The sequence below is a fragment of the Colwellia asteriadis genome, from assembly GCF_039523295.1.
Classification (GTDB): domain Bacteria; phylum Pseudomonadota; class Gammaproteobacteria; order Enterobacterales; family Alteromonadaceae; genus Colwellia; species Colwellia asteriadis.
On the sequence record NZ_BAAAFA010000001.1, the window covers coordinates 121059 to 178729 of the forward strand.

The 57671-nt window shown below is 39.0% G+C and carries 42 protein-coding genes (1 of these 42 only partly in view); 9 read left to right on the forward strand and 33 right to left on the reverse strand.

The genetic code is table 11. From position 1 onward, the window contains the following. The 10 genes from ABD005_RS00525 to lptF form a co-directional block, all read right to left on the reverse strand. Positions 1-519: hypothetical protein (locus ABD005_RS00525; protein ID WP_343813651.1), on the reverse strand; the 519-nt coding region annotated here is incomplete at its 3' end. Between the two features lie 249 nt (positions 520-768). Continuing rightward, entirely contained in the window at positions 769-5484 is a 4716-nt protein-coding gene (locus ABD005_RS00530) for an OmpA family protein (protein ID WP_343813654.1), read from the reverse strand. A 2-nt stretch (positions 5485-5486) separates the two neighbouring features. Beyond that, positions 5487-6557, reverse strand: a complete 1071-nt coding sequence (locus ABD005_RS00535) for a TolB-like translocation protein (protein WP_343813657.1) — start codon at positions 6555-6557, stop codon at positions 5487-5489. 28 nt (positions 6558-6585) lie between these two features. Beyond that, the gene (locus ABD005_RS00540) at positions 6586-6945 is read right to left on the reverse strand and encodes a hypothetical protein (protein ID WP_343813660.1); all 360 of its coding nucleotides are present in this window, start codon (positions 6943-6945) and stop codon (positions 6586-6588) included. 2 nt (positions 6946-6947) lie between these two features. Then, the gene (locus tag ABD005_RS00545) at positions 6948-8021 is read right to left on the reverse strand and encodes a TolB-like translocation protein (protein ID WP_343813663.1); all 1074 of its coding nucleotides are present in this window, start codon (positions 8019-8021) and stop codon (positions 6948-6950) included. Positions 8022-8105: 84 nt separating this feature from the next. After that, positions 8106-8468 (reverse strand): hypothetical protein, encoded by a 363-nt coding sequence (locus ABD005_RS00550; RefSeq protein WP_343813666.1) that lies wholly within the window; start codon positions 8466-8468, stop codon positions 8106-8108. 1 nt (position 8469) lies between these two features. Continuing rightward, positions 8470-9126, reverse strand: coding sequence for a PGRP and LysM peptidoglycan-binding domain-containing protein (locus ABD005_RS00555; RefSeq protein ID WP_343813669.1), 657 nt, complete (start codon positions 9124-9126; stop codon positions 8470-8472). A 45-nt stretch (positions 9127-9171) separates the two neighbouring features. After that, complete coding sequence (locus ABD005_RS00560) at positions 9172-10350, reverse strand: hypothetical protein (RefSeq protein ID WP_343813672.1); 1179 nt, start codon at positions 10348-10350, stop codon at positions 9172-9174. A 224-nt stretch (positions 10351-10574) separates the two neighbouring features. Next, positions 10575-11642, reverse strand: coding sequence for an LPS export ABC transporter permease LptG (gene lptG / locus ABD005_RS00565; RefSeq protein ID WP_215980668.1), 1068 nt, complete (start codon positions 11640-11642; stop codon positions 10575-10577). Further along, entirely contained in the window at positions 11642-12808 is a 1167-nt protein-coding gene (gene lptF / locus ABD005_RS00570; RefSeq protein ID WP_215980669.1) for an LPS export ABC transporter permease LptF, read from the reverse strand. The genes lptG and lptF overlap by 1 nt, the downstream gene beginning before the upstream one ends. A 240-nt stretch (positions 12809-13048) precedes the next feature. Between lptF and pepA the strand changes: the two genes are divergently transcribed. The 4 genes from pepA (at position 13049) to ABD005_RS00590 (ending at position 19060) form a co-directional block, all read left to right on the forward strand. Then, positions 13049-14554: a leucyl aminopeptidase gene (gene pepA, locus ABD005_RS00575; RefSeq protein WP_215980670.1), complete on the forward strand. Its 1506-nt coding sequence runs from the start codon at positions 13049-13051 to the stop codon at positions 14552-14554. A 382-nt stretch (positions 14555-14936) separates the two neighbouring features. Next, complete coding sequence (locus tag ABD005_RS00580; RefSeq protein WP_215980671.1) at positions 14937-15422, forward strand: DNA polymerase III subunit chi; 486 nt, start codon at positions 14937-14939, stop codon at positions 15420-15422. Positions 15423-15525: 103 nt separating this feature from the next. Beyond that, positions 15526-18384 carry a valine--tRNA ligase gene (locus ABD005_RS00585; protein WP_343814837.1) on the forward strand — a complete coding sequence of 953 codons (2859 nt, stop codon included), beginning with the start codon at positions 15526-15528 and terminating at the stop codon, positions 18382-18384. 466 nt (positions 18385-18850) lie between these two features. Beyond that, entirely contained in the window at positions 18851-19060 is a 210-nt protein-coding gene (locus tag ABD005_RS00590) for a cold-shock protein (protein WP_215980672.1), read from the forward strand. 208 nt (positions 19061-19268) lie between these two features. Here ABD005_RS00590 and ABD005_RS00595 read toward each other — a convergent pair whose 3' ends face one another. The 11 genes from ABD005_RS00595 to ABD005_RS00645 form a co-directional block, all read right to left on the reverse strand. Further along, a complete protein-coding gene (locus ABD005_RS00595; RefSeq protein ID WP_343813685.1) occupies positions 19269-20471 on the reverse strand; it encodes a hypothetical protein in 1203 nt (400 codons plus the stop codon). A 181-nt stretch (positions 20472-20652) separates the two neighbouring features. Then, the gene (ribB, locus tag ABD005_RS00600; RefSeq protein ID WP_215980674.1) at positions 20653-21762 is read right to left on the reverse strand and encodes a 3,4-dihydroxy-2-butanone-4-phosphate synthase; all 1110 of its coding nucleotides are present in this window, start codon (positions 21760-21762) and stop codon (positions 20653-20655) included. Positions 21763-21816: 54 nt separating this feature from the next. After that, positions 21817-22485 (reverse strand): riboflavin synthase, encoded by a 669-nt coding sequence (locus ABD005_RS00605; protein WP_343813689.1) that lies wholly within the window; start codon positions 22483-22485, stop codon positions 21817-21819. Positions 22486-22521: 36 nt separating this feature from the next. After that, positions 22522-23745, reverse strand: a complete 1224-nt coding sequence (gene ribD / locus ABD005_RS00610) for a bifunctional diaminohydroxyphosphoribosylaminopyrimidine deaminase/5-amino-6-(5-phosphoribosylamino)uracil reductase RibD (protein ID WP_343813692.1) — start codon at positions 23743-23745, stop codon at positions 22522-22524. Between the two features lie 277 nt (positions 23746-24022). Continuing rightward, entirely contained in the window at positions 24023-24487 is a 465-nt protein-coding gene (gene nrdR, locus ABD005_RS00615; RefSeq protein WP_215980062.1) for a transcriptional regulator NrdR, read from the reverse strand. Positions 24488-24634: 147 nt separating this feature from the next. Then, the gene (gene glyA, locus ABD005_RS00620; protein WP_343813698.1) at positions 24635-25894 is read right to left on the reverse strand and encodes a serine hydroxymethyltransferase; all 1260 of its coding nucleotides are present in this window, start codon (positions 25892-25894) and stop codon (positions 24635-24637) included. Between the two features lie 746 nt (positions 25895-26640). Then, positions 26641-27285 carry a hypothetical protein gene (locus tag ABD005_RS00625; protein WP_343813701.1) on the reverse strand — a complete coding sequence of 215 codons (645 nt, stop codon included), beginning with the start codon at positions 27283-27285 and terminating at the stop codon, positions 26641-26643. After that, entirely contained in the window at positions 27285-27878 is a 594-nt protein-coding gene (locus tag ABD005_RS00630) for an RNA polymerase sigma factor (protein WP_215979966.1), read from the reverse strand. Before ABD005_RS00630 ends, ABD005_RS00625 begins: the two co-directional genes overlap by 1 nt. Positions 27879-27932: 54 nt before the next feature. Continuing rightward, positions 27933-29108 (reverse strand): ABC transporter permease, encoded by a 1176-nt coding sequence (locus ABD005_RS00635; protein ID WP_215979967.1) that lies wholly within the window; start codon positions 29106-29108, stop codon positions 27933-27935. Beyond that, positions 29108-29863 carry an ABC transporter ATP-binding protein gene (locus ABD005_RS00640; RefSeq protein ID WP_215979968.1) on the reverse strand — a complete coding sequence of 252 codons (756 nt, stop codon included), beginning with the start codon at positions 29861-29863 and terminating at the stop codon, positions 29108-29110. Before ABD005_RS00640 ends, ABD005_RS00635 begins: the two co-directional genes overlap by 1 nt. A gap of 39 nt (positions 29864-29902) precedes the next feature. Next, positions 29903-31375, reverse strand: a complete 1473-nt coding sequence (locus ABD005_RS00645) for an alpha/beta hydrolase (RefSeq protein WP_343813710.1) — start codon at positions 31373-31375, stop codon at positions 29903-29905. A gap of 271 nt (positions 31376-31646) precedes the next feature. On the opposite strand from ABD005_RS00645, the gene ABD005_RS00650 reads away from it, so the two are divergent. Then, positions 31647-31865 (forward strand): EF-hand domain-containing protein, encoded by a 219-nt coding sequence (locus ABD005_RS00650; protein ID WP_343813713.1) that lies wholly within the window; start codon positions 31647-31649, stop codon positions 31863-31865. A gap of 104 nt (positions 31866-31969) precedes the next feature. Here the strand turns inward: ABD005_RS00650 and ABD005_RS00655 are convergent, their stop codons facing one another. Together ABD005_RS00655 and ABD005_RS00660 are read right to left on the reverse strand one after the other, a co-directional pair. Further along, a complete protein-coding gene (locus tag ABD005_RS00655; protein ID WP_343813715.1) occupies positions 31970-33136 on the reverse strand; it encodes a metallophosphoesterase in 1167 nt (388 codons plus the stop codon). Positions 33137-33298: 162 nt separating this feature from the next. Then, a complete protein-coding gene (locus tag ABD005_RS00660) occupies positions 33299-36370 on the reverse strand; it encodes a TonB-dependent receptor domain-containing protein (RefSeq protein WP_343814840.1) in 3072 nt (1023 codons plus the stop codon). 581 nt (positions 36371-36951) lie between these two features. Here ABD005_RS00660 and ABD005_RS00665 point away from each other — a divergent pair. After that, positions 36952-39141 carry a winged helix-turn-helix domain-containing protein gene (locus ABD005_RS00665; RefSeq protein ID WP_343813718.1) on the forward strand — a complete coding sequence of 730 codons (2190 nt, stop codon included), beginning with the start codon at positions 36952-36954 and terminating at the stop codon, positions 39139-39141. Between the two features lie 92 nt (positions 39142-39233). On the opposite strand, the gene parC is transcribed toward ABD005_RS00665, so the two are convergent. The 8 genes from parC to ABD005_RS00705 all read right to left on the reverse strand — a co-directional run bounded on the left by parC (position 39234) and on the right by ABD005_RS00705 (position 49798). Further along, the gene (gene parC / locus ABD005_RS00670; protein WP_343813721.1) at positions 39234-41549 is read right to left on the reverse strand and encodes a DNA topoisomerase IV subunit A; all 2316 of its coding nucleotides are present in this window, start codon (positions 41547-41549) and stop codon (positions 39234-39236) included. 233 nt (positions 41550-41782) lie between these two features. Beyond that, positions 41783-43114: a GGDEF domain-containing protein gene (locus tag ABD005_RS00675; protein WP_343813724.1), complete on the reverse strand. Its 1332-nt coding sequence runs from the start codon at positions 43112-43114 to the stop codon at positions 41783-41785. Further along, positions 43111-45021, reverse strand: a complete 1911-nt coding sequence (locus ABD005_RS00680; protein WP_343813727.1) for a diguanylate cyclase — start codon at positions 45019-45021, stop codon at positions 43111-43113. Before ABD005_RS00680 ends, ABD005_RS00675 begins: the two co-directional genes overlap by 4 nt. Positions 45022-45125: 104 nt before the next feature. Beyond that, positions 45126-47012 carry a DNA topoisomerase IV subunit B gene (gene parE, locus ABD005_RS00685; RefSeq protein WP_215980005.1) on the reverse strand — a complete coding sequence of 629 codons (1887 nt, stop codon included), beginning with the start codon at positions 47010-47012 and terminating at the stop codon, positions 45126-45128. Positions 47013-47027: 15 nt separating this feature from the next. Continuing rightward, a complete protein-coding gene (locus ABD005_RS00690; RefSeq protein WP_343813732.1) occupies positions 47028-47678 on the reverse strand; it encodes a YqiA/YcfP family alpha/beta fold hydrolase in 651 nt (216 codons plus the stop codon). Between the two features lie 95 nt (positions 47679-47773). Beyond that, a complete protein-coding gene (locus tag ABD005_RS00695; protein ID WP_343813735.1) occupies positions 47774-48619 on the reverse strand; it encodes a metallophosphoesterase in 846 nt (281 codons plus the stop codon). Between the two features lie 40 nt (positions 48620-48659). Then, positions 48660-49145, reverse strand: a complete 486-nt coding sequence (locus ABD005_RS00700; protein ID WP_215980008.1) for a DUF1249 domain-containing protein — start codon at positions 49143-49145, stop codon at positions 48660-48662. Positions 49146-49162: 17 nt separating this feature from the next. Further along, entirely contained in the window at positions 49163-49798 is a 636-nt protein-coding gene (locus tag ABD005_RS00705; protein ID WP_343813740.1) for an NUDIX domain-containing protein, read from the reverse strand. A gap of 159 nt (positions 49799-49957) precedes the next feature. On the opposite strand from ABD005_RS00705, the gene tolC reads away from it, so the two are divergent. Beyond that, positions 49958-51301, forward strand: coding sequence for an outer membrane channel protein TolC (gene tolC / locus ABD005_RS00710; RefSeq protein WP_343813743.1), 1344 nt, complete (start codon positions 49958-49960; stop codon positions 51299-51301). Between the two features lie 356 nt (positions 51302-51657). On the opposite strand, the gene ABD005_RS00715 is transcribed toward tolC, so the two are convergent. After that, the gene (locus tag ABD005_RS00715; RefSeq protein WP_343814843.1) at positions 51658-52755 is read right to left on the reverse strand and encodes a glycosyltransferase family 4 protein; all 1098 of its coding nucleotides are present in this window, start codon (positions 52753-52755) and stop codon (positions 51658-51660) included. 186 nt (positions 52756-52941) lie between these two features. Here ABD005_RS00715 and lpxL point away from each other — a divergent pair, with 186 nt between their 5' ends. Both lpxL and ABD005_RS00725 read left to right on the forward strand, forming a co-directional pair. After that, positions 52942-53880 carry an LpxL/LpxP family Kdo(2)-lipid IV(A) lauroyl/palmitoleoyl acyltransferase gene (gene lpxL / locus ABD005_RS00720; RefSeq protein WP_343813746.1) on the forward strand — a complete coding sequence of 313 codons (939 nt, stop codon included), beginning with the start codon at positions 52942-52944 and terminating at the stop codon, positions 53878-53880. 114 nt (positions 53881-53994) lie between these two features. Continuing rightward, a complete protein-coding gene (locus ABD005_RS00725) occupies positions 53995-54684 on the forward strand; it encodes a TcpQ domain-containing protein (RefSeq protein ID WP_343813749.1) in 690 nt (229 codons plus the stop codon). Positions 54685-54916: 232 nt separating this feature from the next. Here the strand turns inward: ABD005_RS00725 and glnE are convergent, their stop codons facing one another. After that, positions 54917-57671, reverse strand: the 3' portion of a protein-coding gene (gene glnE, locus ABD005_RS00730; protein ID WP_343813751.1) for a bifunctional [glutamate--ammonia ligase]-adenylyl-L-tyrosine phosphorylase/[glutamate--ammonia-ligase] adenylyltransferase. 101 nt of this gene lie beyond the right edge of the window; 2755 of the gene's 2856 nt are visible here — the last part of the coding sequence; its start codon lies beyond the right edge, outside the window; it ends in the stop codon at positions 54917-54919.

Consider the following 57671-nt stretch of genomic DNA (forward strand, 5'->3'; position numbering starts at 1 on the left):
GTTGTTGTGTTTATCAAAACCACGTATCTGAATACGCATCATTTGAAAGTCTTCATAAACCCGTAAATCTTTAAAGTGCTGGGCGCGTACCTTGCCTTTGTACCAGAGGTAGACAATTTGTTTATCACGATCAAACACCATTGGCGCTTGTCGCTTAAAGCGAATAATAAAGAACAACAAAAGTGGAATGGTAATAACGTAAAAAACTAAAAATGAAATGTCTTTTTTAAGGCGATAAGTACCGCCAACTTTGGCAGTTGTATAATAGCGATGGTGCATATAATTACTTAATGATAGCTCTCCATTCTCATCTAACATATCGTAGGTTCGTTTATGAATAGGGTGAATGTTAGAAGATGAAAAATAATTCTCTCCATGCTCTTGTTTATAAAGTTTAACCCTACGCTGCGTCGTGTCTTCTCTTGCTTGCCATGAACCACATAGATCTTCAACATTTAAATATACAGTAAATAAAATCATTAATAATAGTGGGATCAGTCCCATATTACGGGCTTTCATAGAATTATTACTAAGCTTACAAAGGTGCTTATCTATATACACTATCGGTGCTGGCGGCGGCGCCTCTTTGGTGAGTTGAAAGCTAAGTAGCGCTTTCAACTTATTTACTAAAGGTATTGGGTAATGATGTTTAATCAAAGTCATAATGTACTGATATTTTAAAGGTGAAGTAAACTTAGAAAAAGGGCTGTTCACAAAGAGTATTTGCTACAGCCCTGTAACTACTACAACTAAGAATAATAAGTGCTTTTACTCTTTAAAAGCCCCTAACGGCCTTACTTTCTTCTTTGTCGCATCTTCAACAAACCACTGTTTCACTTCATCTTCAGTCAATCCTTCCTCTGACAAGCGCTTATACAGCTCTTTTTGTGATGGAGTTGAACGATCACCATTTAGCTCTACGGCTAGTTCTTTTAGTTCGGCCTCAGGTAGTACTTTACCCCAAGGTAAATCTTTACCTTTTGGGTTTGGCAGCGTTAACTTTAAGCACAAACCGCGATTGCCCTCGCTATCTGTATTGGAATCAATATCGCTAAGTTTAAAGCCCGAATTACCATCAGAGCTGAAATTAGCAACGCTTAACTCCATGTTGTACTCTCTATCTTCCTCGTCGGTATATATATCACTAAGTTGGTTTGTATATATCTCACCAAAAGGCCTTAAGCCATTAACGCTAACGCGCTTTGGTGATTCATATTTCAAACTAAAATTCGCTGCAAAAACAAAAGCCTGCTCTTCACCGGCAAATGCTTCAGCATTTTTATTATGCCAATTAAGCAACGCTCGAGCTTGTTTGCCTTTTTCGCTATAAGAACCTGCGTTATTAAACAATTCAACAAACTCTCCGTACTCTTTAAACTTTGCTCCTGATGTATCATCAAATTGATATTCATCGTCATGCCACTTATAACCGCCCCCACCTGGCTCCATTTTGAAGCCTTTATTTGCATTTCGTGTCGCTTTACCTAAGTAGTAAAGTTTTGACTTATAAGTGGGCCCTATATCGTTAATACCAATAGTTTGCTGCAGTGTTAAATCACATGGCACACTACGCCAATTTAAACCAATTAGCTCTTTGGTATAATTATCTGACTCCAGTTTTGTACAGGTGGCTATAACCATAATATCGACTTGGGTATTCCAATCAAAATCATCAATAATTATGTCATTACCATGTTGGCGCACCTTAAAGCCTAAATGTTGTGCTGCGGCAAATTCACTATTAAATAATCGAATTGACTGACCTTCTCTTTCTATTTTACTGGTTATTAAATAAGGCTTACCTTTACCGCCAAAGCGCACCAATATTCGAATACTTTTCTGGCCAGAAAAAAGTTCAGGGCGTACAAAGCTTGAACTGTTACTGGTTAAAAAGTCTTTTATTAACAAAGAGCTTTCATTACTGTCACGTTCTGTATCTAAATCAACATAATACTCATTTGCCACATATTTATTTTTTATGCCAAGTCCGTTAAGAACATTCATATACCCTGAGTCAATCATCATTTCGTCGTTATTACCTTGGCGTTCCCCCATTAACGGCAATACAACTTTGCGACTACTGCCCACTTGCGCACTAATGTAATAACGCATATCAGAGAAGTTGTCATCTTGATAATATTCAACTGCAGAGTCGTGCATGAATGGAGAAAAAGCCGCTTCATGAACCATGGGTTTAGTACCCAAGTAAGTTTTTGGCCCTAACTGAAAAAACGGCGTAAATACACAGCCAAACTTTCCAGCAAAGTGCTTTTCGCTCTCTAATAGCTCAGACTCGACAAGTGGCCTTACCAACTCTTTATAAGCAAGCTCGTTATTTTTCCCATCACAGCGCGTTACTTTAAACGTAATAGGGGCTATACCTGTTACCTTATCGTTAAACACAACAAGAACACGGATGGGGGTAAATGGCGTTAGCCGCTTTATTTTATTTGATACTATTGGCAGCCATTGTTTTGATATTCGATCTTGATAATATATCGCACTATGGTGATAACTGGCTTCACCATAGTCAGAAAATACTGGCTCAAAAGTGTTTGCAAAACTTTCGAGATATTTACTTCCCTCTTTTTCTTGGGTGCCAAAAGTATGAATAGGAAAGTAGTTTTGAAATTCAGCGGTAATATAGTTATGTTCACGCGCGAGTGTTGGCACCGTCATCATATAAAAGCCATATGGGTTAAACTGCGAGCGCAGATAAAGTGCATTTTGAGGACCTTCTACCACAGCTTTACGTGCGGCTTTAGTTAACAGGCTATAATTATCGCTAAAACCATAAAGCGCTTTATTATCAGTATCATTACTTTGTTGTGCGGTAATGCCATCAATTAAAAACACCCAAAAGGTATCCATACGAATTGATGCACTAGGTAAATTAGGGAGCGCCCAACTATCACCTAATAAAAAGTTTTCTATGTATTCTTTTACTTTATAACGTTCTAGGTTGCTATAGTACTCGCTTTTATCCCCTTCTTTTTGGGCTCTTAATAATAAGCCCATTAAGCCCGATATTGCTTCAGAACGTAGTCTAAACTGCGCAGCCCATTGCGTGCTTTGTGGGGTCTCTCCGTCTTTATTATATTCACTTAATAGCTCGTGCATCATGCCTTGATTAGCAGCACACTCTTGTCCCAGGCGTTTATCTCTTTGAATTTCTGCGTAATAATTTTTGCAGACATTGTCGAGTAGTGTTTCATCTAATAAATTGGCCGCTGATGTAGCCACGCTAGCACCGGCTTGTAACACCGCCACCGCTGCTGCAACAGGTGCAGTGGCAGGAATAAACGCCATCACCCCCAGCGCTAAGTTAACCATTTTCCATGCCATTTCATCGGTAGTTTCACCTACTTTTATGTCGTTGGCGACGGTTAAGTTACGAAAGCGCTCTAGGCTATCCATTCCTTCACGCGATGGGCAAACCGAGAGTTGACTAATTGCATAAGCGGCAATATGTACACGGCGATTTTGCTCACGATTATCCTTACCATTACTGTCGTTATTGTTTGGAAGTGGCTTACTGCTGCCAAACCCTTGCACTTCAATTCGGCTTTCAGCGACGCCCGCTTCAGTCATTAAAATTTGCTTAACCGCGTTTGCTCGGCGCTCTGATAACGCTAAGTTATAATCATTACCGCCTAAGTCACAGGTGTGGCCTGAAATGGATAGTTTTAGATCAGGGTTGAGCTCAAGAGCTTTGGTAATAGCTTCACTTTGCTGTAAAATAGTGTCACGGTAAGACGCTGAAACCGTATCATCGTCCAGCGCAAACTGCGCGTTAATCACCACTTCTTTTACTATTTCTTTTTCGCTTAAATGCTCAAAGTAATCTTGTGCAACGGTTTTATAATGTTGTTTAGATTGCACCAAATTAGGAATGTTCGTGCCTATTTGTTGTACTGTGCTTTGCGCTAGTGCTGCAATATTTGTCGCTAAGTCAGCTATGTTTAACGCATTTCCTGCTGCATCCATCGCAACTTTGGGAACACCAATACTTTTAGCTAAGCTATTATTATATTTTTCCAATGCTTCAGGTGTGTTAGCAGGTAAGCGCCAAAGATTTTTTGCAAGCGCGTCCTTCCAATTTCCCGTGGTCATAGCAGCGCGAGTTTCACGCAACTTTTGCCAAGCATCTTGCCCATCCAGCATGGCAAATACAGAATCTAGCGTAGCTTGGATGGTTGTATCTGCGGTTTTGTTCAAGTGAGTATGCAATGCTTTGGCAACTTTGCTACCTAACACAAATTTACCGTTAGTAGTAAAGTTACCGCCGCTAGCACTGGCGGTAATATCGGTGGTAATTAAACCCGAAGCCAATTGTGCTCGACCTTTTGCTACCGCCCAACCATGACAAAAACTTTCATAACCGCTAGCCATTTTAATTGGCTCATCACTGACTTTAGCACGGCCAATTTCATTGCCGCTTTCATCTTTTACGCTGATGTTTTTAGGGTCGTAGGTCGCGTGCTCGGTTTTTAAATCTTTGGCATAACTTATTAAGTGGCTATAAAAACGCGGGAACTGCTTTATTATTGCCTCTTCAACTGAAATAGGGTCGCAGTTAATAATATCAAACTCACCCGCTTCGTTTTTTATATCAAAACGCACCATTTCGGCGAGTTCGTAATAATAATAAGTCCCGTCAAATTGAATGGATTTAGTGCACCAACGTGATTGTTGAGCCTCCAGTGTTTCTGCTGATAACCTCAATTTAATACGATACAGCCCTTTGGCTAGTCTCTTATCAGTACCTGTTATCACCGCTAAGTTAGTTTCTTCATCGAAAGTAGCTGGTATATCCCTTCCCGCAGGTGTTGACAAAACAATGTTTTCATCCGGAGAAAGAAGCGGGATATTTGGATTAATACTTAATATTATCGCCCGTGTTTTTGCCATGATATAGGCATGAATTTCATCTACGTTTTTTGCGCTAATTTCTTTTTCATACCAATCATTATAATCTTGCTCTTGCTTGCTCAGTGCTGCGCCGCTTTCTGGAGAGGATACCGGCGCTTTTAAATTACTGATAGGTACTGTTTGCAACGATAAAATGGGTAATGGTGGCGGTGAAACCTTTGAAGCCTTATCAGCTTCTTGAGTATCCCCCGAGCTTTCAAGCTTGCGGTAATCGTTTAAATAACCTATGAAATTTTTTGCCCAGCCGGAGGGGTTGTTTAGTGCTAAAAAGCTCACCGCCTCTAAGGGAGGAATAATAATCGGTCGATTTTTATGTGCATGATAAGGTTGACGCGTCGCTAAACTTTCATTATCTAAGGTCGAAATAATACCTGCAGTATTGCTTTTTAATAGCACTGGTTTTTGTTCATTATAGGTCGCAGTTTCGGGATCTTCGGCCACCACCATACGGTTTATTAACGGCGTTAACTTACTTACCGGTAAGTCCCTCTCAAAGTACCCTGTGAGTAAGTACACCACAGGGCTGGCACTTCCTTTGCTCATGTTATGCATTATTATCGTCCTTGTGCTGCTAAGTTAGTAATGGCTATTGGACCTAATGTACCAAGACCCCAGATACCTTTTTCTTTTACTAGCGCCTCAGCTTGCTCACCGGTCACTATATTTTTTGTTCTTATGATACGCTTTGAAGGATAAAAACCATTTTTACCACGCTCTTTTGAAAATTTTGCTACAAACTCCAATTGGTAGTCCTCATCAGGAGAAAAAATAACGCCACCGCCTTCACCTTTTTCTGAATGCTCTATTTCAGGGTTGGCAATATTGACCCAGTGAAAATGGAAGTCTTTTCGGCCATGAGTCATAAACGCTAAATATTTGCCATCCGGTGAAATACGATGGTTTTTCATTTCCCACGCTCTTGGAAAACCAAAGTTCACTTTGCGCACTATCTCGCCATTAAATTTATGTATCCAAAATCCATCATACTTTATCGCTAAAAACTCTTTATCGCCGGGCAGTAAAAAAGCTGCGCCACTATGATGAATTTGCGGCCGAGGGGTGAGCTCGCCTGTTGGAACATGGTAATTAAAGTTTTTGCCATCTGAGTAAAAAATGACGTTTTCACTGTCTTCGGTCCAGTTAAACCAAGGGTAACCACCACCGCCTGACATGGTAATTAGCTTTTGCTCTTTGGTGTCGTATAGCTGGCGCGTCGCTCTGTTATTTAAATACCCTGAAATAGCGATATAGCGGTTATCTGGTGAGCGAGCAGGTGGATGCAATCCCGCAGGCTCCAGTTGGGTAAAAATTTTTTCAGGAATAATACGGCGTCTATCTGAGCCGTCTAAGCGCGATGACCAAAGTGTTCTTGTTTCGCTGTATTTGTATTTATTCCAAAACATTAATCGCGGGGTCGAAAAAGTATCTGCATCACCATACACTTCTTCACGAATTTCCATTGGCCATTCAGGGTGATTTTTATGCTCTTTAGCCCACGGGTATTTAGCGAGTTCAGCCTGAAGTTCGGCCTGAGTTTGCGATGATGATGGCTCAGAGCAAGCATTTAGCAATACCACCATCACAGAGAGCAATATGAATGCTACGTATTTTTTTGTTAAACACATTATTGGATAAATCCTTTGTTGGTCATTTTTAATCGGGTTGGGCCATCGTTTTTTGACTACCAGTAAATGTGGCAGAGGTATAAGAGGCCAATTTATAAGCTAAAGAGTGGCGAGCATGAAGAGGGTGACACGTAGCTAAACTTTCATTATCTAAGGTTTGATTACCTAAGGTCGAAGTAATACCAGCAGCACATTTTTTAAAAAATAAGTTTTTTAATAGCACTGGTTTTTGTTCATTATAGGTCGCAGTTTCGGGATCTTCGGCCACCACCATACGGTTTATTAACGGCGTTAACTTACTTACCGGTAAGTCCCTCTTAGAGTACCCTGTGAGTAAGTACACCACAGGGCTGGCACTTCCTTTGCTCATGTTATGCATCTTATGCATTACTATCGTCCTTGTGCTGCTAAGTTAGTAATGGCTATTGGACCTAATGTATCAAGACCCCAAATACCCATTTCTTTTACTCGTGTGATTTTTTGTTCACCTGTTAAAATATTCGTTTTAGTAATAATACGATAAGTAACTGGCTTGCCATTTTCATCAACTTCACCCATCGGGTTATAGCCAAATTTAAGGGTGACATTTTCATCCAAAGAAAAAATAACGCCATTGCCTTCACCTATTTCTGAATGCTCTATTTCAGGATTGGCAATATTGACCCAGTGAAAGTGTGCTTTTGGTCTAGCGTGGGTCATAAACGCTAAATATCTACCATCCGGTGAAATGCGGTGGTCCACCATCTCCCACTTACGCGGAAAATCAAAATTAACTTTACGTACTATCTCGCCATCAAACTTATGTATCCAAAAACCATCATGCTTTATCGCTAAAAACTCTTTGTCGCTGGGCAGTAAAAATAGCTCGTCAGAGTAAATTATTTTACGTTGCGTAAGTGTTGCTGTTGATACCTTGTAATTATAATGCTTGCCATTGGCATAAAAAATCACATTGTCGCTATCTGAGGTCCAGTTAAATGAAGGATGGCCACCCCCGCCCGACATGGTAATGAGCTTTTGCTCTTTGGTGTCGTACAGCTGGCGCGTCGCGCGGTCATTTATATACCCTGAAATAGCTATATAACGGTTATCTGGTGAGCGACTTACTTTATGCAACCCTACAGGCCTGAACTGTATAAACTCCTCTTCAGGGATAATACGGCGCCTGTCTGAGCCGTCTAAGCGCGATGACCAAAGTGTTCTTGTTTCGCTGTATTTATATTTATTCCAAAACATTAACCGCGGGGTCGAAAAAGTATCTGCATCACCATACACTTCTTCACGAATTTCCATTGGCCATTCAGGGTGATTTTTATGCTCTTTAGCCCACGGGTATTTAGCGAGTTCAGCCTGAATTTCGGCCTGAGTTTGCGATGATGATGGCTCTGAGCAAGCATTAAGCAATACGCTCAAGCAAAGCGCTAATATAACAATAGGCGCGCTCTGTTTTTTCACAACAATCATTCATTCAATCCTTTTAATGGGGCGCACTTCAACAGTAAACTCATTATGTAATTCTTATCATTATGAAGAGCCAAGTGAGTCTACTTACTCTTCTGTTATCTCTGGCATTGGTGCAGTTGTTGGCGTTTGGTTGTTAAGCTCGCTGTATGGCACATTGTCAAAAATATAGTAAGCAGGCTGACCATCGTTGGGGTCTTGTAATAAATCGAAGTTACCACTGCATGGTATATCTTTAAACTTCATAACAACCCAGTTCCCCTTTGGCATTACTCTAGATACGGGCATTGTTAGCTGCCAATTACTCTGCTTGTTAACCAGTATTAGTTGTTCGCTCTTAAAGTTTTCTGTATTTGGGTCAACCTGATACAAAAACACAAAATCAATTGTGGGTACACACATAGGATTAATGTTATTAACCTGCATTGGCATAGTTTGTGATGTACTCATATTAACTCCCAAATACTTGTTGTAATTTTGCTTTGGTTTTTTTGCCTGCAATACCGTCTACTTCAAGGTTATGCTCGTATTGAAAGTCTCTCACACCCGCTTTAGTTTTTGCGCCATTAAGACCATCTACCTTACCGCAGTCAAAGCCTAATGAATTACAACGCGCTTGTACGCCTGAAAGGGTATCGATGGGGTCTAAATGACCAATTTGTACAATAAAGCTTTTTGTTGGGGTAGTTTCTCCCTCTTTGAGATATAAATCGACAGCACCAGTAAGTACATCGCTCTCGTTTAATTCAACCTCGATTAAACCATTACTTGGCAGCACGGTATCGATAGTTTGACTGCCAATGTTAAGTACAATACGTTTTCCGGTAATATCGCGACCATCTTCATAAAACACTTTTAAGCGAAAATATTCTTTTTCGTTTTGTACGACAAAGGTGTTGATGCTACTGGCACGTAGTGGCATAAATTTTTCTTTTTTAGCAGGTATTGTGATGATATCGCCCGGAAAAATTAAATTAGGATCAGGGCGTAGTGCTTTAAATTCAGCATTACTGGGGTGGTTATACAAGGCAGTTGAGGTTTTATAACCATATTGGCGTGCTATGCGTAGCAGTGTTTCGCCTTGTGCGACGGTATGTTGCTGTGTCATTAATATATCCTTATATTTTACTTACCTAAATTGCTTTAGCTGAGTTTAGGTAATATTGCCTACAGACCAATCGTGATCGGCGAGTTCAAAAAAGCTGACTTTGGCGTTTTCAAAATCAGGGCCTGAGACATTGGCATAGCCATTTTGATCAAGTTGACCGGTAATAACATGACCGTTGCGTAAACGAATGTTGTAACCCATGTTGGCTTGCGGCTCACCTAGTTCGTCGAGTAATTCAATTTCGTAGGCAAAAGTTGGCTCTTCAATGGTAAAGGCGCTAGTATCTACAGCGCCACTTGCATTAACGGCTACGGTGTACTCTCCTGGCTCTACTACAATGTAATGTTGCCAAAATGACAGTTCATCGGGACGCTTTTTTTCAAGTTGAATCGTTGTTTCGCCACTGGTTGGCCCTTGCCACTGAATATGCACGCTGCGACTGTTAGTGCTACCACCTTCAATGTTGAGTTTCCAACCACTCGGCACTAATAGGTTGGTGCCCGTTGGTGCAGGATTACGCTCGCTACAACCTAGGTTGTAATCATAAATTAAATTAGCATTTTTATAGCCAGTGTAGAGCTGTGCGAGTTGTTCTACGTTTTCAGAGGCTTGCAAAACATGATAAATAAAATTTTGTCGCACCTGATGAGTCGCTTTTAATAACATAGTGCTATTAATTTCAGGCTTGTAAATATTTACCGTAGGTGAATAGCTTTGCTCTGTTGGGCTCTGTGCTTGATTTTGTGCATATTGATGTCGCAGCATTTCTGCTCGCTGCTGCAAAAAGTCTGTTTGCGCTTGGCTTAAGTTACTCGCAGGTGTGGCTACATTGCTAGCAGGGTGACTACTATTAGTTACTTGAGCTAATGAGGCATTACCTGTTATGGCATTATTGGCGGTAGAGCCGGCATATTTAGGTGTGTTATCAATTTTTTTAGGATAAATAGCAAGACCTTGCTCTGCTTGCTTAAATTGATTGTAAGTTACTTTTTGCCAAGTTTTCGTTTTAGCCCAAAATTGACAGGCTGGATTGTAGCGATATGTGGTTACTTGATGTTTATCAAGTACGCCGTATTGATTATCAACTAATAAACGTTGCAGTTTTTTTGGCAGCAAGCATAACTGACTTCGGCTTAGATAAGCGAAGTGAAGTGTTGGCTCTTGGGGCTCTGGTGTTTCAAAACTATTATTATTGGCAAAAAAATATGGTGTGGTATGGTTCACCGGATCCTTGGTGAGCATCAGCATCCTCGCTTCTGTTGTTTGTACGGTTGTTACGTAAACCGTTATTATTTTTCAAAAATGACGCCGTAGCATCAATAACAAAAAATTTTAGCGTTGAAATATAAAGAAATTAGCGCAATTAATCCAGCTAAAATATTGATTATCTTCTTTAGTTAACCCTAACACGAGTTAACGCTCCCTCCTCCTTGTGGCATAAATGCTGGTTACACCGCTTTTTTCTTAATAACGTACCAGGCACCACCTACAAATAACAAGCTAGGAACTGTAGCGCCAAATAATGCGGGAAGTTGGTACACTAAACTTAACGAGCCTAACACTTCATTACAAACAAAAAACAACAATCCTGTAAATACGCCCATCATGATGCGAGCACCCATAGAAACAGAGCGCAACGGACCAAAAATAAAAGACAGAGCTACCAACAGCATCACGGCAACAGTAAATGGCTGCATTATTTTACGCCAAAAAGCGAGCTGGTAACGGCTAGGGTCTTGTGCATTAGCTTCTAAGTAATCAAGGTAATCAATTAAACCACGTAACGATAATGACTCTGGCGTTACGGTAACCACGCCTAGCTTTTTAGGTGTTAGTGATGATTGCCACACTTGCTCGTCTAACTGCTCGGTAATCACTTCCGTTGCTGTAACTTGTGTATTAATAACATCGGTGAGTCGCCATGAGTCACCCAAGTACACTGCACTTTGCGCCGACAGCCAACTATCAAGTTTCAATTGCTCATTAAAGCGATAAATCTGTACTTTTTTCAATTTACCTTGGTCTTGTACTTCACCAATATTGACAAAGTAATCGCCATCTTTCGCCCAGACGCCATTTTTAGAGGAGATTAAACTTCCTCCCGATATTGCCTGAGCTCTAATTTCACGCGCTTTTGCTTCACCGCTTGGCGCTAGCCACTCCCCTACTGCCATGCTAACCAAAATAAGTAATACCGCAGTCTTCATTACCGACTTAATAATATCTAACTTTGATAAGCCTGCCGCCTGCATTACCACCAGCTCACTATTACTCGCCAGCATACCTATACCAATTAAGCCGCCAATTAGCGCCGACATTGGGAAAAATATTTCAATATCACGAGGAATAGCGTACAGCACATATAAGGCGGCATGGGATAAGTCATAATTACCACGACCAACCGCTCGCATTTGTTCCACAAACTTAATAATGCCGCTGACACTAACAAAAACCGCTAAGGTAATAAAAGTGGTTGAAGTAATAACGCGACCAATATAAAAATCTAAAATACGCATTAATTAACCTTAGTGTTAAGCGTGTCGTCACGCTGTTTTCTTTTCATTTTCGGCAACCTAGCTTTTATTTTTCGACCGCTAGTACGTTCTTTCATTAAGAGCATAATTCCCATAAATAATCCGCTAATATGAATTGGCCATAAGCCTACCTCACTGGGTATAACTCCCTTTTCAATACTCGATCGCATTGCGGTTAATAATAAGAAATATCCTAAAAACAACATTAATGCTGGCAACATTTTCGCAAACTTACCTTGCCTAGGGTTAACCACACTTAGCGGCACCGCAATAAAGGTTAAAATAAGGCATGCTAATGGAAAGGCGATACGCCACTGTATTGTTGCTCGGTATTCACCTTCTAATTCTGGGGTACTTTCTGTTAATAATTGCTGGGTAGTTAAGGCACTAAGCTTACGATGTTTGTGCTCAACTTCTTGATCTTTAATTTGAATATAATATTTATCAAAATTAACTGATTGAAACTCATTGGTAACTGGGTCGCTATGATAACGGGTGCCATTATCCAGCACTAATCGTTGTGAGCCGAGTTCATCTTCAAATACTTGCCCTTGTGACGAATACACTAAACTGGCATTAATAATACTGTGTTCACTATTTTTTTCATCAGGCAGTTGTGCAACAAATACTTTATTGAAACTGTTATTTTCACGACTTTTATCATGAATAAATACCACAGCATCTTGGTTACCTGTTTGTTGGAATCGGCCTGCAACTAAAGCACTTAGCCCAGAGTCAGCGGCAAGTTCTTCTTGTACTTTATATTGGTATTCAGACGCCATTGGCGCTAAATACAAGGTGAAAATTCCCGTTAAAATAGCCGTAATAAACGCAAGTACTAGGGTGACTCTCACCACATACCACTCACTTACCCCACAAGCATGTAATACGGTCATTTCACTATCGGCATAAATACGGCCATAAGCGAGCAGCACCCCCAAAAATAAACTGAGTGGTAGCATCATGCCTGCTAAGTCTGGCACTTTAAGTGCGATAAAGGTCATTACCAGTTGACCCGGGATACTACCGTCTGACGCGTCACCTAAGTAACGAACAAATTTTTGGCTGATGAAAATAGTCATTAAGACTAAAAAAACCGCGAGTTGGGTTTTAGCCACTTCTTTTAATAAATAACGAAAAATGATCACAAAAAGATCCCATAAAAACTTAGTTTTTTTCTGACATACTGGCAATTTTTAAGTAAACTTGTCGTTTTCATAAGTAAAGTATAAAGTCAGTAGCTAAGAAGTATTGATAAATGCGGCTATAATTATAGCCCTTAGCAATAGAGATTGAATAGACAAGAGTGCTATTTTTTACTTATTTTAGCAAGTTAAAGCAAATAAACTTGCTAGTTTCCCCAAAATTCAATTGTAAAAGGAAAAGTCATGGAGTTCAGTGTAAAAAGCGGCAGCCCAGAAAAACAGCATAGTGCTTGTATTGTTGTTGGTGTTTTTGAACCTCGCAGACTTAGCGGAACCGCTGAGCAATTAGATGAAATCAGCGAAGGCTACATCAGCAACCTTTTGCGTAAAGGTGATTTAGAAGGTAAATCAGGTCAGATGTTATTACTACATCATGTACCTAACATGTTAAGTGAACGTGTTTTACTTGTTGGTTGTGGTAAAGAACGTGAACTAGACGAACGTCAATACCGTCAAATTATTACTAAAACAATTAATACCCTAAATGAAACGGGTGCCATGGAAGCTGTATGCTTCTTATCAGAGTTACACGTTAAAGGTCGTGATATCTACTGGAAAATTCGTCAAGCGGTTGAAGCGGCTCAAGATAGCTTATACACCTTCGATAGTTTGAAAACACGTAAAGCCGAATTACGTCGCCCATTAAGAAAAATGGCGTTTAAAGTGCCTACTCGCCGTGAGTTACCTATTGGTGAACGCGCAATAGCACACGCATTAGCAATTGCTGAAGGGGTAACAACCTGTAAAAACGTTGCCAATATGCCGCCAAATATTTGCAACCCAGCCTATTTAGCTGAACAAGCAAAAATTCTAGAAAACGACTACGACAATGTAACTACAACCATTGTTGGCGAGCAAGAAATGGAAGAGTTAGGTATGGGTTCATACTTAGCGGTAGGCCGAGGTTCAGCAAACGAATCGCAAATGAGCATTATTAAATACAATGGCGCAGGCGACGATTCAAAACCGCTAGTACTTGTAGGTAAAGGCTTAACATTTGATAGTGGTGGTATTTCATTAAAGCCAGGCTTAGGTATGGATGAAATGAAATATGACATGGGTGGTGCCGCGGGCGTGTTAGGCGCTATGCACTCATTAGCAGAGTTACAGCTACCCATTAATGTTATCGGCGTTTTAGCTGGTTGTGAAAATATGCCGGGTAGTAACGCTTACCGACCAGGTGATATTTTAACCACTATGTCGGGTCAAACCGTTGAAGTACTAAATACCGATGCTGAAGGTCGCTTAGTTTTATGTGACGCTTTAACTTACGTTGAGCGTTTCGATCCTGAATTAGTGATTGATGTAGCAACCTTAACTGGTGCTTGTGTTGTCGCATTGGGCGCACACGCAACAGGTTTATTAAGTAACCACAACCCACTGGCGAATGAATTATTAAATGCATCAGAACAAAGTGGTGACAGAGCATGGCGTTTGCCATTGTGGGATGACTATCAAGAACAGCTTGAGAGTCCTTTTGCAGACTTTACCAACTTAGGTGGTAAAGAAGCCGGTACCATAACAGCGGCTTGTTATTTATCTAAATTTACCAAAAAATACAATTGGGCACATTTAGATATTGCTGGCACCGCATGGCGTGGTGGAAAAAACAAAGGTTCAACTGGGCGCCCAGTAAGTATGCTAACGCAGTTTTTATTAAACCGTTCAGGTCAAGAGCAAGGCGAATAATTACTTACTAGCAGCTTAATCAATAATAAGTTAATGCACTATTTTCATAAAATAAGGCATTAACTTATTTTGCGTTAAAAGCGAGTATTTATTCTCTAACTTGAACTCAGTTTAAGAGATATGTAAAAAATTGAAATATAAGAAAAAATTATCTTCTGAATCACTAGCTTGATAGTTTTTATTTTTTTCATATGATAAACAAGGCAATTTCGTGTCAATAGCTGGCCTATTGCAAGTAAATTTAACGAAGCAGTTAGGAAAAATAGCGGCTAGAGAAACATTTGTTAAGCCGAGCCTAGGTTATCTAATACTCACCTTTGTTATGATGTAAAAAAAGATAGCTTGTACTACAAGTTTTGCTGAAAATAATTAGGTTAATAACATGCAAACCCAAGTGATGTTTTACATACTCCCGAGTGATGATATTACAGAAGATAACGACAAAAACGTTAGCTCGGTAATTTATCAAGCGTGTTTGCAAGCCAGTTATTTTTATCGACAAAAACAACGGGTATTTATTTATACCGAAGATCTACAACAAGCCGAGCTTGTTGATGAAAATTTATGGGCGTTTAACGCTGACAGTTTTGTACCGCATAACTTAGCGGGTGAAGGTCCAAAACAAGGCGCAGCCGTTGAGATAAGTCATAATGCGCCTAAGGGGCGCAGAGCCGTATTAATTAACTTATCGACAACTGTGCCTAACTTTGCCAATCAATTTAACTATATTGTTGATTTTGTGCCGCATGATGAAACACTAAAACAACTCGCTAGAGAGCGCTTTAAAGCCTGTCGACAATGGGGCTTTAACGTCGAAAATCAAAAAATTGAACTGCCCAGTAACACCAATCCAAGCGATGCTTCATAGCGAAGACAAGCCATAAGGTATTACGGCAACTACGTTGAGACAGCCAAACGCCTTAAGCGTTTCATCCGACGACCATTTATCACTATTTTTATTGGAACACATGATGGAAAAAACTTTCAACCCAACCGACATCGAACAATCCTTGTATACCAGCTGGGAAGAGCAAGGTTACTTTAGCCCTACAGGCGAAGGCGACAGCTATAGCATTGCTATTCCGCCGCCAAATGTCACTGGTAGCTTGCACATGGGTCATGCTTTTCAACAAACCATCATGGACACTTTAATTCGTTATCAACGTATGCAAGGTAAAAATACCTTATGGCAAACGGGCTGTGATCACGCTGGTATTGCAACACAAATGGTCGTTGAACGTAAAATAGCGGCTGAAGAAGATAAAACACGCCACGATTACGGTCGTAACGGGTTTATTGATAAAATTTGGGAATGGAAAGAAGAGTCTGGCGGTACTATCGGTAAACAAATGCGCCGTTTAGGTAACTCTATAGATTGGACGCGTGAGCGTTTTACGATGGACGAAGGCATGTCAGAAGCGGTACAAGAAGTATTTGTTCGCCTTTATGAAGATGACTTAATTTATCGTGGTAAGCGTTTAGTTAACTGGGATCCAAAGTTTCATACCGCAATTTCAGACTTAGAAGTAGAAAACAAAGATAAAAAAGGTCATATGTGGCACTTACGCTACCCGTTAGCAAATGGTGAAAAAACCGCGGAAGGCCATGATTATTTAGTTGTAGCCACTACCCGCCCTGAAACCATGTTAGGTGATACCGGTGTTGCGGTGAACCCTGAAGATCCGCGCTATAAAGATTTAATTGGCAAGCAAGTATTATTACCACTGGTTAACCGTTTAATTCCCATTGTTGGTGATGATCATGCCGACATGGAAAAAGGTACAGGTTGCGTAAAAATAACCCCTGCCCATGACTTTAACGACAATGAAGTGGGTAAACGTCATCAATTACCACAAATTAACATTTTCGATAAAGACGCTGCAGTATTAGCAACAGCTGAAGTTTATGACACCAAAGGCGAAGCTTGTGATGCATACGATGCTCAATTACCCAGTGAATTTGCGGGAATGGATCGCTTTGATGCCCGTAAAGCCATCGTTGCTAAATTTGACGAACTAGGCTTATTAGTTGAAGTAAAAGATCATGACTTAGTTGCTCCGTACGGCGATAGATCTGGCGTTATTATTGAGCCATTACTTACCGACCAATGGTATGTTCGCGTAGAAAAATTAGCCGGCCCTGCGGTAGATGCAGTAAAAGATGGTCAAATAGAGTTTGTTCCAAAACAGTATGAAAACTTATACTTCTCATGGATGCGCGACATTCAAGACTGGTGTATCTCTCGTCAGCTTTGGTGGGGACATCGTATTCCAGCTTGGTATGATGAAAATGGTAAAGTGTATGTAGGTCGCACTGAAGCTGAAGTTCGTGCTGCTAATAGCATTGCTGACGATATAACGCTAAGCCAAGATGATGATGTATTAGATACATGGTTCTCTTCTGCTTTATGGACCTTCTCAACCTTAGGTTGGCCAAAAGATACCGACGATTTAAAAACCTTCCACCCAACTGATGTACTTGTGACAGGTTTTGATATTATTTTCTTCTGGGTTGCGCGTATGATCATGATGACTATGCACTTCAATAAAGATGAAAATGGTAAAGCACAAATTCCATTTAAAAAGATTTACATGACCGGCCTTATTCGTGATGAAAATGGCGATAAAATGAGTAAATCAAAAGGTAATGTTATTGATCCTTTAGATATGATCGATGGTATTTCTCTTGAAGATTTATTAGAAAAACGTACCGGCAATATGATGCAGCCAAAAATGGCCGCTAAAATTGAAAAGCTAACCAAAAAAGAATTTCCTAATGGCATTGAAGCACACGGTACTGACGCTTTACGTTTTACCTTAACGTCAGTTGCGACTACAGGTCGCGATATCAGCTGGGATATGAAGCGTCTGGAGGGTTACCGTAACTTTACTAACAAGTTATGGAACGCAAGTCGTTATGTACTCATGAATACTGAAGAGTTTGATTGTGGTACAGATGCAAATGCAGAAATGGAACTTTCATTAGCGGATCGTTGGATTATCGGTCAGTTTGAACAAACCGTGAAAACAGTGCATGAAGCGTTTGACTCATTCCGTTTTGACTTAGCATCACAAGCTTTATATGAATTCACATGGAACCAATTTTGTGATTGGTACTTAGAATTAACCAAGCCTGTATTATTTAAAGGCAATGAAGCGCAACAACGTGGTACACGACATACCTTAGTTAATATTTTAGAAAGCTTACTGCGTTTAATGCACCCAATTATGCCATTTATTACCGAAACAATTTGGCAACGCGTACAGCCATTAAGTGACTTTAGTAAACAAGGTGACTCAATCATGACTCAAGCGTTCCCACAATTTAACGAAAGTAATTGTGATCAACAAGCAATTGGTGATTTAGAGTGGGTTAAGCAATTTATTGTCGCTATTCGTAATATTCGTGGTGAAATGGATATTTCACCAAGTAAACCATTACCGGTATTACTGAAAAACGTTAATGACAACGATAAACGTCGCTTAAGTGAAAACGAGCAATTTTTAAGTGCGCTTGCTAAGCTTGAAACCATTAATGTACTTGCTGATGATGAACAAGGCCCAGCCTCAGCGTCTGCTGTTGTTGGCGATTTATCTGTGCTTATTCCAATGGCAGGGCTGATTGACAAAGAAGCCGAGCTAGCGCGTTTAGACAAAGCAATCGACAAAATTGAAAAAGAAGCCGCTAAAACCCGTGGTAAGTTAAGTAACGATAACTTCGTCAGTAAAGCACCAGCAGCAGTTATCGAAAAAGAAAATGCCAAACTGGCAGAAGCGGATTCAACATTGGCTAAAATGCACGAGCAAAAAGCACAAATTGCGGCATTATAAATTTACCGTAAATTGACAAAAACCCCGGAAAAACGAAACGAAATGAGAGCTAAATTGTTCTCATTTCGTTTAATCTACCTTACAACCCCCTCGTAAATATTGCGCTGTAGCTCATATCTCATTGATATATCTTTATTACAAATAAATATTGAACTATTACGGTATTTTATAAAGCATATTAAAAATAACTGTGCTAGACTACTTTTGCGTTGAGTTCTTGCGTTGCAGATGAAGGTTTTACTGATTTTTGTTGTAGATTTATCAAGTTTTGATGTACTTGTATATTCTAAGCAAACGGATTTAAACAATGCAAACTAATTGTTTTGAGCATGTTTGTGATGAATATAGTTTGTATCCTTCCTCTTCCTGTACTTTTATGGTAGAGGGCATTTACTCGGGTGAAACGGTGATTATTCGTTATAGAAAAGAACCACATTATTATTTATGACTACGGGAAAATGTTAGTATGTCTGATACAGTTACTGGTAAAGTTAAATTTTTCAACGAAACTAAAGGTTTCGGTTTTATTGAGCAAGAAAATGGTCCTGACGTGTTTGTTCACTTCAGCGCAATCTCTGGAGACGGTTTCCGTACTCTAGCTGACGGCCAAGCTGTAACGTTTAGCGTAAAACAAGGTCAAAAAGGCCCTGAAGCTGAGAACGTTGTTGCTCAATAAGCTTTACCGCTTATAGCAAATGAAAAAAACGAAGAAGAGCATTGCTCATTCTTCGTTTTTTTGTTTCTGGTCTTTACTATTTTCCTAAGCAATCACTCAAACAAGATCTACATTAGTAAAGCTTCCCACACTTTAAGGGTTAATAGTCCCAACAAAGCCTATTTAACCTGAACTCTTATCGCTTATAATTATCACTTATAATTACCGCTTAAATCTCCGCTAAAGATAATTCAAGCATAGCTTTAATTTGGTCAACAATCGCTTGATTGGTTTGGTGATCAAAGCCCTGAGTTTTAGGGGTATGAATATGACCCGTAGGAATATTCGAGCCCAGTTTATTACGCAACAAAATACTACGGTAAGATATTTCATTAGATAAATAACCACCGCCACCACCTTCAACTGATACAGAGTCACTTAGCTCTTTCAGTGAATTAGCAGCAAAAGTTTTATTGTCTTCTTCTGATAGCGCCTTACCGTCAACTGCTTGACCTAATACCGTAATAGTTCGGTTATCATTAATTTTGTAAGGTCCTTTAGCTTTCATCATTGCTTGATAAGGTAAGCTATATTGAACAAACTCTTTATTAGATAACTCAGTTTTTAACAGCTTTGGTACCACTGGCATGGTTTTACTGCCGCCGTTATAAACATTAAGATTATCTGGCGCACTTGAGCTGCGTCTTAATGCAGGAAAATGCTCCAAGTCAAAATCACTGCGCCCCATAGAAATAGTTGCGATCATATCAACACTACCCAGTGCATAAAAAGGCGCTAATAAGTCTTCTATTTCACCTTGGTCAAAATCTTCAAAGCGCACCGGTATCATTACCGTATTAATTTCAGCTTTAACACCTTTATACTCAATTACCTTACCATCAAGCATTAATGCGGTTAAGCCTGATGGATTACTTTGACTGATGTTTTTGTCCAATAAAAACGGGTCAAAGCCGGTTAATAAAATACGCTTCTCAGTTTGTTGAGTGAAAGCTAAGTCATCTTGACCACGTGAACTCACTTCAAGCTGTTCAACTAGCGCTTTATTTTCATGCAATGAAATATCAAGCGGATTTTGCTTAAGAAACGCAGTAATTGCTAAGCGTGTCCAATAAAGCGGTCTATCATCCTTTAACCCCCCTTGTTGGTTTTGACGTTTACTAAACTGCCATAAATCATCACCTAACGCTGCCACCAACTGCCTTGCACTGGCGTAATTGTCTTGCTTTAACCATTGTTGTTCAAAGCTACGCCAATGGTAATAGTCGCTAATGACAGGCATTGCTTGCTCAGCTTCACTAAAACGTAACTCTTCAATGCTAAGACCTGGCTGTAATGTTGGAGTGGTTTGAGCAGCATAAGTGCTAGCGCTTTGTAATAACAAAACTGCGGTTAAGCTAGAGAGAAACTTCATAATGACCCTTAAGATAAAAATTTAAACAACGGATAAGTTAAAGAGATATCGCGCAATGCGCAAGTTTTCAATAAAAAATGCCCTGATATTTCAGGGCATTTAACTTTATTTACTTAACCTGAGTTCAGGTTACTTAATATTACTGAGTATTATCAGCTTGTATTTAAGTTTTAATAAAGTGCTAGTCGGCAATATATTCAACCACTTCAAGACCAAAACCAGATAACGAGTGATATTTAGTTTGTGAGCTTAACAAGCGCATTTTACTTACACCTAAGTTGGCTAGAATTTGCGAGCCAACACCAACATTACGTGAACCAACATGACGATTAATTTCTTTTACCGTTTCACCAGCATCAATCTTAGCGTATTTTTCAACTAGGTTAATTAACTCAGTTGGTGATTCATGCTTACCTAATAATACTAAAACGCCACCTTCTTTACCTATACGCTCTAAAGCACTTGCCATTGGCCAAGTTGCTACGCTTTCACGCTGGCTGAATAATAAATCTCTAAAGGTATTTTCTAAATGAACGCGTACTAAAGTGGGCTCTTCAGGGTTAATATCACCTTTCGTTAGCGCAAAGTGTGCTTGTCCATCAATGGTATCTTTAAATACGGTTAGGTCAAACTCACCAAACGCCGTAGGTAATTTACATTGTGAAACACGCTCAATAGTGGTTTCTGTCGCATTTCTAAATTCAATTAAGTCGGCAATTGTGCCCATTTTAATATCATGCTTTTGCGCAATAACTTCTAAGTCGTTACGACGCGCCATAGTGCCGTCTTCATTTAAGATTTCAACGATAACAGCCGCTGACTCAAAACCTGCCATACGCGCTAAATCAACACCGGCTTCAGTGTGGCCTGCGCGATTTAATACGCCGCCATCTTTAGCAATTAACGGGAAGATATGACCTGGTTGTACAATATCAAGGTGTGTGGCATTAGCATTGGCTGCCGCAAGCACTGTCGTTGCTCTATCGGCAGCAGAAATACCTGTAGTAACACCTGTTGCCGCTTCAATAGATACGGTAAAGTTGGTACTAAATTGCGCGTCATTTTTATCGACCATTAATGGCAGCTTTAATGTTTCACATTTTTCTCTGCTCATCGGCATACAAATCAAACCACGACCATGAGTTGCCATAAAGTTAATCGCTGCTGGCGTTACCTTTTCAGCAGCCATAATGAAGTCGCCTTCATTTTCCCTGTCTTCATCGTCCATTAAAATAACCATTTTACCTAAAGCAATATCATTGATTATTTCTTGTGGGGTATTTAAGTTCATTATTGTCTCTATGATCGTTAGTTAATTGATTATTAAGTTAGTGGTACAAGTAGGTTATTTAATAAACCCGGCTTTTTGCAACATGCTTTCGCTAATATTTGAAACAGGCTCAGTAGTCACTTCTTTAGTGAGCAAACGCTCTAAGTAACGCGCAATGAGGTCAACTTCTAAGTTAACTTTACTGCCAATTTTATACTCACTAAAAACCGTTTCTTTCACCGTGTGCGGCACAATAGTTAAACGGAATTTACCTGCAGCCAAACTATTAACCGTTAAGCTAGTACCATCAACGGTTACCGAGCCTTTTTCAGCAATATAATGGCTAAGCTCACTTGGCATACTGAGCCAGTATTCCCAGCTGTTACCGTTATTGGTTATTGATAAAATTTCGCTAACACCGTCAACATGGCCAGAAACCATATGACCACCAAAGCGTGTACTTGCTAACATCGCTTTTTCTAAGTTAACGGCTTTTCCAACTTGGTAATGTCCAAAACCGGTGCGCTTAAGTGTTTCATTCGACACGTCAGCACTAAAACTGCCCTGCTCTGCTGCAGATTGAAAAGCAACCACCGTTAAACAAATACCATTAGTGGCAATAGAGTCACCTAGTTTAACATCACTCATATCTAAACTATTGGTCGCAATGTCAATACGCGCACCTTGTGCGTTAATGTTGATGGCTTTAATAGTGCCAACGGCTTCGATAATTCCTGTAAACATGGTTATTCTCTAAGGTTAAATTTATTAGTTACGATATTAATGATGAGTATTGCTAGCTGTATTATTAGCGCTATTTACCTTTGCAGTAATACGAATATCTGCACCAACCATAACCACTTCGTTGATCGATAATTGCTTAGTTTTTGCTAATTCAGTAATACTTGGCATTTCCACTAAGTTTTTGCCATCACCACCTAACAATTTAGGCGCTTGGTATAAAATTAATTCATCGACTAAGTTTTGTTCAAAAAAAGCACCTGCAAGCCTAGCACCAGACTCAAGTAAAACATCATTGATACCACGCGTTGCCAATAAAGCAAGTAGTGCTTTTAAATCGACCTTAGTCGTATTGTTGTCTGTATTGTTGTCTGTATTGCTCTCTTTTACTGAAGTCACTTGTACCTGTTCAACATAATGAGGCCAAGTGCGTAAGTTTTCAAGTTCAGTTCTAATGATTAATATCGGGGACGGCTGTTGAAAAAATGCTAGCTCTGGTGTTAAACGGTTTTGACTATCGATTACCACACGTAAAGGCTGACGAAGTTTATCTTCAGGGTAGCTTTTTTGTAATTCACCTAGCTCACTATAACGCACTGTCATTTTAGCATTATCGGTAATAATAGAGTCACAGCCTGTAATAATGGCACAACTTTGAGCTCTTAACCGTTGTACATCTTTTCGCGCAGCACCTTGGGTGATCCACTTACTTTCACCGCTGTGCATTGCGGTTTTGCCATCAAGGCTTGCCGCTAATTTACAGCGTACGAAAGGCAGAGTTGTGGTCATTTTTTTAATAAAACCAACATTAAGTGCGCGTGCAGCAGCTTCTAATAAACCAGATTGAGTTTCTATTCCCGCTTGTGCCAACATAGCAATACCGTTACCTGAAACTTGCGGATTAGGATCAACCATAGCTGAGATAACTTTGCTCACGCCAACATCAATTAACCCTTGCGCACAGGGTGGCGTACGACCAAAATGACTACAAGGCTCAAGCGTAACATAGGCGGTTGCCCCTTTAATTAACGTCGGGTTTTTCTGCTTTGCATCGCGAATGGCGTTCACTTCAGCATGACCTTCGCCTGCTTTTTGATGATAGCCTTCACCAATGATTTTACCTTGACTTACTAACACACAACCTACCCTAGGATTAGGCGATACGGTGTAATGGCCTTTTTTCGCCAATTCTATGGCTCTTGCCATAAATTGATGATCTTCTAAGGTAAATTCATGTTTTGGTGTAACCAGGGCTACTGTCACAATATTGTCTCTTAAGTTTAATTGGCGTCAAACACACTAACTTATTATCAATGAGTTAGTTAACCTGAGCTCGGCTTAACAAATGTTTCTCTAGCAGCTATTTTTCCTAACTTCTTCGTTAAATTTACTTGCAATAGGCCAGCTATTGACGCGAAATTTACCTTGCTTATCATATGAAAAGAAGCAAAACTATCAAGCTAGAGATTCTGAAGAATAATTTTTGCTGATATTTCAATTTGTTAAATACTTCTTAAACCGAGTTCAGGTTAGTTATTAATTATTTAGTCTTTTTTTCTCGACCTAAGCGGGCAATTTCATCTGCAAACTCACTAATATCTTCAAACGATAAGTACACCGATGCGAAACGTAAATAGGCAACTTTATCTAGCTCTTTTAGCTGCGCCATAATTAACTTACCCAACATTTCACTGGTTACTTCACGCTCACCGGTTGCTCTAAGTTGAGATTTTAGCTTATTAATAGATAACTCAACCTGCTCGGTACTAACTGGGCGCTTTTCTAATGCTCGCACTAAACCACTACGCATTTTATCTTCATTGAACGGCTCACGACTACCATCACGTTTAATAATACGCGGCATAACTAACTCAGCCGTTTCAAAGGTTGTATAACGCTCATGACAAGCTAAGCATTCTCGGCGACGTCGTATTTGATGGCCATCAGCAACTAAGCGTGAATCTATCACTTTGGTATCAGTTGCAGTGCAAAATGGACAGTACATGGTTTACCTCAATAAAATAAGCGCTCAACAGCCATGATGATTATTACCGACTTTTGCAAAAATTTAACGCAAGGTTTTTAGGCAAAAAAATGGCCGCTCTAGGCGACCATTCTATTACAAAAGTAAAAATTTATCCGTTACTTTCAATTATTTTTGATAAACAGGGAACTTAGTACACAACTCTTTAACTTGACCTTGTACACGAGTAATTACGCTTTCATCGTTAATGTCGTCAAGAATGTCACAAATCCATGTTGTTAATGCTTTAGTTTCTTCAATACCAAAACCACGACGTGTGATTGCTGGAGTACCTAAACGAAGACCTGAAGTAACAAATGGAGAGCGAGGATCATTTGGCACTGAGTTTTTGTTTACTGTGATGTGAGCTTTACCTAACGCGGCATCAGCGTCTTTACCAGTAATATCTTTATCGATTAAATCAAGTAACAATAAGTGGTTTTCAGTGCTGTTAGAAACAACTTTGTAACCACGTTCTTGTAATACGGCAACCATCGCTTTAGCGTTATTTAAAACATTTTGTTGATATGCTTTAAACTCTGGTGCTAATGCTTCTTTAAATGCTACCGCTTTCGCCGCGATAATGTGCATTAATGGGCCACCTTGACCACCAGGGAAAACAGCACTGTTTAGTTTTTTGTAAATAGCTTCATCATCACACGCAGAAACAATTAAACCGCCACGTGGGCCTGCTAATGTTTTATGTGTGGTTGTGGTTACCACATGCGCGTGTGGTACTGGGTTAGGGTATAAACCTGCAGCAATTAAACCAGCAACGTGAGCCATATCTACGAAGAAGTAAGCACCAACAGCGTCAGCGATTTTACGCATACGCGCCCAATCAACAACACCTGAAAACGCAGAGAAACCACCAATGATCATTTCTGGTTTGTGCTCATGAGCAAGACGTTCTAACTCTTCGTAATCTATATCGCCAGTTTCTGGGTGTAAGCCATATTGAAAGGCTTCGTATGATTTACCTGAAAAGCTTACACTTGCACCGTGTGTTAAGTGACCGCCATGCGCTAAGCTCATACCTAACACTTTACCACCTGGAGATACTAATGCTTGAAAAACAGCAGCGTTGGCTTGTGAACCAGCATGAGGCTGTACGTTAGCGTAAGTGGCACCGAATAATTCTTTAGCACGGTCAATCGCTAATTGTTCAGCAATATCAACATACTCACAACCACCGTAATAACGCTTACCTGGGTAACCTTCAGCATATTTGTTAGTTAACTGTGAACCTTGAGCTTCAAGAACGCGCGGGCTACAGTAGTTTTCAGATGCAATTAATTCAATATGCTCTTCTTGACGCACAACTTCATTGGTCATTGCTTGATAAAGTTCTGGATCAAAATCGGCAATATTCATATCACGTGTAAACATGTTTTTTTCCTTAAGTATTTCAGCCCAAGGCTGTAAACCACACTCTATTATTGGCTAAGCAATAGTTAACTAGAGCATATAAAAATTAGTGGCGGTATTTTGCCTCAAATTTGTCAAAAAGTACACGACAAAACACGGCAGCTTTAGTGCATTTTACGCTGTTTTATAGCTGAAACTATTAAGTACTAACGAGTAAAAGTTCACTGAAAGCTTTCACCTTTAAAGGCAAACAGACAATAAATTAACAAAAACAAGATACACCGAACATAAAACAAAAACAATAATAAAAAACAAAATTTAAAACCGTTTGTTTCAAATTTAGCATGTAAAGTGCAAAATATTAATAACTAGATGAATTTTTCTCAAGAGTAAAAAAGCGCTGCAAAGTTATCAATACTTATACCCGTTGCATTTAAAGCGCCTTGAATTGAAATGACTCAAGCGCTCTAAAATATGCCGCTTGAATGGTAACGGGTATACACAGCGCTTAACTAACCTGAGCTCGGCTTAATAAATGTTTCTCTAGCAGCTAATTTTCCTAACTTCTTCGTTAAATTTACTTGCAATAGGCCAGCTATTGACGCGAAATTTACCTTGCTTATCATATGAAAAGAAGAAAAACTATCAAGCTAGAGGTTCATAAAAGTAATTTTTGCTGATATTTCAATTTGTTAAATATCTCTTCAACCGAGTTCAGGTTAATTATTTTAAGCAAGCTTTGGCTAACAACTAAATCACACTTGCTACTAGAGCTTAGTCAATAATGACAGCTCTTTTAAACGTTTTTTATGAAAGACATGGGTGACAAGCCATATAATAACAATCAATGAATTGACAACGATAAACGGCGGCCATGGCGATTTCTCAAACTCTTGCGAAGCAATATAAAAATAATAATTCATAATAGGCAGCATCGCCCAAAAACTGTACTTGATTAGCTTGATATAACTAATTGACGACTGACAACTAGCAATCGCATTTTCAAGTGCCTTTTCTGGACTACCACAGTTTTTCTGCCAAGTATTTAAGCGAATTTTAAACTCGTAATAAACATAAATACTTGAACCAATCCCACTACCCAATAAAAACACTTGGGTTGCTGTTGACCAAACGTCGTTAAAGTAGCCATAGACGAACATAGCAAAGATGAATAGCGTACTAATAACATCAAGCACTAATAAAGATTTAGCCCAATAAGTACGTCGTTTAGTTTGCTTAACCAGTGCGTTCATATCGGTTTTTTCAAATGATTGTTCTTGCCAGTCTTGCGTTAAACTCAACCATTGCTCATCTAGCATCGGCGATGTTGAAGCATCAAAGTCATCAGCATTTGTTTGCGGTGAGTCGTTATGGTGCTGGTTTTGTTTTTTTGGTGGTTGCTCGTTATTCATTAAGCCTCCAATAATAGTGCTAAAGCGGCTTTAGCACGTTGTAAACGTACACCAGCTAAATTAGGAGTAATGGTTAATACATCAGCTATTTCTTGATAACTCATGCCCTCAAGCGCTAGGGTAATAACCTGCTGTTGCTCTAGCTTTAACTGCCTAATGGCATTGGCAAGCTTTTGCTGACGCTGATTTTGATCTAATGCTTGATAAGGTGTTGGTTGGTGATGATCTTTTTCAAACTCGGCTGGAAGATCATTAAGATCTTGCTCGGTTTTAATCGTTTTTACCGCTTTGGCAACATGGGTCGCTAGAATATTATGAGCAATACGAGCAACAAAAGTTTTCACCGCTGAGTCTTGCCTAAAACTAGGTAAAGCACGCCATATATTGAGTGCTATATCTTGAAATAATTCATCTTGAATCGCCGGTTTCGCTTCAAAGCCTGTAATAATATGACGTAGCAGCTTTTCATGCTCCGTCATCCATTGAACAAACAGCGCTTGATGTTTCAAATTTTTACCCTTACTGCAATAAATTTTGGCATTAGCATCAAAGAACTTAGGAGCTAATAATATATTTTCACAAGAATTTAACATATTATTCCTCCTAAGTTCAGCTAAGCGCAGTAATAAATACCTATTTCACTAAAACTAGCTCAGTGCCATAACCACTTTTTCTGATTTAAGCTTTTTAGCCAGTGAGAGTACCAATGCAGCAGTAATCGCTAAGGTAACGCCACTGGTAGCCAGCACAGCTAACCAATTAACATCAACGCCTTTAAAGATATCTTCCATGATCAATGACTGACCCGAAATAGGCATCCAGTCTAACCATTGCGGTCTGTCATCCATCATCATCATAGCAAAAGGAATTATCGCAGGAATACCTATAACAATACTTACCGTTGACTGTGCTTCTTTAAAACTTTTACTTTGAAAAGCAAGAAACAATTGGGCTGCTGAGGCAAATAAACAAATAGGTAATAATAATATCAATAAAGTTACCACGGTTGATAAGCCTAAACTAAAGGTAGCACCAACCTTGGTTAGATCGACAAAGCCGACAGACACCGATGTCAACACTAAAATAAGCACAACACCAATAAGAGAAATAGTGGCAGCACTAATGAGCTTAGCAAGCACTATTTTTAATGTACTTACTGGCTGACATAATAGCATTTCAAGAACATTACGTTCACGCTCGCCTGCACTCGAGTCAATAGCTACCGATAGACCTGACATAAAAGCAGCCATCATTAAGTAAACACCAAGCAGCATTGAAATCATGATAAAAGTAGCGTCTGGTTTAGCGGTATCTTGTTCAACCAAGGTGACAGGGTTTAATAAGCGAACATCAATACCACGTAACTGTAAACGTTTATAACCAATAGATAGAGAGAAGTCTCTTACCGCGCTATTGATACGCCTTACAGGTGTCGCTACCGCTTTATCGGTAAAGTCAGCTTGTAAGTGTATTTTGATCGGTTTACCTTCAGCCATATTTTGCGCAAATTCTGATGGTATCTCCAAAGTAATATTACGTTCATCCCAAATGCCTCTATCACTTTCAGGAATATCAGCAAACGGCAAAATATTATTATCGCTTAAGTGGGTCATTAATTTAGGGGCGTACTCTGCTCCGGTAAATTTAATGTAAACCGGTGGCTCATCAACCATTTTTTCAATCATGATTTTTGACATTACAACTATCATAATCGGCGCCATAAACGCCATCATTAATGCCACCATCAAGGCGCGCTTATCGCGAAATGCTTCTTTATATTCTTTTAATACCAATGCTTTTAACTGGCCAAAATCTGCGTTCATTATGCTGCTACTCCTTCATCTGAACCAATCAACTTCACAAAGGCTTCTTCTAATTGCGTTTCACCCGCTAGTTCACATAACTCTTGTGGCGTGCCTTGTGCTGCTAATTTGCCGTTAGCGACAATAATGACGCGATCGCAAAGCGCTGCAACTTCTTGCATGACATGTGATGAAAACAAAATACAGTGACCTTTGGCTTTGAATTTTGCTAAATGATTACGTAAAACACGCGTACTCATGACGTCTAAACCACGGGTTGGCTCATCAAGCACAAAGTTTTTTGGTTGATGAACTAAAGCTTGCGCCAAAGTGACTTTCATTCGTTGGCCTTGCGAAAAGCCAACAGTTTTACGGTGCGCTAACTCTTCTAGCTCTAAATCTTTGATCACTTGCTCAATCGCTTGATGCTTCGTTTGCCCAGTCATACCATGCAAACTAGCAAAGTAGTCTATTTGTTCGTAAGCGGTTAAACGCTCATACAGACCAAATTTGTCAGGAAAAACCCCTAAATTTGCACGTGCTGCAATAGGATCTTCAGTCACACGAATACCGTCAATGGTAGCAAAGCCTTCATCGGCTGAAAGTAAGCCGTAAAGGGTACGTAAACAGGTAGTTTTACCTGCGCCATTAGGGCCTAAAATACCGGTAATTTCGCCATCTTTTGCGGTAAATGACAGTCCGTCTAAGGCTTTAACAGTATTTTTTTTATTCTTTTTGTCGATAAAGCTTTTATGTAAGTTATTTACTTCAATCATAATTTTGTTCCTTTTTCTTTTACAAGAAATTAAATATGCCTATTGAATGCCGTTAACGCTGGTCATGAATTTTTCATCGGGGATCTCATCAAGGCATGATTCATCAAGTGATTTAGGATCTTTTTTGGTTAAAAACTCATTCACAATTTTATTTGCACAAGTGCTCATAGCAACGGTATGCGCTGCGTTTTTAACAACAATATGGTGGCTGTTAGGCAGCGTTTTATTTGAGTAATCGCCATTACTTGGCGGCGTTACTGGGTCTAATTCACCTGATAAAATAAGGGTTGGAATATTAGCGGTAACCGGCTCATAGAAATTTTCACTAGGAGTATATTTAGGAAACAACGGACAAATGGCATTAAAAGCAAAGTGGCTCATGCCGCCATCAAAATTATTTTCAGCATCGGCGGCTAACATTTGTTCTGTTACTTTTGGCATATCTTCATTACAAACAATATTAAACAGCAATCCGGTGTAAACCATTTGCTCACCTTCAGTACTTGCCATTAAACCAATTAACGGTTGGTAATTACCTAAATACGCTTGGTTAATAACAAGTGGTACTAATGAGCGCCCTGAAACACTGTACAGTTGCATACGTAAATTATTGGTAAACTTAGCTTCATCAAGTTTAAACGTTATTGGTGTGCCTAAACGTGGGTGCATAATATCAAGCTCAACAGGGGCTTTAGCTAAACGTGCTTTTACTTGTTGAAACTCATCAGCTAAATTAGGAAAAGCGGTATTACACGAGTCACTGTTTTTACAGTTTTCAAGTAGTAAGTTAAATGCTCGAGCACCACTTTGGCCAAATAAGCCAATAGGTACTTCAATAGGCCCAACACTGTCTAGCACGACACTTTCAAGCGACTGTGGAAACATACGCATATACACTAAACCAGCGCGCGTACCATAAGAGCCACCATAAATATTTAATTTTTCATGACCTAATGCTGCACGAACCGCATCAAAGTCACGAATGGCGTTTTCTGAATTAAACTGACTTAAGTCACCTTTAAATTGACTAATACATTCAGTAACATCACTGGCTTTAAAGTCTTGCAGTGTTGTGTCATAAACGCCTTGCTCGTCTTCAAATTCACAAGAAAGTGGGTTAGTTTCACCCGTACCGCGCTGGTCAACTAAAATAATATCACGAGTTTTTCTTACCTCTCGAAAAACACGATTTAAGCCTGTTGCTAATTCAACAGCAGCTTGGCCTGGACCACCCGCTAAAAACATTAATGGCGCTTTATATTCACTGTTATCAATGGCGGGCAATACCACAAAATTAACTAATAGTTTTTCGCCCGTAGGCTCTTGATAGTTTTCAGGCACTTGTAGCTTACCGCATTTTACTGATGCGCGAATTTCGCCAACATGACAGCTTTCAAGTGTTAATGCCTCATTCGTTAGTTTATCACTCGGCAATACCTCGTTATTTGCCAAAACATGACTAGCGCTTGATAACAAACCAATGGTTAGGAGTTTTCCCCATATTGTTTTCATAAACTCTTCCTTAATAAATAATCGAACGCTTAGTCTGAAGCTTTTCAATTTTATTACAGAAAAATACATATTTTTTTATTTTTATTTTTCTCTTACATAAGAAGAAACTGAAAACAGCGTAAAAACCTGAACTAAACTATAGTTGTTGTTACTTATACGATAACAAAGGCATAACTTGCTCAGCATGTAAGTTTTTGTAAATAGTAATTCCCAAATGCTTTAATAAGAGATAAGGTTCAACTATAAATTAGGTTTATAAGGAAGCCATATTATGGAATTAAATCAGTGGGTAGATGAGTTATTTGAAGTATTTGACGAAGATAAAGACGGTGTAATAAACCGTAGTGAATTTGTTGAGTTAATTGATGTGCTATTACAAGATAAAGGCATTCGTATGTGCGAAAGCATTTTTAATCGCTTTGATAAAGATCACACTAACTCGATTTCAAAAGAAGAATTACGTGAAATGGTAATTGATCTCGCCTTATAATTAACCTAGTTTTCAATTTTTAGTTACATGGTATTCGTCAGTATTATCCGTTTATAGCCAACTCAACGCTGGCTATAATCAGATTATTGGTTATTGGTTATTGATTATTGATGATATAAAGGTAATACCTTACCACTTAAACTACCACGCCATTTCTTTTCATTTTCAATAAACAATATTTCACCGTACTGACCTCGCTTAATGCTTGAATCAATGGCAATAACACGTCCTTGATAGCGGGTTTCAATTTGCTTTTGAGAAGTATGACCAACAATAAAATGCTTCACCTTAAAGTGCTTAAGTAATAAATCTATTTCAGCAGAAGTTGCCCCATTATCTTTACCTCTCTCGGCGGCAAAATAACCACGGTACCAAATAGGGCCATTGGTTGTATGTAAAACTTCTGCCCAACCTTCGCGTGGTTTATCTAGCTCGGCTTTAACTAAGTTATCTTTAAAAACACGGTTAATGTCTACTAAGGTGCGTTTATCTTTCGCTAAGTCAGGATGAAAACCACCATGAGCAAATAGCATGTTATTAATTTTAACTAATACTGGCTTACTGCGTAACCAATTACCGATAATACTGTCTGAGGTAAATAACTGCTCAAACGGTTTATTAAGCTTTTTAGCCGTTTCAATGTATTTAGGGTGTAAATAACGTAAGTCGCCATTAAGTACCATTACCTCATGATTACCTAAGGTTAAATGGATTTCACCACCCGCTTTTTTAGCTTGTTGTTCTAAGTCGTATAAAAACCATAGAATCTCAGTCACTTTATCGCCGCGATCAAAGATATCACCGGTGATAACAAAATGACCATTACCAAAAGCCCACTGTTGGTTTTTATCAATAATATTATTATTGGTTAATAGCTCAATCATTAAATCATACTGACCATGAAAGTCGCTAAGCGCAGCAACAGGAAAGTCGCCGTTGTATTCGAGAATTTCGTGCTCTTGGTTGATTAAATTATGAATAGTCGCAGGTAAGTCACAGGCACTAACAGCAATAGGTTTGCTTGCTAAATTGTCGACTTGCTCTGTGCTTAGCGTTAAGCGTTGACTCACTTTTTCGCCGTGGCATAACCAATGCGCATCTAAGTGTTTATCTTGAGTAAAGACATAAGGACCGTCAGAATAAAGAACAGTTTTTTCAACAAGTTTCTCGCCGTCACTTGCATTATCAGTAACCGTACTATTAGCCGATAAAGAAGTCACTATAGCGCAGCTTAATAATAAGCGATGAGCAAAATAAAGAGGGTTGAGCATATAGGGTTACCCTTTATGGCAGTAAATAAAAATTAAACGAAAATAAATAGGATGTCACATCCGTGTGACTTAGTTTTGTTAATTGCTAACCTAAGGTCAGCAACTAAATTATTGAGTTAACTCAGTATAAATAACCATTTACACTAAGTTAATAGCGTTTACTTAGAACTTAAATTCAGCACCTAAGTAAACAAAGCGACCGACACTGCTACCATAACCACTGTAGAAATGTCCGCGTCCACCTAAGCTGTAATCACCTTGGTTATCAAAGATGTTATTTACACCACCAAATACACGTAAATCACCGTCTTTTGGTAGCTCAACATCATAAGAAACAGATAAACTATGCGTGATGTATGAACCAATCTCGTTAAACGCTAATGTTTCAGGGTTCTCGATACAATCTGCACTACCCGCTGCACAATTTTTATCGTTAGCAGCCATATCTTCTAACCAATCTTTTTCATCACCTTGGTTAACGGTAATCGGGCCTTTGTATTTAGTGCTCCAACGTACACGCCAGTCTTCTTTATACCAAGTTAATGAAGCTGAGCCTTGAGTATCGTAGATATCGTTGTCGTAGTAACCTTCGTAATTGGTAGTAGCTGGACCACCTGGTGACTGTACGGTCTTAGTCCAATCAAGCACATGAGTCCAATCACTCTTAAACTTAATACGACCTAAATCATCAAAGTCATAAACATATTCTATCGCGACATCAAAGCCACTAGTGCTAATTTCATCAACGTTATAGTCACGTTGCATTACTTCAATTAAACCACCATCTTCATCACGCTTTAAATCATTACAAAATGAGTTAGAACCACCGCGCTCATCCCACGGTAATTCAGAGTTATAACAGTAATCGATAATATCTTGATTAGAGTATGTCGCTAACGCGTCTTTAATGGCAATATCATAGTAGTCAACAGCAATACGTAGACCTTCAATGAACGATGGTGCTAATGTTACACCGAACGTTAGGGTATCAGCGGTTTCTTCAAAAAGATCTGGGTTACCAACACCAGGAGAGTAGTTATTATCTTCTACATCAAACTCACCATTCAGAGCAATATAATTAGCGATTGACTCTTCTTCTCGACATTTGTCGTGCCCAGCATCAGTTGATGTAGCAGTAGTACCGAGACAAATATCACTATAGTTTGAGTCATAATCACCTGCTGGCGGTGACATTAAGTTATCAATTGATGGTGCACGTTGGGCGCGTGCCCAGTTAGTTCTTACCGCATAACCATCAACAATTTCCCAAACAAGGCCAGCTCGGTAACTGGCAACTAAGTCAACACCTTCAGGGCTGTAATCAGCAAAACGTGCCGATACATCAGCCGTTAAACTTTTAGCACCTACAACATTTCTAAGTAGTGGAATACCGGCTTCACCAAAAACTTCAGCAACATCCATTTCACCTGAGTATTGCGGTACATAGTTAAAGGTAATACCACCTTCAACGCCACCGCCACCTGTTGTAACTTTTTGCGAGTCACGTCTAAATTCAAAGCCAAACGCGGTTGCTACAGGACCTGCTGGCATGTCGAATAAATCACCCGCCATATAACCAGTAAAGGTTAACTGCTCTACCTCAGTATTAATTGTTGGGTTGGCGCGAATATAATTGGCTGCTTCGGCGCTAATAGAGCCTTCACCAAATAAGTTCATTGGTACACAACCTGCTGCGCGGGCAGCTTCGTCAGCACATTGAATTGTAACGCCATCAGCCGCATATTCAGCATCAAGTGCATAGCGTGCTTTGAAAACATCAATTTCATTACCACGAAGCTGATCTTGGGTTGACTTACCATAACCAACAGAAACGTCCCAGTCCCAGTCGCCATCAAATAATGTACCTTGTAAACCTGCCCATGAACGAATAGTTGTACGTTCGTTATCGGTATAGATATTACCTACCTCAGCAAAGTTTCTATCCCATTTAATAGTGCTACCACCGCCAGCAGCAATTTCAGCTGGTACATAAGGGTTGCTACTACTAATACGACCCATATCTATTTGGTCAAACTCACCTGTTGCTGGATCATAGGTAATAACTAAATCGCTTTCATCTTCGCTTTCTGGTGATTTGTCATTAAATGATTTATTTAAACTATGTTGTACTTGTCCGTAAAAGGTAATGTCATCGGTTAATTCAAAATCAACTTTTATCGCCGTATTTATCCCTTCATCAGGCACTTTAAGCATAACGAACTGATCAGTGTCGATGCCGTACTTTTCTTCTACCCAATCATCGCGCAATGTTTGACCGTCATACCAAAAACCGCCTACGCCACCACTGCCTTCGTGGAAAACACCACCAGGGATTGAGTCACTTAAACTGCGCCAATCAGATTGGCTAATATCACGCATACACTCGCCATCTCTAGGCTCTGCTTCAGTAAGCATAGTGTTACACATTCTTTCATCATCATAAGAATGTGATTCTTGAATTTGCGCTCGCTTACGGTCGTTATAAGTTAAACCGTATTGCTTATCATAAGTTGAGCTTAAGTAAACATAACCACGACCTTCAGCAAATTCAGTGCCGTAGTTTAAATCTAAAGTAAATTCTTTAGCGCCACCTTCAACTGATTCACCACCACGCGCTTTAAAAGCAAAGCCTTCTTTGTCTTGTTGGGTAATAATGTTAACAACACCCGCAATAGCATCTGAGCCGTATGCTGCAGAAGCGCCACCAGTAATTACTTCAACTTTTTGTACCATACCGCTAGGAATAGTTGATAAGCTTACCGCATTACTGCTGTGGCTATTTGATACTACACGACGACCATCAATTAAAGTTAAAGTACGTTGCGAGCCTAAGTTACGTAAATCAATCGTAGATAAACCCGTTGCAGTAATGTTTGATTGGCTATTGGTGTTACTGCTACTTTCCGAAATTTGTGGTAATTCATCAATTAAAATTTCTGATAATGAACCTAAACCAGTATCTTCAATCGCTTCGTTATCCATAGTAGCTAATGGTGTAGCAACACTAAAACTATCACGACGAAGGCGCGAGCCTGTAACCATAATTTTTTCGTGAGTTTCTTCAACTTTTTGTTCTGGTGTTTTTTGGCTTTGCGTTGCTGTTTTAACAACCTTTGCTTCTTCAGCGGATAATGCGTCAGCTGCAAAAGCCGCTGGAGACATCGCTAATGCGCCACCGGCAATAGCTGAATAGATAGCCGTTTGAATTGCGATGGTGATTGGTTTTTTGTTCATCATTCATCTCTCTCTTTTTTAAGTAATGTTCTTCATGGTTTATTATAGAAGTTGAATTTTGCAGGCGATTAAGCCTACAAAATTCAACTCTTTATCCAGTAAATAGACCGCTGCTATTGTTTTTCCCTAATAACCTAATAACTAAACTTCCCATACGTTAAGTTATTAAGTGCTCTGGTTTTAACTGCAAACTTAGTATTATCTACTGCACTTTTATTATTTTTTTAATGAGGAGTTATGCTGTAAAATGACGACATAACTTTGCTCTACTACTCTTTTAAGAAAGTAATGGCAGTTATTCAATCGCTAAGAGGTCATTTGTACCTCTATTTAACATCTATTTCTAAAAAAAACAAAAAAAACACTACTTAAACAATTAGTTAAATTTTTTATAAAAGTTCACTTTTTTTATTTTAGTGTTAATATAAATTCATTATTTTGCGAACTATATGCGAAAAAAATTCCACTTAACCGCATAACTTTGGTAGCATAAATATCAGAGAAACATATCAAGGATGGTAGTGATAAATACCCGTACAGTTTATATAAACTGTACTATTACCTAATAAGAAAGAGTATCAATGAAGCCTAATCGTGCTTTTAACCTGAGTAACTGTTACGTCAACCCAACCGAGTTTTCGATACAACTAGATCAGGGGGAAAAGCAGTCATTACAACCCAAGTTCATTGACGTGCTATGCTATTTAGCTCAGCATCATCCTCGTATTATTCCTCGTGAAGAATTAATTAATAATATTTGGGGAGAAAATAGCGTTGTTGGTGATAAAAGTCTGACCAACGCCATTTGGCATTTGCGTAAAAGTTTGGCAGAAATTGATCAAGGCAACGGCGTTATTGAAACAATTCGCAAAGCTGGCTACCGATTAGTTATTGAGCCACAATGGTCTACAAATGTAACTACGACCGCTCACAGTAACATCACAGTCAGCGATGACACGCTTCAAAACGACCCTCAATTAAAAAGAGAAGCTGAGCAAGAAACAGATGGTTTATTAGCAAAAACATTACAATACCGTATTAATAAGCAAACTATCACCTGGGTTGTATTAGCTGCATTTATAGCAGTGGTTATTGGTTATTTTTTAGGTAAACCCTCACATGATCCAGCCGTAGTAACGCAAGTCACTAAACACCCAGGCAGTGAACTTTTTCCATCTCCCTCACCTGATGGTCGCTATGTGGTTTATAGCCAAGTATCTAATAATCAACCAACCAACTTGTTTATGAAAGACACTTTACAGCCGCAACTGCCAGCACAACAATTAACCTTTGATACGGCAATTGAACGCCATAGTGTTTGGAGCAATGACGGACAATACTTATACTTTGCCAGAACAGCTAAAGCCGGTGAAAATTGTAAATATATTCAACTTAAAGTGTTGAGCAGACAAGAAAAAGCTATTGCTAATTGCCCGAATAGAGTTGGTTACTTTTACCTTGACATATCACCTGACGATAAAACATTAGCCATACATGGCTTTAATGGTGACGCTGAAAAAAGTGGCATTTATTTTCTTGATTTAACGAAAGAAAATGCACCATTAGAGCGCTTTTCTTGTAAAAAAGGTTGTGATTATAAAGATAGAGATATGGCTTTTTCTCCCGATGGTAAACATCTTGCCATTAGTCGACGCTTTAATCGTTACAGCGAGAATATTTATTTAATCAATATAAAGACCAAAGAAACACAGCAGCTTACATTTAATGAGGAAGATATTGTTGGCATTACATGGTCTGATCAAAGTAAGATAATTTACGCAACTCACAAAGCTGGGGTCAGATCAGGTTTTATTATAGATGTTGATAAAAACACATTTACTGAGCTTAATTTACCCGGCTTTAGTTACCCCAAATTTACTAAGCAAGGTAGAAAGCTGTTTTATCAGCAGCGTCAAGAAATATCATCCATTGCGAGCCTATCATTGAAAGCCGATATTGCGAGCAGTCCATTCCCTGTAGTTTTATCAAGCTTCAGCCATCACTCCCCTGATTACAGCCCTATAAATAAGCGCTTTGTCTATGTATCAAATGAATCAGGCTTTTATGAGCTATGGTCGGCAAATACCCGAGGTGAAGAGCGAAAGCAACTCACATTTTTGAAAAAGAATATTAGCTTACCTAAATGGTCCCATGACGGTAAAAGCATTGCCTTTTTAGCTTCATCTGAAGATAACAAGCATGAAAACATTTATATTTACTCACTAGTAACACAAAAAATATCAGTGCTAAATAGCCCATTTGATCGCCATAACCGACCAAGCTGGTCGCTTGATGATAACAAAATCATTGCCGCTGTTTATAATAATAACGCGACTGACTTATATAGCATTACTATTGCTGATGGCGCTGTTGAGCGTTTAACTCATGACAATGCGCGCTATGGAATTATGAATTCGCCAACAACCTTACTTTATGCAAAAGTTAAGCGAGGCTTGTGGCAAGTTGATTTAACCGATAAGACAACCCCCCCCGTACAAATTATTGACGGTAAGGAATTCACTGGTTTATACGCCTGGGACTATTACAATAACGGTGTTTACTTTAACAAGGAGCTTAAGGAGCACCATATATTGATGTTTCATGATACGGTCTCAGGAAAAAGCAGACCTTTAGTGAAATTACCACTTAACTCTTTCTATCGCCGTGACATTATTAATTATGTCCCTGATGAAGATAGCTTACTTTATACTAAATCAAGTTACCCTCAAGCAAATATTAAAATGTTAGAGAATTCCCCTTTACTTCAATAACACTAAACTCATACAAATAAACGACAATAAAAAAGGTAAATACTGACATAGTATTTACCTTTTTTAGTTAAGCAGGACTCAAGTTAATAGCTTTACTCTGATGTATTTTCATCTATTTGAGTAGAACCTGCATCAGCCTCATTTTCTGAGACTACACTCATTTCAACGTCAATGGCTGATACACGTTGTAAGCCCCGTGGTAACTTATTACCTCGTCTCCCTCGCTCACCTTTATAGTGCTCAATATCAGCAGCTTTTAAGGTCAGTTTACGTTTTCCTGCATGTAAAGTAATAGCTGCGCCTTCGGGCACTAAAGTTAATAGGCTTACATATTCTTCACGGGTTTTAGCACGCGCCGATGGAATATTAATAATTTTATTACCTTTACCCTTGCTTAGTATGGGTAAGTTTTTCACCGGAAATACTAGCATTCGCCCTTCACTGGTAATCGCTAAACAGCAATCGGTCTCTAGGTTACCAATACGCTGTGGCGTTAAGACTTTAGCCGCTTGCGGTAAACTAATGAGTGCTTTACCATTTTTATTTCGGCTGACCATATCGCTGAAACTACTGACGAACCCATAGCCAGCATCACTCACCAACAAGTACTTATTGGTGTCTTCAGCCATAATGCTATGAACAAAGGTTTCGCCACTAGACAAATTAAAACGACCCGTTAATGGTTCGCCTTGCGAGCGAGCCGTTGGCAAGGTATGAGCATCAGTGGTAAACGCACGCCCTGCTGAGTCAATAAAGACAACAGGGTTATTGCTACGTCCTTTAGAAGAACATAAATAACTATCACCGGCTTTATAGCTAAGCGCGGCAGGATCAATATCATGGCCTTTAGCACAACGCGCCCAGCCTTTGTCTGAAACAACCACAGTAACGGGTTCACTAGGGACTAAGTCTTTCTCTGTTAGGGCTTTTGATTCGCTACGCTCAACGAGTTGAGAACGACGATCGTCGCCGTGTTCCTCTGCTGCCGCTAGAATTTCTTTTTTCATTAACGTATTCATACGTGTTTTTGAATTAAGAATTTTTTCTAGATATTCTTGCTCACTACGTAGCTCATCCTGCTCGGCACGAATTTTAATTTCTTCAAGCTTGGCAAGTTGTCGTAATTTGATTTCTAAAATGGCATGGGCTTGTGTTTCAGATAAACCAAAGCGTGACATTAGCTCAGCTTTAGGGTCATCAAAACCACGAATAATCTCAATTACTTCGTCGATATTAAGATACGCAACCAATAAACCGTCTAAAATATGTAATCGAGCTAAAACTTTATCTAAGCGGTACTGTAGACGTCTGCGCACTGTTTCACGGCGGTACTCTAGCCATTCACTTAAAATAACTTGTAAGTTTTTAACTGCTGGGCGGTTGTCTAAGCCAATCATGTTAATATTAACGCGATAGCTTTTTTCTAAGTCGGTGCTAGCAAAAAGGTGCTGCATAAGTTGTTCAATATCAACACGATTAGAGCGTGGTACAACCACTAAACGCACTGGATTTTCATGATCAGACTCGTCACGTAAATCAATCACCATTGGTAGCTTTTTAGCGGTCATTTGGGCCGCTATTTGCTCGAGAATCTTACCGCCTGAAGCTTGATGAGGGAGTGAGGTAATAACAACCTCTCCTTCTTCAACATCATAAACTGCGCGCATTTTGATGCTACCACGACCAGTTTGATAAATTTTTTCAATCTCGGTTTTTGGGGTAATTATTTCAGCATTGGTTGGGTAATCGGGCCCTTGTACAAACGTTAATAAATCAGCAACGTCTGCTTTTGGGTTTTCAATTAAATGCACACAAGCATTAGCAACTTCTCGCACATTATGAGGAGGAATATCTGTTGCCATCCCCACGGCAATACCGGTAATACCATTTAATAAAATATGCGGCAGTCTCGCCGGTAGTGTTTTTGGCTCTTTCATCGTGCCGTCAAAATTAGGTTGCCAATCAACCGTTCCTTGACCTAACTCTGATAATAAAACCTCACTAAAGCGCGATAAACGCGATTCAGTATAACGCATTGCAGCAAATGACTTAGGGTCATCAGGAGCACCCCAGTTGCCTTGACCATCAACCAAAGGATAGCGATAGGAAAATGGTTGCGCCATTAATACCATGGCTTCGTAACAAGCACTGTCTCCATGAGGATGAAACTTACCAAGCACATCACCAACCGTACGCGCTGACTTTTTATACTTTGCCGTTGCTGACAACCCTAGCTCTGACATAGCATAAACAATACGTCGTTGTACTGGCTTTAATCCATCACCTATATGTGGCAAAGCTCGGTCCATAATAACGTACATGGAGTAATTTAAATAAGCGTCTTCGGTAAACCGTCTTAACGGAACTTGTTCGACCCCATCAGGGCTATATTCGAGCACATCTGACATGAAATGATATTTCCTGACTTTTTTAATTATTGCGATACCTAAACAACTTTACATTACGATAGGTAAACAAGGGAATAATAAATCTCTCCCGAGTAACTATTAATCATAAGTACTGACGCACTTTTTAGATACTACTTAGGTGTTGCTTGGGTATTAACTGGAAACTATTTTACATAGTAGGTATAGCTTATCTGATTATAAGGTAAGACAAAATAGCTAAAATAATAAAACTATTAAATACCGCGCCTTTCTTGTGATGTTGAGATATTTTGATAGCTTAATACACAGTTTCGCCCTTGTGCTTTAGCTTGATACATCGCTAAATCAGCACTATGTAGAGCATCTTCAAAACTTGCATTATGGTAATCCATGGTTGAAATACCAATACTTAACGTTACTTGTTCTTTTAGACCTATAGCACCAAAGTCGTACTGTGCTACTTTCTCATTAATACGCTGTGCGATAGCTTTTGCTTTGCTACTATCAGCTAACGGCAATAACGCTACAAACTCTTCGCCACCTAAACGAGCAAATATGTCACGTGTGCGCATTGTTTCATTCACTAATGAAGCAATCGTTTTTAATACCTGATCACCACAATGGTGTCCATAGACATCATTAATTTTCTTAAAATAGTCAATATCTAATAATAAAATAGATAAATCGTAAGGTTGTTCACTAAAGCGCTTTGCCATAGTGTGACCATGTTCAAATAAAGCACTGCGATTAAATATACCGGTTAATGCATCAGTTTTAGTTAACACGATCAGTTTGTTACGCACTTTTAGCTGCCAGAAAAACAATAGCCCAAAAGCTAGCGCAATAGCCATCACTAAAATAAAGCGCGTTTGCTGCATTTTTTTTTCTTTTTGCGCTTCATCAACTCGCTGTACTTGTTGCTGATTTTGTTTAATTAAAGAGTCATTTAAAGACTTTTTTTCATTGATAGAAAATTCTTCCGTTAATGCTGATAACATCGCATTACGTTTGTTATCTCGATAAATATCGTACTTGATTAGATATTCTCGCTTTTCTTGATAGGCCAAATCATACTGCCCTAACTCAGCATACTTATTTGCTAAAATTTCATGTAACTGCAAAAAAATAGGTTGGCTTAATTGTCCTTCATCAATTACTTCGCCTACTTTTTTGGCTTCAGCAAGCAAAGCGACAATTGACTCTGTTACTTTATCCTTATTAAGCGTAGGGGGCTGTAACTGAGTCTTTTTTTCAATAAGAAGCGCTTGTGCAAGTAAATATAAATACTGCTCTGCTGGGTTTAACGGTGACTTAGGTGATGAAAATTGAAGTAAATGCTCTTGAGCATATTTGATAGATTGAGTACCTTTACTGTTATCTAGTAACTTAATTGAATTAATTAATAACAATAAGCTAGGGTCTACTGAAAATTCTTCCGTTTCAGTTATCTCTGCGACTTCTGGTGTTATATCCTGACTTAGGTTACCCATTGCGATTGCTGCATTAAAAAATACTAAAGCCAGTAATAATGCGCTAAAAAATACGCCTCTACATACAGGTAACAGAGATCTACGTTGATAAATCATGAACTACAAACCTTATTTCGGCCGCTCAACTTAGCTTTATAGAGGAGTTTATCAGCTCGCTGCACAAGCGTATTGAGATCAGAATCACTCGCTAAACTCGCGACGCCAATGCTAACGGTAACCTGTGTTATGTTACGTAAAGGCCACTGCTTTTCAGCAATACGCTCTCTAATACGCTCGGCGATATATATTGCTGACTGTAAATCCTGTTTAGGTAAGCAAACCATAAACTCTTCACCACCTAAACGGCCAAAAACATCACTTTTTCGCATCATACTTTCACTAAGCTGCACCACCTCTTTCAGTACTACGTCTCCTTGGCTATGACCTAAGGTGTCGTTAATATTTTTAAATCTATCAATATCAATCACAAGTACGCTAAAACAATGATGCTTCTTTTTGGCTAACTTAAATGCTTGCGCAGACTTTTTCATTAAACTACGGCGGTTTTCTATACCTGTTAAAGTGTCAATCGTTGACGCAAGTTTAAGTTGGCGTTGACTATAAAGTAATTTAGCCAATATCCAAGCCAGTGCCAATGCAACTAGAGCGCCAATACTTAAGTAAAGCTGTTGCTCTTTATTCGCAAACTGCGCTTCTGCTAAATTTTCTTGGTTTATCGTTTTTTCATTCTCTAACAATTTATTTTTTAAATCTGCTTGCTCACTCTCTAAACTTAGTCGTACTTCTGCTACTGACTTTTTGTCTTCATTTTCATGTAATTGCTCACGTAAAAAAACAAGTTTAGATTTAGCTTCATAGGCTTCTTTAAAGCGTTTTTGTTCATAATAAACTTTACTTTTAAGGTTAATAATGCCCAAGTTAGCTTGTTTTTGAAAGAAGGGTAAAGAGTCATGGTTAACTAATAATTTTTCTGCTTCCGCAATACTCACTAACGTATCTTGATAGCGCTTTAAGTGAAACAACACGAAAGCTTGATCAAAATAAAACTGCAACTTTATGTCGTGTCGTTGAATAGTGTCGATATACTTTTCTGCTTTTAGAAAGTATTCATAAGCTTTCTCAGGATCACTCTCTTCTTTTCTAAACTGAGCCCATGCCATACCAGAGAAAACCCTGTACATTATTTCTGCGGGACTATGTTCATTAGATGTACTAATAATTTCTTGGTAAGCAGAAATCGCTTCATTGTATTGCTTATTTACTGAATAGTTCATGGCAATGTTATTAAGAGCGTTATGTGCAGCCAACAACATACCTGACTTTTTAAAGTACTCGTACGCTTGCTTATAATAAACCATAGACTGTTCATTTTGACCAAGGTTCGCATAAGCAATACCTAACTCAACATTAGAATAGCCTTTTAGTTGATCATCATTGGTTTGCGCAGCAATTTTATAAGCGTCGTTTAATAGAATTAATGCGCGCTTATAGTCATCGGTAATATAAGCAATGGCGCCTAAATTAATTAAGCCATTAGCAATCATAACCTTGTCATGTAATGACTCAGCAACTTCGAGACCTTTTTTATAATACTCAACCGCAAGTGATGTATCACCTAGGCTTTCAGCCGCATAGCCACGTAAATAAAGTAAATCGCAAATAATTACACTAGGGCTCGCTAGTTTTTTAGCGAGGGTGAGAGCGGTATCAAGAGTTTGAGCAGCACTAATGAACTGCCCGCTAGTGCTATAAGATTCTGAGAGTAAATAATAATATTTAAGCTTTTGCTCAATAGATAGCAGCGTTAATTGAGCTTCAATCTTAGACAGAAGATCAAAGGTTAACCCTACATCTGATTTAAGCATTAACTCAGCACTTTCTAATAGTGCTTTAGGGCTCTTATCGACCGCCTCTTTCGACAATGAAAATACAGGGCTACAGTAAAGGCAAATAGCGAAAGATAAGCATTTAAAAAATAATGACTTCCGTGTGATTGAAAGCAAGAATAAGTACCTAAAGCTAAAAGAATTATCTCAGTATAAAACGATTTCTACAGTGAGTTAAATAGCTAATGCTCTAGAATACTGACTAAATGATATTTATTCTGTTAAACAATGGCCATATCACCTTTACTTTGTAGCCACTCTTTACGATCGCCACTGCGTTTTTTAGACAGTAACATATCCATAATTTCCATAGTTTCGCTATGTTCATCAACGGTTAATTGCACTAACCGACGTGTATTAGGGTCCATGGTGGTTTCGCGTAATTGTAATGGGTTCATTTCACCCAAGCCTTTAAAGCGCTGTACGTTAACTTTTCCACGCTTCTTTTCAGCTTCAATTCGGTCTAAAATGCCATCTTTTTCTGCTTCATCGAGTGCATAGAAAACCTCTTTACCAATATCAATACGATAAAGTGGCGGCATAGCCACATAAACGTGACCTGCTTGTACTAGCGGTAAAAAGTGCTGAGTAAATAGTGCGCACAATAATGTGGCAATATGTAGTCCATCCGAGTCAGCATCGGCTAAAATACATATTTTACCGTAGCGGAGTTCACTTAAATCGTCACTGTCTGGGTCAATGCCTAGCGCAACAGAAATATCGTGAACTTCTTGTGACGCTAAAATTTGCCCAGACTCCACTTCCCATGTATTAAGGATTTTACCACGTAATGGCATAATAGCTTGTATCTCTCTATCGCGTGCTTGTTTCGCACTACCGCCAGCGGAGTCACCCTCTACAAGAAACAGCTCTGTTCGTGCTAAATCTTGGCTACCACAATCGGTTAACTTACCGGGTAAGGCGGGGCCTTGGGTAATTTTTTTACGCACCACTTTTTTGCTAGCACGTAAACGCCTTTGTGCATTGCTGATACAAAATTCAGCTAACGCCTCTGCGATATCGGTATGCTCATTCAACCATAGACTAAACGCGTCTTTTACTACGCCGGTTACAAAGGCAGCACATTGTCGAGATGACAAACGCTCTTTAGTTTGTCCTGCAAATTGTGGGTCTTGCATTTTTATTGACAAAATAAAGCTACATTTGTCCCAAATGTCATCTGGGGTTAGCTTTATGCCACGCGGTAAAATGTTACGAAATTCACAAAATTCACGCATAGACTCGAGTAAACCTTGACGTAAACCATTAACATGAGTACCACCAGCAATTGTTGGTATTAAGTTAACATAGCTTTCGCCAATACCTTCTCCACCTTCGGGTAACCAAGAAACAGCCCAGTCAGCGGCTTCAAGTTGTGACGAAAAACTACCAACGAATGGCTCTTCAGGTAAAGTGACGTAACCGCTAACTGACTCTTTTAAGTAGTCGGTTAAACCATCTTCATAACACCACTGATATTTTTTATCTTCAGTTTTATCATGAAATTTAATGGTCAAACCTGGGCATAATACCGCTTTAGCTTTAAGTAAGTGAGTTAAACGACGCACAGAAAACTTAGGTGAGTCAAAATAACTGGCATCAGGCCAAAACTTAACGCGTGTGCCGGTATTTCGCTTACCAACGGTGCCTGTTTCTCTTAACTCTTCAACCTTCTCGCCATGTTCAAAGGCCATCTCATATAATTTACCATTACGTCTAACGCTAACATCAACACGTGTCGATAATGCGTTAACAACTGAAATACCCACCCCATGTAAACCACCTGAAAACTGGTAGTTTTTATTAGAAAATTTACCGCCCGCGTGGAGCTTACAAAAAATAAGCTCAACCCCCGAAAGACCTTCTTCAGGGTGAATATCCGTTGGCATTCCTCGACCATCATCAATAATTTCTAACGACTGATCATTATCTAAAATCACCGAGATATTTTGTGCGTGTCCTGCTAATGCTTCATCAACCGAGTTATCAATAACCTCTTGACCAATATGGTTAGGACGTGTGGTATCGGTATACATGCCTGGACGACGGCGAACCGGTTCAAGACCGCTTAGGACTTCAATGGAATCTGAATTATATTGTTCTGTCATGATTATTTCTAATTATTAGCACTGAGGTTGCATCGTTAAACGAAGATCCGTTAAGTTGAAAAATTGTGCGATTTTAGGCAGTTGCTGATCAAAGTTAACAAAACTGTGATCGCCACCTGCTTCAACGACAAGTTGACAATGTTGGTATTTTTCTACTGCTTGTTGGTAATTTAACACTTCATCTGCGGTTTGTACCATAACCAAGTAATTATTTTTTTTCTGGCAAAATTGCGTTGGTTTAATTTGTTCTATTGCTTGTAATTGCTCCATGTGATCAGGCGTTACTTGGTAAACCTCTCGAGTATAAGGATTTACTTGCTCTCCTATATAATCAGCAAGTAACTCGTAAGGTTTAATTGCGGGGTTTACTAGCACCGCTAAACATTGATATTTTTCCGCCAAATAACTCGCAAAATAGCCACCTAATGATGAGCCAATAATGAACCACTGACTATCACTTTGCTGTTTTATTATTTCTTCAAGCTGTGCAACTGCTTCATTAGGACTAGTTGCTAATTGTGGACAATAAAAACCTGTTTCAGGAAAGTGCTCCGCTAAATAAAGCCTGGTTTGCTCGGCTTTCAATGATAGTGGTGATGAATTAAAACCATGAATGTAGAGCACATTGCTTTTATTGACTTTATGTTCACGACCCTCTTTTAACATGATCTGTCCTATACTTTATTTTACTATCTATACTGTTACTTGTTTTATACCAAAATATTCAAACATATGTTGTATGTATTTGAAACAGTTTATATTTAAGTCATTTGTTCAAGCCAAACAACATCACTATTTAGTGTACCATTTTCAGCTAAATAAAATAACCGATAACCTGGGCCTTGTGCCAGTGCTTTGACGGTACTAGATTTAGGATCAAATTGAATAGACGTTGCTGGGCATGTATAAACATCAACACTTGGCACATATTGAGCACTTTCATTTTGCTCAAATACTTTAACCGCTGAGGCTTTACTCGCTCGATGAACATGACCACAAGCAATGGCGGCTATGTTAGGAATTTTTCTCACTTCCAGCCAAAATTCATCTTGATTTAATAAACCATGTTTATCAATAAAGTAACCGACATCTATAGGATGATGATGCATCATTACCAACTGTTTTTTGTTGGCATTATTTACTGTTGCTAAACGTTGGAACTCTGTTTGGTTAACCCAGCCTGCTGGTGTTTCGCTTTTACTATGTAATAATTGAACTTGCCAACCTCTCAAAGTAACGGTTTTAGCTGCCTTAAAAACTCGTTCATTGCCCTTTTGATTAATATTATCAGTAACCCTCTGTTGTTCTACTAAGTATTTATCAAGCAACGCCACTTCATCATGATTTCCCGCTAAATAATAAACAGGGACGCGAATGCAGGCACTTTTTATTGCCTTAACAAAGTTTTGATATGACGCTTCACTATGATCTTGTGTTAAGTCCCCTGTAAAAAAAATTGCCTCAACAGCGCTATTTTGAGCGATATCGGTTAACACTCGTAATAAGTTTTGGTAAACATTCACGCCATGATGTAAGCCACTGATACTAGAAAACAAATGGCAATCACTTATTTGTGCAATGGTTAATGGTGATTTACTTGACAACATAGCTTTTCCAGAAAAATTACATGGTAGTACTTATATGAATTTATAGGGCGATCTTAACTTGCCCTAACTTTAAACACAGGTGTAACCACTCATTTAAGAATTGATTAATTTGCTGCTTTTCATCTTGTTGATGCATATAACTATTAGGATAATCGTAACGAGGTTTTACTTGCCTAATATCTTGAGTACTAATTACTTCTGCCATGCGGGCATCATGATATAAGCGAATAGACATACGAGGATGCAGTGCAGCAACAAGTGAGTGAGGAATGCCCTTAAGAGCGGTAATGTTTTCTTGCTTAAAAGTAATCAACGACGTGTAACGAGTCACTTCATTAATGGTAACGCTGTATGATAAAAAATCACTAATAAAAAAATGACGAGCTTGCTCTACTTGTGTATTTCCCGAGAGCACTTTTAGCAATAACATATAGTTATTGGCACACAACGTCATCAAACTAACCAAGTTAGGCTGATACCTTTTTTTATCTTTTTTTTGCTGGACGCTGTTTGGGAAAAAGCTCATGGTACTCCTGTTAACGATTACAACTGCTTATAATTAATAGCAAGCCATTGTAACCCTATAATAGTAGCAGCGTTAGTAATTTTCCCTTGTGATAATAACGTTAACGCCTGCTCTCTTGAGATTAGGTGTAAAATAATATCTTCGTGTTCATTTGCTAATCCGTAGGTTTTATCAATATTAATTTGGCTAACGTTGATATCTGCTAAATATAAATGAATGCACTCGCTCATTCCTCCAGGACTTGAGAGGTATTTCATAATAGGCGTTAAGTCATTGACCGATAAATGTAAACCCGCCTCTTCTTGCGCTTCTCTCATTGCAACATTGACAGGTGATTCATTTGCTGAAAACATCCCTGCAATAAACTCTAACATCCAAGGCTGCTCACCACTGCGTAACGCTCCAGGTCGAAATTGCTCAATTAACAACACCATGTCAGCTTCTTTATCATAAGCAACCACAACAACAGCATCGCCACGTTCAAATACTTCTCGTGTAATAAGCTCACTTGTCTCACCTGAAAATAATTGGTGGGAAAGCTGGTATTCATTTAATTTAAAAAAACCTTGATACTTAGTGTTTATTGCTGAAACCTTGACGTCATTTTCGGTAAACCTTAATAATCGCGATATGGGGCTTATACTTTTAGTCATTCAGACCTCTAAACTTAGTTGAAATGGTAGCTAACCAATAATAATTTGTTACACTAGTCTGCACTTATTTTATTTGGTTATTTTTTAAATCCCTGTAGGATACTGTATCCAAATAACGACAATGAATAAAAACATCAATAAGAAAGGAATTTCTTACCCATGAAAAAAACATTAAGCACGTTAATTATAGCCATCACTGCTGCTATCAGTAGTAATAATGCACAAGCTGACGATTTACTGTCGGTATATCAGCAGGCATTACTTAATGACCCTGTAGTATTAAAGGCACAAGCTCAAAATGCAATAATCAAAGAAGATATTGAGCAAGCTCGCGCTGCGTTATTACCTCAGTTAAGTGCCAATGCAGGTTATGCTATTGGTGAGCGTGAATTGTATGAATTAGGCCAGACATCTACAGTCGCATCTGATGGCTTTAGCTACGGCGCATATTTAAATATGGAACTGTATCATCATGATAACTGGTTACTTTTAGATAATGCGCAGAAAACTGCTCATCAGAGTGACTTAACCTATCAAATAGCTAAGCAAGACCTAATTACTCGCGTAACACAAGCTTACTTTGACTTATTAAGCGCACAAGATGATTTAGAGTTCGCTAAAGCGGAAAAAGAAGCAATTGCCCGCCAATTAGAGCAAACTAAACAACGCTTTTCAGTTGGCTTAACCGCAATTACCGACGTACATGAAGCACAAGCGCAATACGATAGCGCAGTAACAGAACAAATTCGTGCTGAAAATGCAATTTATCAGTCTGAAGAAGCGTTACGTGTTATTACCAACTCATATCCACGTAACATTAGCGTATTAAATACTGACCGATTTAGCACTACTACACCTGTACCTAACAGCGCTGATGAGTGGCAAGTCACAGCGGAAGCAAAAAATTTAAATTTAATTGCATCGAAAGTCGGTATTGAAATAGCCAAAGATACCATTAATATTGCCCGTTCAGGTCATTATCCAACACTGGATTTTGGCGCTAGCTATACTGGCGATAATAAAGATACGCAATTTAATGACCTTGCTACGGTAAATAATCCCGATCTGAATGCATATTCGGTTGGTGTAACGTTAAATGTACCTATTTATTCTGGTGGCGCTATTGAAAGCTCTGTACGTAAAGCACAAAGTAACTTCGTACTTGCCAGTCAAGATTTATCATTAACGCACCGTAATGTTGTACGTAACACGCGTAATGCTTATAACACAGTAATTGCAGCTATATCAGCGATTAGAGCCTTTGAACAATCAGTGCTAAGTGCTCAAAAAGCATTAGAAGCAACAGAGGCAGGCTTTGAAGTGGGTACTCGTACCATTGTTGATGTATTAGACAGTACTCGTAATTTGTTTAATGCTAAACGTAACTTGTCTTCAACGCGTTATGGTTACATCCAAAACGTATTATTATTAAAATATGCAGCCGGTACTATTACTGAAGCTGACATTACTGCTATTAACAATGGTTTAATGCCAGCTCAATAAGCTTGTTGACCCCATAAAAAAGAAAGCGTAATACACATGTTCAGTGCGTATTACGCTTTATAAAAACCCCATCATTTTTGGTATCTCTATCTAATTTAAAGCGGTTATACCGCGATTAATTACAATAAAAGCTTACTTGACCTGAACTCAGCTTAACAAATGTTTCTCTAGCCGCTATTTTTACTAACTTCGTCGTTAAATTTACTTGCAATAGGCCAGCTATTAACGCGAAATTATCCTTGTTTATCATATGAAAAGAAGAAAAACTACCAAACTAGCTATTCAGAAAAATAATTTTTGCTGATATTCCAATTTGTTAAATATCTCTTAAACCGGGTTCAGATTACTTACGTTATTTATTGCATCGTGCGATAAAAGTCACATAACTGCTTAGCTTCACGCTCAACCGCATAATGTGCTAACACACGCTCTCGACCTGCTTGTCCCATTTCATCAAGTTTATCGGCATCAGCAAGCAATAAAGCCATTTTTTCTTTTACTGCAGCTAAATCGTTAATAGGAACAACATAACCATCAACACCTTCTCGAACAACTTCTGGCCAAGCACCTGCTTGTGAAGCTAATACTGCAGCACCACTGCTCATTGCTTCAAGTATGGTTAACCCGAAGCCTTCATTTTCACTCAGTGCAACAACAAGAGATAAGCTGCTAAATATTACAGGAATGTCGCTGAAGTTTTGTTCGCCAGCAAACACAATACGCTGAGATAAACCGGCAGCCTCTACCGCCTGCTTTAATTCAGTAACAAAGCTCTCATTACTTGATGAAATAGAGCCAACAATCACCGCAGTATAGTCAGGGTAATCATTTAATAGTTCAATACAGCTTTGCACAAAAAGGTGAACACCTTTTTGCTTTCTAACTCGCCCTAAAATCGCAATACCACGTTTTCCTGTTGGTATGTTTTCAGGCAATAAATTAAGTGATTGCCACGCTTCGCTTTTATTATTAGCCGGACTGTAAACATCGGTTTTTACGCCATGGTAAATAATCGCATCAGGCTTTCGGTGTAAATAACTAGCAGAGGCATTACACATGGCTAAGACAGCGTCCATTTTATCGGTTAGCCATAATGTAAGTCCTGAACGATAACGCTGCGCAGCACTACTAAAAACAATTTTTATTTTTGCCCGAAAAATATATTTTAATGTTAATGCTTGAATCATTTCATCAACACGACGTGCATGAAAAATGCGAAACTTACCATTAGCCAGTGGTTTTCGGCATAGCTTAGCCACCGATAAAAAGCTTATAGCAAGAGAAGGATCGGGTAAGTGATGTTTCCCCATCACGCGTAAATTAATTAAATCACGTTGATGTGAAAGCACTTGTAACATGGTAGAGGTAACACCAGAAAAGTTAGAGTTTGAGTTACCAATAATGAGCTCGATTTCATTATTATTGTTCCTATCATTTTGCTCTGTTGTTGCCATATTTAATCTCAAAAAAGGGGAAGTAAAAATAATGGCTGATATTCTACTGTAAAATACTGCCACAGTGGCAAATATCTTAATAACCAGCCATAACCACTTCATTGGTGCGGCTATAGACTTGCCATAAGGCTATTTGTATAATCGTCAGCCATCAATGCCAGCATTCTCCATACGAGCACTATCACCTTGAGCAGAAATAAAGTTTTACAGCCTGATTTTAAGTTATCTTTTTTATTACCTAAATACTGGCTAACGTGGTTGGGAGTTTTTATTCTCTATAGCATTTCTTGGCTCCCTTACAAATGGCAGTTAGGTTTAGGCCGCTTTGTTGGTCGGTTACTGTTTAAGTTTGGTTCAAAAAGACAAAATGTCGCTCTCACTAACTTAAGGTTATGTTTTCCTGAAAAGTCTGAACAAGAGCTACAACGCATACTCAAAACTAATTTTGAAAATGCTGGCATTGCTTTATTTGAAACTGGTATGGGTTGGTGGTGGCCTAACTGGCGTATAAAACGCAAGGTTAAAGTGAAAGGGTTTGAGCATATTGTAAAAGCACAGCAAGACAACCAAGGAATATTATTACTCGCTATGCACAACATGTGCTTAGAAATATGTGCCCGTGGTATTGGCTACACTCACCCTGTTGTTGTTTTTTACCGTCCTCATAACAACCAATTAATGGAGTTTTTTCAACATCGAGGTAGAGGAAGATCTAACAAATACATGTTAGGAAAACGCGATGTTAAAGGTTTAATTCGCGCCTTACGTGAAAAAGAATCTTGCGTTTATTTACCCGATCAAGACTACGGCCGTAATAAAAGCTTATTTGTGCCGTTTTTTAATGTGAAAGAAACCGCAACAACAACGGGCACACTTATTTTTGCTCGACAAAAAAACACCCGAAGCTTCATGCTGATTCCAAGAAGAAATGATGATGATAGTGGTTATACCATTGAAGTTTCTCCACAACTTGATAACTTTCCAACAGATGATGACGTGCAAGATGTCACTCGCGTAAATAAAGAATTAGAGCAAGCAATAATGGTCAGTCCAGAACAATATATGTGGTTACATCGACGCTTTAAAACTCGTCCAAATCCTGACGATAAATCCTTGTATAAATAAAAATTAGTATTTGCCGATAACGACTTAAGAAAGAATAATATTGTATAACTATTATTCTTTGCATAGAGTATAGATAAAGGAAATAAGTTAACACTCAAGGGGTAAACGCTTAGCATGAATTTTTGGCTACGTAATTTAATACTAGGAGCTGTGCTATTAGCACTGGCGGTAGCATTTTTAGCTAACCAAGATTTGTTGCTCTCATTAGACGGCTCACTCGGGCAAACCAGTGAAGATGTCGCACCGTCCCCAGATCCTAACGCTGAAGCAACCGAAATTATAAAAACAACCCCAAAAGCTGTTAGCCCTAAGCCAAGCAACTCTGCTGCCGAGGGTTTATCAAAATTTTACGCGAATTTACATGGTGATATGAGTAAAGACGGCCCTCAAATACGTAATAATGTTATTTATTTGCCTGAACTAAAAGGGAACTTGGTTGAGCTTTTAGAAACACGCGGAAAAATGGTTAGACCTTACACCAAAAACTGGCAAGGTAGTATTGAGTCGAGACCTTTTAGAAAAGGTGAAACACTGAATCAAAAGCTTGCTGAATATACCGAGCAGGAAGGGGTTGAATTACTGTGGTGGTTAGATAAAGATTTCATTATTAAAGACCCTTTTCGTATAGAGAAAAATATACTCGCAACCGTATTTAAAGCGGCTAAAGCCATTGAAGGTCACTTTGAGTCCGGCTTATCTATATTTTTCTGCCGTAATCAACGTAGTATTGTTGTAGTAAAAACAGAGCCACACCCTTTTTTAGAAGAAGAGTGCGCGCTCCTTAAATCTGAAACCCCGTACTAGAGGCTGTTGATCTTTCGCGGTTAAATTTTGTTCGAGATAAAAGCGTTTGTTGGTCATTTTTACTGCGTTATCACCTCTTTATGTGGCACTACATGGGTGTAGTTTATTAGACAATGCAGGAGCTATTGTCCTGAATAACCACACGACAAAGGCTCTGCTTTGTATAAATACCCAACAAAGCGGCAAAAAAATCTCGAAAGATCAACAGTCCTAATTTAAGTTAAAAACTTATTTAAGTTAAAAACTTAGCCCACAGTTTACTCACTAATTCTGGCTGTGCTGAATAACTTCTACTAATACACTGTTTTTCATTCTGCATAGTGGCATGGTGCCCTAAAGCACGTAACTGTTGATAGGTATCACTTAGTAACGTTTGCTCTTGCTCGTTAATAATCCCAGCTTGTTTGAGTGCTTTAAAAATACTTAAGTTATCAGAGTTTTTCATTAAGTTAGCATGTTCATGGCTATTAGCTAACACTAAGTATTGTCCTAAAAACTCAATATCAACTAAACCACCTTGACCTTGCTTAATATCTAAAAGCTCTTCATTAGAACTATCAAGGTGTGCACGCATTTTATCGCGCATTGAAGTAACATCTTGCTTTAAAGTATCAAGTTCTCTTACTCGAGATAAAATATTATGGCGAATAGCGGTAAACTGTGCTTTTAGTTCATCATTACCGTATATCATTCTGGCGCGAACCAATGCTTGATGCTCCCATGTCCACGCATCTTCTTCTTGGTATTTGCCAAAGGTATTTAAGTGCACGACTAATAAGCCAGAATTACCCGAAGGGCGTAAACGCATATCAAGCTCATATAATATGCCGCTGTTCATACGCGTATTAAAAATATGCATAATACGCTGTGCCAGCTTCATGTAAAACTGACTGGCGGCAATCACGCGACTACCATCAACTTGACCCGTTGTAACTTCATCGCGCTCACTATGATGGGTAAAAACTAAATCAAGATCTGAACTATAACCCAACTCTATACCACCAGTTTTACCATAAGCAATAACACCAAATCCCTTGCCTTTATCCTCATTTAAGCAAGTTTTTGGTACACCATAACGGCTACTTAATTGCTGCCAAGCCAAGGTAATCCCTTCATCAATAATAGCTTGGGCTAAAGCGGTAAGGTGATCGCTAACCTTAGCGACCGGTAATACTTCCGCAATATCTGCGGCGGCTATACGTAGTTGTTGCGATTGCTTAAATTGACGCAGTGCCTCCATTTGGGCTTCTAAATCTTCCTCAGGAATACGTAGCATACGCTCACGTAACTCTAAGGCATAAGCACTTAACTGTGGGGGGTTGTGCAACAGTTTAGGATCAATTAATTCATCTAATAAAATAGGATATTTAGCAATATATTCAGCGACCCAGCTGCTCGCTTGGCATAAATGCAATAATTGTTTAAGTGCCCCTTCGTTTTCAAATAGCAGCTCAAGATAAGCGGTACGAGTAATTATTTTACTAAAAACAATTAAGACCCGGGTTAACACCACATCGGCTTTAGTGGTTTTTTGTAATCGACATAGTAATAGTGGGATAAGCTTATCTAGCACTTGTCGACCGCGACTACCTAAACTGCGCTTATTACACTCTTCTCTGAAATCATTAATAGCAGTCCATACCTTAGCGCTATCCCATGTTTGATCATCTTGTGCTAGCCAAGTAATGGACTCTTCATCACTCCAACGGCTATGCCATAACGTCACCCAATGCTCATCTGCGGCTTCATGGTTAGGGCTTTCTACACCAATCAATTGCTGAAACTCTTGGTGAACATTATTCATATGAGCGGTTAAAATAGTTGTAAATTCTTCCCAACTATTAATAGCTAATACTGCAAGTATGCGTTCTTGATCTAATGGCGTGTCAGGTAAGGTTTGTGTTTGTTTATCTGCAAGTGCTTGAATAATGTTTTCAACGCGTCGTAAAAAGCGATAAGCCTGCTCTAGTGTTTGCTGCGTCTCAGCGCTAATTTCGCCACTAATAACAAGCTCTGGTAACACCGTTAACAAATTACGTTGTTGCAACTCTTTAACACGGCCACCTCGTATGAGCTGAAAAACTTGCACAATAAATTCAATTTCTCGAATACCGCCAGCACCTAATTTAATGTTATTAATGAGCTGTTTGCGCCTAACTTCCTGCGCGATCATCATTTTCATACCGCGTAAGCTATCTATCACACTAAAATCAATATAACGACGATACACAAAAGGCCTAAGCATGTTACTTAGTTGTTGATGATAAAAACCTTCACCAATTACACGAGCTTTGAGCATAGCGTAGCGTTCCCAATCACGACCTTGCTCTTGGTAGTAATGCTCCATGGCATTAAACGTTAACACCAACGGACCACTGTCACCAAAAGGGCGTAAACGCATATCAACGCGATAAACAAAGCCATCGCACGTTACCTGATGCAGCGAGGCAATCAGTTTTTGTGCCAAACGGGTGAAAAATAATTGGTTATCAATACTGCGTCGACAACCAACCGTTTCGCCGCTTTCTGGGTAAGTAAAAATAAGATCTATATCAGATGAAAAGTTTAGCTCTTTACCGCCTAGCTTGCCCATTCCATACACTAATAGCTTTTGTTGCTCGCCTTGTGCATTTTTAGGTACGCCCCACTTATCTTCACAAAAAGCTGTTAGCCAAGCTAAACTACTTAAAATAAGTGCATCGGCTAATGAGGATAAACGTAATAAAGAGCAGTCTAAACTGACACTAAACAGTAAATCATCAATAGCTATTTTTACCATTTGTTGTAATCTGAAACGCCGTAATATTCGGTGTAATTGCACTTCATCAGTACACCTTACCAATATTTCATGTAATAGTTTTTGATAATTTGGCAACAATTCATTAGACGTTTCAGTAAACAAAGGAATAACTAAATCAGGAGCTTGTAACGCACTTTCAAAAATAAAGTCGCTTAATGCTATTGCTTGTTTAAACAACTCAAGTTGC

Bases quoted from the DNA above. Each gene is read 5' to 3' on its own strand.
- ABD005_RS00530 (WP_343813654.1), bottom strand. From the start codon at position 5,484: ATGCATAACATGAGCAAAGGAAGTGCCAGCCCTGTGGTGTACTTACTC.
- ABD005_RS00535 (WP_343813657.1), bottom strand. From the start codon at position 6,557: ATGTGTTTAACAAAAAAATACGTAGCATTCATATTGCTCTCTGTGATG.
- ABD005_RS00540 (WP_343813660.1), bottom strand. From the start codon at position 6,945: ATGCATAAGATGCATAACATGAGCAAAGGAAGTGCCAGCCCTGTGGTG.
- ABD005_RS00545 (WP_343813663.1), bottom strand. From the start codon at position 8,021: ATGATTGTTGTGAAAAAACAGAGCGCGCCTATTGTTATATTAGCGCTT.
- ABD005_RS00550 (WP_343813666.1), bottom strand. From the start codon at position 8,468: ATGAGTACATCACAAACTATGCCAATGCAGGTTAATAACATTAATCCT.
- ABD005_RS00555 (WP_343813669.1), bottom strand. From the start codon at position 9,126: ATGACACAGCAACATACCGTCGCACAAGGCGAAACACTGCTACGCATA.
- lptG (WP_215980668.1), bottom strand. From the start codon at position 11,642: ATGCGTATTTTAGATTTTTATATTGGTCGCGTTATTACTTCAACCACT.
- pepA (WP_215980670.1), top strand. From the start codon at position 13,049: ATGGAGTTCAGTGTAAAAAGCGGCAGCCCAGAAAAACAGCATAGTGCT.
- ABD005_RS00580 (WP_215980671.1), top strand. From the start codon at position 14,937: ATGCAAACCCAAGTGATGTTTTACATACTCCCGAGTGATGATATTACA.
- ABD005_RS00585 (WP_343814837.1), top strand. From the start codon at position 15,526: ATGGAAAAAACTTTCAACCCAACCGACATCGAACAATCCTTGTATACC.
- ABD005_RS00590 (WP_215980672.1), top strand. From the start codon at position 18,851: ATGTCTGATACAGTTACTGGTAAAGTTAAATTTTTCAACGAAACTAAA.
- ABD005_RS00595 (WP_343813685.1), bottom strand. From the start codon at position 20,471: ATGAAGTTTCTCTCTAGCTTAACCGCAGTTTTGTTATTACAAAGCGCT.
- ribB (WP_215980674.1), bottom strand. From the start codon at position 21,762: ATGAACTTAAATACCCCACAAGAAATAATCAATGATATTGCTTTAGGT.
- ABD005_RS00605 (WP_343813689.1), bottom strand. From the start codon at position 22,485: ATGTTTACAGGAATTATCGAAGCCGTTGGCACTATTAAAGCCATCAAC.
- nrdR (WP_215980062.1), bottom strand. From the start codon at position 24,487: ATGTACTGTCCATTTTGCACTGCAACTGATACCAAAGTGATAGATTCA.
- glyA (WP_343813698.1), bottom strand. From the start codon at position 25,894: ATGTTTACACGTGATATGAATATTGCCGATTTTGATCCAGAACTTTAT.
- ABD005_RS00625 (WP_343813701.1), bottom strand. From the start codon at position 27,285: ATGAATAACGAGCAACCACCAAAAAAACAAAACCAGCACCATAACGAC.
- ABD005_RS00630 (WP_215979966.1), bottom strand. From the start codon at position 27,878: ATGTTAAATTCTTGTGAAAATATATTATTAGCTCCTAAGTTCTTTGAT.
- ABD005_RS00635 (WP_215979967.1), bottom strand. From the start codon at position 29,108: ATGAACGCAGATTTTGGCCAGTTAAAAGCATTGGTATTAAAAGAATAT.
- ABD005_RS00640 (WP_215979968.1), bottom strand. From the start codon at position 29,863: ATGATTGAAGTAAATAACTTACATAAAAGCTTTATCGACAAAAAGAAT.
- ABD005_RS00645 (WP_343813710.1), bottom strand. From the start codon at position 31,375: ATGAAAACAATATGGGGAAAACTCCTAACCATTGGTTTGTTATCAAGC.
- ABD005_RS00650 (WP_343813713.1), top strand. From the start codon at position 31,647: ATGGAATTAAATCAGTGGGTAGATGAGTTATTTGAAGTATTTGACGAA.
- ABD005_RS00655 (WP_343813715.1), bottom strand. From the start codon at position 33,136: ATGCTCAACCCTCTTTATTTTGCTCATCGCTTATTATTAAGCTGCGCT.
- ABD005_RS00660 (WP_343814840.1), bottom strand. From the start codon at position 36,370: ATGAACAAAAAACCAATCACCATCGCAATTCAAACGGCTATCTATTCA.
- ABD005_RS00665 (WP_343813718.1), top strand. From the start codon at position 36,952: ATGAAGCCTAATCGTGCTTTTAACCTGAGTAACTGTTACGTCAACCCA.
- parC (WP_343813721.1), bottom strand. From the start codon at position 41,549: ATGTCAGATGTGCTCGAATATAGCCCTGATGGGGTCGAACAAGTTCCG.
- ABD005_RS00675 (WP_343813724.1), bottom strand. From the start codon at position 43,114: ATGATTTATCAACGTAGATCTCTGTTACCTGTATGTAGAGGCGTATTT.
- parE (WP_215980005.1), bottom strand. From the start codon at position 47,012: ATGACAGAACAATATAATTCAGATTCCATTGAAGTCCTAAGCGGTCTT.
- ABD005_RS00690 (WP_343813732.1), bottom strand. From the start codon at position 47,678: ATGTTAAAAGAGGGTCGTGAACATAAAGTCAATAAAAGCAATGTGCTC.
- ABD005_RS00695 (WP_343813735.1), bottom strand. From the start codon at position 48,619: ATGTTGTCAAGTAAATCACCATTAACCATTGCACAAATAAGTGATTGC.
- ABD005_RS00700 (WP_215980008.1), bottom strand. From the start codon at position 49,145: ATGAGCTTTTTCCCAAACAGCGTCCAGCAAAAAAAAGATAAAAAAAGG.
- ABD005_RS00705 (WP_343813740.1), bottom strand. From the start codon at position 49,798: ATGACTAAAAGTATAAGCCCCATATCGCGATTATTAAGGTTTACCGAA.
- tolC (WP_343813743.1), top strand. From the start codon at position 49,958: ATGAAAAAAACATTAAGCACGTTAATTATAGCCATCACTGCTGCTATC.
- ABD005_RS00715 (WP_343814843.1), bottom strand. From the start codon at position 52,755: ATGGCAACAACAGAGCAAAATGATAGGAACAATAATAATGAAATCGAG.
- ABD005_RS00725 (WP_343813749.1), top strand. From the start codon at position 53,995: ATGAATTTTTGGCTACGTAATTTAATACTAGGAGCTGTGCTATTAGCA.